Here is a 57,671-nt window from a genome sequence, read left to right on the forward strand (position 1 = left end):
GAATGACCCGCGACGGCACCTGCTAGACTGGTAGATTCCCAACCGACTATCCAGGAGCCGCAATGTCGCGCAAGTCCGCCTACAAGCAAGTTCTTTCCATCGGCACCGCCGTGGTGCTGGGATTTGCGTTGTTTACGGGATCGATTGACGGAGCCCCCAAGCTGCTGTCGCCGCAAAGTGATGAGCAGGCGGCAGCTCTGGCCGAGAAGCAAAATGAAAGCCCTAGCCGCACCGACGACGAGGCCGATCTGGTCGCCCGACTCGAATCGGGAACGGCGAGCTCCGCGGACTCCGATGGCGGCGAGGATACCGGCGATGGCTCTGAGCCCACCACAACCGACACCGGCGACGCTGCCACGGACAGCACCGTCACCCCCATCGACGAGGTCGAAAACCCCGACCTCAACCGTGCCCGAGGCGTATATCTCAGCAGCATTCCCGACTATGCGGGCAACCCCTATGTCGCCCTGCGAGCCGATAGCACACATCCGCTGGGCACGCCGTCGTTCACGCTCGATGAATACGAGCGTGCAACGGAAGAAGACTGCTTTAAGAAGTTCTCCAAGCTCGACAGCCTAGGTCGCACCCGCAAGGCGCTCGCCTGCGTGGGTCCCGAGTCGCTCGGCCAGTGCAAGCGCGGCGACATCTCGCGTATCCACCCTGCCGGCTGGCACCAGCAGCGCTATGACTTCATCCCGGGCCAGAGCCTCTATAACCGATGCCACCTCATCGCATGGTCGCTCTGCGGCGAAAACGCCAACCGCAAGAATCTCCTCACCGGCACACGCTATCTCAACGAGACGGGCATGCTGCCTTTTGAGGAACAGACCCTCGACTATATCCGTGACACGGGCAACCATGTGCTCTACCGCGTCACGCCCATGTACAACGAGGATGAGCTCGTTTGCCGCGGCGTACGCCTGGAGGCGCAATCGGTCGAGGACCATGGCAAGACGCTCTGCTTCCACGTGTACTGCTATAACCTGCAGCCGCATGTGCAGATCGACTACGCCACTGGCCGCAATCAGGCTTCGGGGGATTAGAGTCGACCACGCCGCCCCATCATCCCAAAGCAAAAATGATCCGTTTTCCTCCGTCCCCAAGGGACCAAATAAGGCCGCCCCGGTTACCCAGGGCGGCCTTTTCGTCAGCAGCTACATTGCAGGCAAAACCACACGCTACTTGGCGCGGCCCTCCTCATAGCGCTCGACCAGCTTGGCCTGAACGTCGTAGGGCACCTGCTCGTAGCCAGCGGGCTTCATGGTAAAGTCGCCCGTGCCGCGCGTGATGGAGCGCAGGCGCGTCGAATAATCCGTCAACTCGGCGAGCGGAGCCTGGGCGATGACCACGGTGTCGCCGCGCTCATCGGTCTCCATGCCCGTCACGCGACCGCGCGAGGCCGAGATGTCGCCCATCACGGCGCCGGCGTAGCTCTCGGGAATGGTCACGGTGATCTCCTCGATGGGCTCCAGCACCACCGGGTCGGCATCGGCACACGCCTTGCGCAGGCCGATGCGAGCCGCCGCGCGGAACGCCATCTCGTTGGAGTCGACGCTGTGATACGAGCCGTCGTACACCGCGACGCGAATGCCCGTGAGCGGATAGCCGGCGATAATGCCGTCCTTCATGGTCTCCTGGACGCCCTTGTCCACGGCAGGGATGAGCGAGCGCGGAATGCGGCCACCCACGACCTCGTCAACAAACTCATAACCGTCGCTCGTGCCGTCGGGCCCAATGAGCGGCTCCACGCGCAGCCAGCAGTCGCCGTACTGACCGGCACCGCCGGTCTGCTTCTTGTGGCGACCCTGGGCGCTTGCCGTACGGCGAATGGTCTCGCGATACGGAATGCGGATCGGCACACTCTTGGCCGCAACCTTGGTGCGGTCCTCCAGGCGGTTGAGCAGCACCGAAACCTGTGCCTCGCCAACCGCCGAGATGATGGTCTGACCGGTCTCCTCGTCGCGATCGATGCTCATGGTCGGATCGGCCTTGCAAGCCTTCTCGATAAACGTATAGAGCTTCTCCTCGTCGCCGCGGTTCTCAGCCTCGATGGCGATACGGTACTGCGAGTTGGGGAACTTGAACGCCGCCGCCTCGACCTTACCGGTAATGGAGAGCGTGTCGCCCGTCTCGGCTGCCAGTTTGGGCGCCACGATAATATCGCCGGCATAGGCGTGACCGACCTCGGTCATGTCGCGGCCGCACATCACATACAGGTGAGCCAAACGGTCGCTCTTGCGCGTACGGGCGTTGACGAGCTCAAGGCCCGGCTCAAGCGTGCCTGTCAGCACCTTGATAAAGCTGATGCGACCCTGCTGCGGGTCGGCCAGCGTCTTAAACACAAACGCCACCGGACGGTCGTCATCGCTCGAGATCTTGAGCGAATCGCCGTCGATGAGCGGCATCTCGCCGTAGTCGGTCGGCGCCGGGAAGTACGTGGCGATGTCATCCATCAGCGAGTTGACGCCCTGTTCCTTAATGCAATCGCCCGCAAAGACCGGCACAAAGATGCGCTCGGCGATTGCCTTGGACAACAAGCCCTCGAGCTCCTCCTGCGTCAGCGTCTCCTCGCCTTCCAGATACTTCATCATCAGCTCGTCGTCGGCCTCGGCCACCAGCTCGCACAGATGGTCGTGGGCCTCCTCGGCCTGGGCACGATACTCCTCGGGAATCTCCGACTCGGCGGCCTCGGCGCCGTTGCAGTGACGCGCCTTCATGCGCACCAGGTCGATGATGCCGTCAAAGTCCTCGCCCTCGCCCCAGGGAAGGGTCACGGCGCCCAAACGCGTGCCAAAGCGCTCCTGCAGCAGCTCCATGGTGGTCGCAAAGCTGGCCTCGGGGCGTGACAGGCGGTTCACGAACACCGCGCGCGCCAGGCGCAGGTCCTCGGCCGCATACCAAAGCTTGACGGTCGTCGGCTGCGGTCCGGCCTCGGCGTCGACCACAAACAGCGCCGTCTCGCAGACGCTCATCGCCGCAAAGGCGTCGCCGATAAAATCGGGATAGCACGGGGCATCGAGCACGTTGATGCGGGCGCCCTTCCAGTCGATCGGCGCGATGGTCGTCGAGATGGAAAACGCGCGCTTGACCTCTTCGGGGTCATAGTCGAGCGTAGGCTTGGTACCGTCGTGGCCGCCCAGGCGGGCGGTCTTACCAGAAAGGTGGAGCATGGCCTCGGCGAGTGAAGTCTTGCCCACCCCGCCTTGGCCTACGAGCACCACGTTCCTTACGTTGCCGGTCTTGGGAGCACCCATGATGACCTCCTTGCAGGGCCGCGCGCATTGCGCGACGCCAACGGGGAGAGTTCGCGGTCGGTGCCATCCCGGGAGCAGCATGGTCGGCAGCCGAGCCGACTCACCCTCCAAATGTCCTATGCCACCACCCTACCCTCACGGGCGGCTGTCCATGCATACCTTTCGGCGCACGTATGAATACAGGCGGCGAGAGGAAGAGACAAGCTTGTGAGGCGATTATTGAACCCCGTCGATGCAAACAAAAAGCCGCCACAGACCGTAAGACCTGCGGCGGCTTCGCCTCAATTAATAGTTGAGTAAATACCTGAGCCTATCCCTCGATACGGCTCAAGAACTCACGGGTGCGCTGCTCGCGCGGATGGTCGATGACCTGCTCGGCAGGACCCTCCTCGACAATACGACCGCCATCCATAAAGACCACGCGGTCGGCAACATCGCGCGCAAACTGCATTGCGTGGGTCACAATCACCATCGTCATATTCTGCGCCGCAAGGTCCTTAATGACACGCAGCACCTCGGCCGTCAGCTCGGGATCGAGTGCCGAGGTCGGCTCGTCAAAGAACAGGATCTCCGGGTCGAGCGCCAAGGCGCGGGCAATACTCACGCGCTGCTGCTGACCGCCCGAAAGCTCACACGGCACCTTGTTCTCGTTGCCCGTCAGCCCCATTTGCGCAATCAGCTCGTGAGCGCGGGCTTCCGCCTGCTCGCGCGGACGCTTGAGCACGCGAATCGGAGCATCGGTGATGTTTTTCATCACGGTATAGTGCGGGAACAGGTTGTAATTTTGGAACACCAGGCCGAATCGCGAGCGCGTTTGCTTGGGCACATCGCCCTTCGCATAGACCGCGCCCGAACCCGCATCCGTCGCAACGGCAAGGCCGCCAAACGAGAGTGAGCCTCCGTCGAGTGTCTCGAGCAGCGTGGCGCAGCGCAGCAGCGTGGACTTACCGCCACCCGAAGGCCCGATAATCGCCACGACCTCGCCACGCTTCACCTCGAGCGAGATATCCTTGAGCACCTCATTGCCGCCAAACGCCTTGCGGGCGTTCGTTATATTCATTACCGTTCCGGACACAGGAACCTCCATGTATTTGAAGAGTCAGCGAGCGTGTGACTGACGAGACAATGTGCTCCGAAAGAGGAGCGCCGCGTACTTCTGTACGCAAGCGACGGCTTGAGGCGCAGATTGGCCGTCAGGCACGCGCGCAGCGTCGAGCAGTCCGCCGTTCGTTAGAACGGCGGAACGATCTAGTCATGATAATAGTCCAGCTTCTTTTCGGCAGCGCCCAGCAGCATCTCGACCACGAAGTTAAAGACCCAGTAGATCAGCGCTGCAATCGCAAACGGCACCATGCTCACCTGCGAGGCGACCAGCGCCTTGGCCGTCGAGAACATCTCGCCCACGCCGATGGCGAACGCCAGCGACGTGTCCTTGACCAGCGTGATGATCTCGTTGCCCATCGCCGGCAAAATGCGCTTGGCGACCTGTGGCATCACGATATACAGAAACGTCTGCATGCGCGAGTAGCCCAGCACCTCGGCAGCCTCGTATTGACCGCGTGGAATGGACTGTAAACCCGAGCGATAGATCTCGGCAAAATAGCCGGCGTAGTTGATGATGAACGCCACGACGCACGCCGTCCACTTGGAATCGGGCGTGAGCGAAATGCCGAACACGTAGTACGGGGCAAAGTAGATAGCGAACATCTGCAGCATCAGCGGCGTGCCGCGCATGACCGAAATGTAGATGCGCGCGATCCAACGAAGCGGCGCGATCTTGCTCATGCGCATAAACGCCACGGGGATTCCCAGCGGAATCGACCCCAGCAGTGTCAGCACAAATAGCTGCAGGCTGACCAGAAAACCCTGGCCAAGCATCTGCATCATGACCTGAATTGACATTATTTGAGCACCCAATTATCGAAGGACAAACCGTAATCCGCATATTTATCGCAGAGGTCCTTGACCGTGCCGTCTTCGTAGAGCGCCTTGAGCGACTCGGTCACGGCGTCGGCAGACTTGGTGTCGCCCTTCTTAAAGCCGACGGCGTAGTGCTCGCTGGACAGCGGCTCATCAAGCTGCGTATAGGCATCGGGCTTGGCGGCAAGCTGATACTGAGCGATCGAGAGGTCGCAGGCAACGGCATCGACCGCACCGCTCTCGAGCTGCATAAACGCCGTGTTGTACTCGCCGATGGTGTCGAGCGTGGCAAACGTCGCGGCCAGATTCTTCTGGTCGCCCTCGAGCACGTCCTGCGCGGCGGAATCAGTCTGGGTGATCACGGTCTTGCCCGCAAGGTCATCCCAGCTCTTGATGCCCGCGTCCTTCTTGACCACGAGCACCTGCTCGTTGAGCATGTACGGCTCGGAGAACGTGTAGTCGTCCTCGCGACCCTCCATGGTAAAGCCGTTCCAGATGCAGTTGATGGCGCCGGAGTTGAGCAGCGTGTCCTTGGCATCCCAATCGATGGCCTCGTATTTGACCTCCCAGCCCTGCTTATCGGCAACAGCCTTGGCAAGATCGAGATCAAAGCCGGTGTACTCGCCATCGTCGCCCACAAAGCCGTACGGAGGATAGGACTTATCAAAGCCCACCACGAGCTTCTTGGACTCCGCAGCGCCCTTCACGTCCTTGGCCGCGGCAGAACCAGCAGCGGAGCCCTTGCCGGCACCACCGCCGCAACCGACAAGACCAAGGCCAAGCACCGTGGCGAGCGAGCCGGCTAGACCAACAAACTGACGACGAGACATATCGGTATTCATGGTATTCCCCCTTGATGGCACTTTAGTTAAGTAAAGTGAGTCGTGTAACGTTCAGAATCATACACTTTACCTTGATAGAGTACAAGGGAGGGTTTGCCCGCCGGGTGCCGGGACAGGGGTTAAGTTTGCTGCTCTACAGTCCTGCTCACGACGGAGAGCACATTAAGTGCTCTCCTGTTCGTGCGGAACTCGCGACAAACTTAACCCCTGTCCCGGCACCCGGCGGGCAATCTTCGTTGGACTTATCACTGACATGAAATGGGCGCTTGCATATCGTCTGCTAGCTTGGCACGGTACAATGCTTTCAGATTTCAATTTGTAAATTAGTGGGGTTAATTCATGGCAGAATCTCGTGCGGAGCGTAAGGCTCGTCGTGCTTTGATTGAGGCGGCTGAGGGGTCAGAGGAGAAAAAATCTTCTAAGAAATCCAAGTCGTCTCAGGACGCAAAGGGTAAGTCGGGCAAGAGTAAGGTTAAGGCCAAGCGTTCTGGCGCTCGTCAGGCTGGAAACAAGGATTCCGAGGCTCGCTCCAAGCGTTCGCATAAGGATTCGCCCAAGCCCACTCATAAAGCTGTGGACCCCAAGTCCCCTTGTTCCATCATGAAAGCTTGCGGTGGGTGCACGGCGCTCAATCGTCCTTATAAAAAGCAGTTGGCGGCTAAGCAGGCTGCTATGGAGGAGCTGTTTGCTGGGCTCTGTGAGCGCGAGGGCATTAGCGTCGACCCCATTCGCGGTATGGGCGTCACCCTGGGCGACCCGGGCAAGTATCCTGCGCCGCGTGGTTTTCGTCATAAGGCTGCCACTCCGTTTGCTCCCGGCAAAGAGGGCGCTGTCCGCTGCGGCTTTTTTGAACGTGGGACACACAGAATCGTTGCTGTTCCTGAATGCCCTGTCGAGGCGCCGGGCACTCGTCAGATTCTCAACGGCATCGCTCGCGAGGCCGAACGTCTGCATATTCCTGCCTTTAACGAAGACAAGCATCTGGGGCTGCTTCGCTATGCCGTCGTCCGCTGCGGTTGGCGTACCGACCAGATCATGGTTACCCTTGTGACCGCTCAGCGCGACCTGCCGCATGCGCAGGAGTTCTTTGAGGCTGTCGCCGCACTCGATCCGCATATCGTCACCGTTGCCCAAAATATCAACGGGCGACCCGGTAACGCCATCTTGGGCGAGGAGACCCGTATCGTCTATGGCGCTGAATGCATGCGCGACCAGCTGCTCGGCTGCGAGTTCGATATCTCCCCCGCCGCGTTCTACCAGACCAACCCGCAGCAGACCGAGCTGCTCTATCAGCTCGCGATTGACGGCATGGACCTGCAGCAGGGCGACGTACTCATGGATGCCTATTGCGGTAGCGGAACTATCGGCCTGTGCGCAGCCAAAGCCGCCCAGGACAAGGGCGTCGGCATTATGCTGCTTGGCGTGGAGCGCAACCACGCCGGCATTGCCGACGCACGTCGTAATGCCGAGCTCAACGGCCTCACCCGCAGCGCTTGGTTTATGGCCGACGATGCCACCGACTACATCCTAGATGCCGCCGATAACAACGAGCGGGTCGATGTCCTTTCCATCGACCCGCCGCGCGCCGGCTCCACGCCCGAGTTCCTCGAGGCCGCCTGCGCACTTAAGCCGCGCCGCATCACCTATATCAGCTGCAACCCCGTGACTCAAGAGCGCGACCTGCATCAGCTCCTCGACGGAGGCTATCGCCTGCTCAAGATCACGCCCGTCGACATGTTCCCTCACACCGACCACACCGAAACCGTAGCGGTCCTCGAACGCCGCTAACCAACCTCAGTAGATTTTTGGGACAAGAAAGGGGGCGACCCGCCTGGGCCGCCCCCTTCGCTTGGTTTATAAACTCCGCTACATCCCATTGCGCAGATCGCACACGCCGGCTGCCGCCATCTCGCGCAGCAGCGTCTCGCGGTCGCGCGTCACGATCAAATCCAGCGGGAAGTGAATCTCGTCGAGCATCTTGCGCGCGTGATCGAGCTTGCCAATGGCCATGCCAATGTGGGCATCGGTTGACACGCCAATGCCCACGCCCAGCTCGGCGCAGCGCTCGGCGATCTTGCGGCATACGGCCCAATGCTCAGTGTCGACACCGTGTTCAAGACTATGGTTGTTGATCTCGATAATCTTGTGCTTGGCCTTAGCTGCCAACAGCACCTCGTCGATATCGAACGGCACGCCCGAACGCCCCGTGTGACCCAGCATGAACACCTTGGGGTGCTCCAGGGCATTGATATACATCTCGGTCGTCTGGGCCAGCGTCGCGCCCTCAGCAATCTGTGGATTATGCACGCTTGCAACCAAATAATCCAAATTACGCGTAACCAAATCGAACAGCGAATGCTGACGGCTGTACGAATCGCCGGCAATATCGAGCGTGACAAGAGTGTCCTCGCCAAACAGGCTTCCGTCCAGCGAAACGATATCGGCCTCGGCACCACGCAGCACCAGCACGCCGCTCCAAATGCGCGGCCAGATATCCTGGTTGATAAAGAACTGGTAACTGCGCAGGTCATTGGGGCAAGCCGTAACCATAGAGCTCAAATGGTCGGCAGATCCGAGCACCTGCAGACCACGCTCTGCCGCCCAGTACACATTCTCCTCAATGGTCGAATATGCATGCGCAGAGAACATCGTATGGGTATGAATGTCACAAGAAAGCAGGTAGGGCATCAGGTCTCCTTATCTGGCACGGCCGTCGCTTATATTCATTGTACGCATAGCCTTCGATAGTCGTAAAACCACTCCATCCCAAAGACACAACGTCCATGACAACGGGGTCCGGCTTAACACCAAACCCCGTTTCACGTAAAACATTGTAGGCAGAGCGCTTTGCTTTTAACGATACTCGTCCGCCAACTGTTTCCAAGCGGGTAGCGAATTGACAATCGTTTCGTAACTCACGCAATAGCCCAGGCGGAACCAACCCGGCATACCAAAGCTGTCCGAGGGAACCGCAAGCAACTCATACTTCTTTGCGCGCTCGCAAAACGCATTCGCATCGGGCTCCAACGCTTTCACCCATAGGTAGAACGCGCCATCCGGCTCAACATAGGTGTAGCCATACTCCGCTAGTGCGTCGGTAAGCGCGGTGCGGTTGCGTGCATAGGCCTCAACGTCACTCGGCTCATCGATGCAGTCGATAATTACGCGCTGGAAGAGTGCCGGTGCGCATACAAAACCCAGCGTACGGGCAGCACCCGCAACAGCCGGCATCAGACGGGCGGCCTGCGGATTGGTGTTGGGAACCAAGATCCACCCCACGCGCTCACCCGGCAGCGACAGCGACTTGGAATACGAGTAGCACACGATGGTGTGCTCGTAAATCGAGGGCACCCAAGGCACCTCGGCACCGTACACGATTTCGCGGTACGGCTCATCCGAGATGAGCATAATCGGATTCTCGGGATCGCGCTGAGCGTTGGCCTCGCGCAGAACGTTGGCCAGTCGCGTCAGCGTGTCGCATGTATATACGGCACCGGTCGGATTGTTGGGAGAGTCGATGATGACGGCCGCCGTCTTATCGCTGATCGCCTTGAGCACGTTGTCCACGCTCAGCTGGAACGTATCTTCATCGGCGAGCGCCTCAACACACGTACAGCCGGCCTTCTCAATCCAAACGCGATACTCCGGAAAGTACGGGGCGATAACAATAACCTCGTCGCCCGGGTTCGTAACGGCGTTGAGCGTGCAGGCGAGCGAAGCCGCGGCACCCACCGTCATAAAGACGTCTTTGCCCTCATAGCTCGTGCCAAAGCGGCGGTTGAGCGATTCGGCCACAGCGGCACGACATTGCGGCAGGCCCGGTGCGGGCGTGTAGCCGTGCAGCTGGTCGCTCGGCAGCTCCAGGGCCTTCTTAATCGACTCAGCCACGGCAGCGGGCGCTGGAACGCTCGGATTGCCCAGCGAAAAATCGAATACGTTTTCCGCACCGATCTGCGCCTTGCGCTCAAGGCCATAGCTAAAAATCTCACGGATGATGGAGCTTTCCGCACCGCGAGCATACATAGTTTCGTTGATCATCTGTTCCCCTTTCGCATAGGCGCTATTGTACGCTTTAGCCGAGCAAAGTGCCGCAGCAATGTTGATTGGGGACAGACTTAAATGCGTGAAAACGCTCATTTAAGTCTGTCCCCAATCAACAGACGGCCCCATATCGCTCAAAAGAAAAAGCCTCCGCAGGTTTCCCCGCAGAGGCTTTCGCCACAAAGACTATTTGTCGGCGTCGGTGTCGGCATCGGCATCGACGACGGCATGGTCATCGTCAGCGTCATCGGATGCCACTTCGGCATCCTCCTGCATGGCCGCCTGCGCAAAGGCCGCGGCATCAGCCGCCAGCTCCTCCTCGCTCATACGAGGCGCGCGCTTCTTGGTCGGCATGCCGGCCGCCTTGGCATTGCGATCCTCCTTGGCCGCCAGGATATCGCCCTCGCGCTCAAGGTAGGCATTCCACTCGTTGTCGAGCAGGGCGTTCACGGCGTCGCCTTCGACGGTCTCGCGCTCAAGCAGCACCTTCGCCATCAGATCGAGCTGATCGCGACGGGCATCCAAAATCTCGACCGCACGACGATGGGCTTCGCGCATAATGCGCTGAACCTCGATATCGATGCGGCGTGCCGTCTCCTCGGAGTAATCCTGGTGATCGGCGTAATCGCGACCAAGGAACACCTGATGCTGCGCCTCGCCAAACACTTGCGTGCCCAGCTCCTCGCTCATGCCCAGACGCGTAACCATCTCGCGCGCCATCTTGGTCGCACGCTCCAGGTCGTTGCTCGCGCCCGACGTGATGTCATCGCACATGAGCTCCTCGGCAACGCGACCGCCCAAGAACACGGCAAGCTCGTCGAGCATCTCGTTCTTGGTCTTGAGGAAGTGGTCCTCCTGCGGAAGCTGCAGCGTGTAGCCCAGGGCCTGACCGCGGCTGACGATCGAGATCTTATGAACCGGATCGGAGTGCTCCAGGATGTGGCCCACCAAAGCGTGACCGCTCTCGTGGTAGGCAATCGTGGTGCGCTCGGCCTCGGTCATCACGCGACCCTTGCGCTGCGGACCTGCAATCACACGTTCCATCGATTCCTCGACCTCGTCCATCGAGATCACGGAACGATGACGGCGAGCGGCCAGCAGCGCAGACTCGTTGAGCAGGTTCGCCAAATCGGCACCAGTAAAGCCAACGGTCATCTGGGCGAGCTTCTCAAACTTAACGTCCTCGTCCATCGGCTTGTTCTCGGCGTGCACGCGCAAAATCTGCTCGCGGCCTTTCACGTCCGGACGGTCGACCGTCACCTGGCGGTCAAAACGGCCGGGACGTAGCAGCGCCGGATCCAGGATGTCAGGACGGTTGGTAGCTGCGATCAGGATGACCGACTCGCTCTCCTCAAAACCGTCCATCTCAACCAGCAGCTGGTTGAGCGTCTGCTCGCGCTCGTCGTGACCGCCGCCCAAGCCGGCTCCGCGCTGACGTCCCACAGCATCGATCTCATCGATAAAGATGATCGACGGGGCCTGGGATTTGGCCTCCTTAAAGAGGTCGCGCACGCGGCTGGCACCGACGCCCACGAACATCTCGACAAAGTCGGAACCCGAGATGCTAAAGAACGGTACGCCTGCCTCACCGGCAACAGCCTTGGCCAGCAGCGTCTTACCGGTGCCCGGAGGGCCCACGAGCAATACGCCGCGCGGAATCTTGGCGCCCAGCTTGCGGTAGCGATCCGGATCGCTCAAGAAGTCGCGGATCTCCTCGAGCTCCTCGACTGCCTCGTCCACGCCGGCAACGTCCTCAAACTTGACCTTGGGGCGCGTGGCCTCGTTGGTCTTGGCGTTGGTCTTGCCAAACTGCATGTTCCTGTTGTTGGCACCCATCATCTGGCGCATAAAGTAGAACATGATGGCGATCAAGGCGATCGTCGGAAGCACGCTCATCGCCAAGTCGCCCCAAAAATCGGGGTCATTGGTGTTGACGATGTACTTGGTATCGGGGTGCTCCGCCATAAGCTCGGCAAGCGAATCGGAGCCGACATAGGTCGAGGAGAAGCTCTTGAGCTCGCTCGTATCGCCCTTGTCCTTGCTCGCCTTCCAGTAATGACCGGTCACGCTGCCGTCTACCACCGTATACGTCAGGTCGTCAACACGATCCTGCTTAATGGCGTTGACCATCTCGCTCGTCGCGAGCTTTACGGTATTGCTGGAATTGGCAAAGCCGGAGCCCATGTTAAAGAAGGCGTAGCCCAGAAGCGCGCAAGCCAAAATAAAATACAGCCAGCCCGTACGCGTGGGCTTTTTGCCTCCGGGCATCCCCGGGATCTTAGGGTCCCGGGGAGTCTGGGAATTGTTATCGTTACGGTCGTCGGGCATCTTACGAATAAACCTCCGGTTTCAAAATGCCCAGATACGGAAGGTTACGGTAGCGCTCGGCATAGTCGAGGCCGTAACCCACCACAAAGGCATCGGGGCAATGGGTTCCAACATACTTGGGCGTGACGGCCGAGGTACGGTCCGCAACGTCCTTCCACAGGAAGGCGGCGACCTCCAGAGAAGCGGGCTTGCGGCTCTCGAGGTTCTTCATCAGATACTTGAGCGTCAGGCCCGAGTCCAGAATGTCCTCGACGATCAGCACGTCGCGACCACGGATGTCGATATCCAGGTCCTTAATAATACGCACGATACCGGAGGACTTCACGCCGTCACCGTAGCTCGAAACAGCCATGAAATCGATGTTGGTCGGCAGCTCGATTTTGCGCATCAGGTCGCCCATAAAGACCACGGCGCCGCGCAGGACCGCAATCAGCACCAGATCCTTACCCGCGTAGTCGCGAGTAATCTCCTCGCCCAGGCGAGAGACGATACCGTCGATATCCTCCTGCGTAAACAGAACCTTCTCGATATCCGGATGTTGAGAAGCCATGACAACCCTTTCTTGTGCTTATCGTCCACACACCGCCGTATGGACGCGAACTACACATTCTAGCAGCGCACGGGGTATATTTACCAGCCCGTGCGCCATCAGCGCGGGAATAGCGTCAACGTCGCACAGAATAGCTGGCGCAGGACGCTATTCCGCATCGATTACACGAAGCAGATACGCCACGCGCGTTGCGGCCGTGCATTTAAAACGCTCGTCCGCGCGAACGCCTGCGACCCACACCACGGCGCCCCCCGGAGCCGTTCTTACCACAGGAACGCTCGCGCGCTCGGATACGGGGACGCGCGCCTCATTCAACAGGTCGGACACTTTCTTGCTTCGGCCGCTCATACCTAACGGACACATCACGTCCCCCGGCGCTGGACCGTCTATCCACAGTCGTGCCGAGCGCGCCGCGGCAGGTATCTCCCCGCGCGAGCCGGCTAGCATCCGCTCGCTATCGCGGTCGGCGAACCCCAGGGCCGCCGCATCCACCAAGGCCGCAACCTCTCCGGCAGCAGCAAGCTCGCGGGCACGGTGCACGATATCGCGCCCCGGCTCCACAGCCATCGGCTCTGCTGTCAGCATACGCCCCGCCCCCAGCGGCAGACGACCGGGAACGGAGATCCAGTCGGCCACTAAGCCCTCGCGCGCCGCCGGGGCCTTGAACGCCAGCATGCCAAACTCCACACGGGCATCAATTCCCGCAGGAAGCGTTACCGAGCCCGAGCCCGCAGCGACGCAGGCGAGCACGCGCTCCACGTGCCGCATCTCCGGTCGCGCGTCGGGATCGATGCGCTTTATCGCCAACCGCACGATACGCCGTGCAATCACAACCTCAGCGGCGGCAAGACGGCGCGCATCGAGCACCAGTGCGCCCGCCGCTTCCTTGCGCAGACAGCTTCGAAACGCCTGTGCCGAAAGCTGGGAAAGAAAGGCGTCTTCGTCGCCCAGAATTTCGCAAGCGGCGCCAATCGTCTTACAGACGCTCGCGTTGCGCTGCGCCACCACCGGCATCACTCGATGGCGTACATAGTTGCGCAGGTACGAAACGTCCTCGTTGCTTTCATCTTCCCGCCATGGCTGACCGTGCACCTGCAGATAGCTCACGAGCTCATCGTGCGTGAGGTCGAGCAAGGGGCGAACCACAATGTTCCGACGGCGCGGAATGCTCGATAGACCCGCGGGACCCGACCCTTTAATGGCATTCATCAAAAATGTTTCCGCGCGGTCCGACGAAGTATGCGCGGTACAGATACGAGCCGCCGTCCGCGGTGCGCCCGATTCGGCACAAAGTTCGCGAACATATCTCCGTGCCGCGGCATAGCGCACCTCGCGGGCCGCAGCCTCGATATTGCCCGATTCGTCATCAAAATAGGCATGCTCAACGCACAGCGGCAAGCCGTATTGCACGCACAAATCACGTACAAAGGCCTCGTCGCCATCGGATGCCTCCCCGCGCAGATGATGGTTTACATGCAGCACGTGCAATCGCTCGCGCGCAATGGGAGCGACGCCGCGCCCGTCCTGAATATCCAGCTTTGATGTGCAAGCCATAAGGAGCAGCGCCGTCGAGTCCGCACCGCCTGATACCATGAGCACTACGGGGGCAGCGGCCTGCCGCGTTGCCAGGGCGCTCTTATCCGTCCTCGGCGCGGCATGATGTCCATAGTGCTGAGATACCGTTGGCATTCGCTTCCTCCTCTATTCGTCCGCACCCATTGTATCCTTTGGAATCTTATGTCTCGCCTGCACCTTCATATCCTCGGCAGCGGCTCAAAAGGCAACTGCGCACTCGTCGAGGGGCCTCAGGGGCTCATCATGATCGACAACGGCCTGTCCCGCCGCGAGACACTTAAACGCATGGCGGAGCTTGGCCTCTCGGCAGACGACGTCGCCGCTCTAGTAATCACCCATGAGCATGGTGACCATATCAAGGGGCTCGATGTATGGTGCAAGCACTGGCATGGTCCCCTCTTTGCCAGCAGGGACACCCTTTCATGCAAAGAAAACCTCGCGCACCTGCCCGTAGAGGAATTTGACCCCGGCGACACGCTCCCCATTGCCGGCATCCACGTGCAAACCTACTCAACATCGCACGATGTCATCAATCCTGTCGGCTATCGATTTAATGCTCTCGATGATTCCATTGGGTTTGCCACCGACACCGGAGAGTTATCGAGCAAGGCCATAGGCATCCTCAAAGACTGTCGAGTTCTCGCGCTCGAAAGTAACCACGATGTAACTATGTTACGCGAAGGACCGTACCCACGCTTTCTTCAGGAGCGCATCCTGTCCACAAAGGGGCATCTCTCCAACAACCAGGCCGCCGAAGCCGCGCGCGAACTTGTTACCGATCGCACCGAACAGCTCATCGCCATGCATATCAGCCAGGACAATAATCGTCCAAGCCTTACCGTCAAAAGCTATGCCAACGCGCTTGATGCAAGTCTCGATGATGAACTCGGCAGTTCTGCCACCCGTCTTCAAGGGCCACGGAAGCTCTCGATACGCCCTGCAAGTCAGTATCAACCGACAACTATTCAATAGCCCCTCAAGACAACAAAAGGGGGCTGGGAATCACTTCCCAGCCCCCTTAACTCATACTCTCGATTGAAGCAGAGCCATCGTTAGTCGATGGAGATCTTCGTGACGTTCTTCTTCTCGACGATCTTAGGAACCGTAACGGTCAGGATGCCGTCAGCATACTTTGCAGAGAGGCCCTCGCTCGAAGCGTCCTTCAGATATACGCCACGCGTCGCGCTGTACGAGCTAAACTCCTTCTGGAGGAAGTTCTTACCCTCGTTTTCGGCGCTCTCCTCGACGTTCACGCTGATGGACAGGCGACCCTCATTGAGCTCAACGTCGATGTCATCCTTGGCGACACCGGTCAGATACGCCTTGACCTCGTAGCCATCGCCCTTGTCCTCAACGTCAACGGGGAACGCCTTGGAGGCAATCGAGTTGTTTGCAAGGTCGGTCATATCATCAAACAGATCGAACAGCGAGCTAGCAGAAGGACGAACGCCAAAAACCGAACGATAAGGAACCATGCTTGCCATGTTTACCACTCCTTTTAAGGACTGCCGAGCCATCTTCTAGGTGACTGGGACTTCTTTTGACGCTCTTATATATGCCCACCCAGTGCCCATATATACATCGACTATAAAGTTTTTTGAGTCCAGTACTATAAGCATATCTAAGTGTGTATGACTCAGGTTTTAGTAAGGTTAAGGTTCTTTGAACCAGAGCTTAAATAACAAGTATGTTCGCAGCTACAAATAACAAGGGGCTTACAATGAGCGCGTACACGTTGTTGGTAACGAGCTAAAGGGCATCATGGACGACCAAAACCAGAACAATATGTTTATGCCGACGCAGGGCGAAGATACTTCTACGCAGCCGCCACGGTTCCATCGCCCCCACATCTCGCAAGAGCCCATCAATGACCCAGAGCCCGATTATGTGACGAGAAACCGATATCAAACGCTCGAGGATGCCCAAACGGGACGTAAACATATGGGCGTCGCCTCGGGAGACCCTGTATATCTGAAAGACGCACCATTATCTAAAAACAGCGCAGCTAGTGATGAGCCGATGAAAGCATCCGCCGTCCATCAACAAAGAGGGCCTCGACCCAAGCAAACCTTGACGCATTCGGCTCGCTATCTCGAAACGCCAAAACAGGGAAAGTCAATCTTCGTTTCGTCAAGTAAACGACGCAAGCAGCATCAGCTGACAATTCTGCTTTTGACCATTGCGGCCATAGCAGTTGCCCTTGTTATACGATTTATTTTCTTTAAATAAAGGCTCAATACCGAAAACAACAAGATCGTCTGGTGTAATTGAGTCATTTACGCCCCGTAAACGCAAAAAAGGGGGAGGCCGCGAGGCCTCCCCCTTTTTCAGTTTCGATGACGGCTCGGTGCCGTCCACCGGTCAGCGGCGCCCTGGCCTCCCACGGGCTGGCCCCGCAGTACTCTCGGCGCGATGGGGCTTAGCTTCCGGGTTCGGAACGGGACCGGGCGTGCCCCCCATGCTCTGGCCGCTGACCGGTGGGCGGCGCCCACCGTTACGGTGTCCTGGGTCTCATCTACGTGCCCTGGGGGCCGCATGGCGCATAGGAGGAGTCGACTCGGGGGCATCCTCGTGCCCGGACCGCGCGCATGAGCGCTGGGTCCCGCGGGCCGCGAGGTGCGGTTCCGGAAGAGCTCGGGCGATTAGTGCGGCTCGGCTGAGGCTGTCGCCAGCCTTGCACCTGCCGTCTATCGACCAGGTAGTCTACCTGGGCCCTTACCGGAAGGAGAACTAATCCCTGGAACGGCTTCCCGCTTAGATGCCTTCAGCGGTTATCCGCGCCGCACGCGGCTACCCGGCCGTGCCGTTGGTCGACAACCGGTTCACCGGAGGTGCGTCCACCCCGGTCCTCTCGTACTGGGGGCAGCCTCCATCGATTCTCCTGCGCCCACGGAGGATAGGGACCGAACTGTCTCACGACGTTCTGAACCCAGCTCGCGTACCGCTTTAAACGGCGAACAGCCGTACCCTTGGGACCTGCTCCAGCCCCAGGATGCGATGAGCCGACATCGAGGTGCCAAACCTTGCCGTCGATGTGGACTCTTGGGCAAGATCAGCCTGTTATCCCCGGAGTACCTTTTATCCGTTGAGCGACGGCCCACCCACTCGGGGCCGCCGGATCACTAGAGCCTGCTTTCGCACCTGCTCGGCTTGTGGGCCTCGCAGTCAAGCCCGCTTGTACTCTTGCATTCAAAAGGACGGTTGCCGACCGTCCCGAGCGGACCTTCGCGCGCCTCCGTTACCCTTTAGGAGGCGACCGCCCCAGTCAAACTGCCCGCCTGGCACGGTCCCCGAGCCGGTTGACGGCCTCGGGTTAGGACGCCGGTCGCGCGAGGGCAGTATTCCAAGGGCGGCTCCCCGGGGGCTGGCGCCTCCGGATCTGTGCCTCCTGCCTATCCTCTACACGCGGGACCAGCGGCCAATGCCAAGCTGCAGTGAAGGTTCACGGGGTCTTTCCGTCCTTCCGCGGGTAAGTCGCATCTTCACGACCAGTGCAATTTCACCGGGTCCATGGTCGAGACAGCGCCCAAGTCGTTGCGCCTTTCGTGCAGGTCGGAACTTACCCGACAAGGAATTTCGCTACCTTAGGACCGTTATAGTTACGGCCGCCGTTTACCGGGGCTTGGCTTCGGGGCTTCGCCTTGCGGCTAACTCCTCCGCGTGACCTTCCGGCACCGGGCAGGCGTCAGACCCTATACGTCGCCTTGCGGCTTCTGCAGAGTCCTGTGTTTTTGGTAAACAGTCGCTTGGGCCTCTCCACTGCGGCCCGCCTCCGCTCCCGGAGCAAGTCCGTTCACGTACGCGCGGGCACCCCTTCTCCCGAAGTTACGGGGCCATTGTGCCGAGTTCCTTGACCATGGTTGACCCGATCGCCTCGGTATGTTCTACCCACCCACCTGTGTCGGTTTGCGGTACGGGCGCGCACGCGCCTGCCTAGGGGTTTTTCTAGGGACCTCGGGCTCACTCGCTTCGCTTGATCGCTTCGTCCGGAGCCTCGCCCTCGTGCGGACCGGATTTCCCTGGTCCGCGGGCCGCGCTCCATCACGGGGACGTCCAGAACCCCGCCGAGCCACCCCCATCCGTCGCCCCGTCGGTCGTAGCGCCGCGTGCGCGGTGCAGGAATGTCTGCCTGCTGCGCGTCGGCTACGCCTCCCGGCCTCGCCTTAGCCCCCGACTGACCCTGGGAGGATTAGCCTTGCCCAGGAAACCTCGGGTTCACGGCGGACGAGTTACTCTCTCGTCTCTCGCTACTCATGCCAGCATTCTCACTCCCATGCGCTCCACCGCCGGTCGCCCGGCGGCTTCGCCGCCCATGGGAAGCTCCCCTACCGATTCTGAAAGTCAAAATCCCGCCGCTTCGGTGTCCAGCTTAGCCCCGTGTATTGTCGGCGCATGTCCACTCGACCAGTGAGCTGTTACGCACTCTTTGAATGCATGGCTGCTTCTAAGCCAACATCCTGGTTGTCTGGGCGGACGCACATCCTTTGCCACTCGGCTGGAACTTGGGGACCTTAGCGGGCGGTCCGGGCTGTTTCCCTCTCGAGCACACAGCTTAGCCCACATGCTCTGACTGCCGCGCTCTGGGCCGCCGGCATTCGGAGTTCGGTTGGATTCGGTAGGCGGCGAAGCCCCCTCGTCCATCCGGTGCTCTACCTCCGGCGGTGAACGCGCGACGCTAGCCCTAAAGCTATTTCGGGGAGAACGAGATATCTCCGGGTTTGATTGGCCTTTCACCCCTATCCGCAGGTCATCGCCGCCGTTTTCAACCGACGTGCGTTCGGCCCTCCACGGGGTCTTACCCCCGCTTCAGCCTGCCCACGGATAGCTCACCCGGCTTCGCGTCCGCGGCGCGGGACTCAAGTCGCCCTGTTAAGGCTCGCTTTCGCTCCGGCTCCCTTTCGGTTAACCTCGCCCCGCGCCAGCGACTCGCTGGCTCATTCTACAAAAGGCACGCCGTCACAACTGAAAAGTTGCTCCGACTGCTCGTGGGCGCACGGTTTCAGGTACTGTTTCACTCCCCTCCCGGGGTGCTTTTCACCTTTCCCTCACGGTACTGGTGCGCTATCGGTCACAGGGTAGTACTCAGGCTTGGATGGTGGTCCACCCAGGTTCGGACCGGGTTTCACGTGCCCGGCCCTACTCAGGGACCGCGTCGCGCCGTCCGGTCTGGGTTCGCGTACGGGGCTGTCACCCGCTGCGGCCGGCCCTCCCATGCCGTTCCGCTCCCCAGCCGGACCTGCGCCCGGGGGCGGCAGCCCCCGGATGCGCGGCCCTGCAACCCCGTCGGCGGAACCCCTGCCGGGTATGCCCGCTCGACGGTTTGGCCATCGGTCCCCTTTCGCTCGCCGCTACTCGGGGAGTCTCGAGATTGATTTCCTCTCCTCCGGGTACTTAGATGTTTCAGTTCCCCGGGTTGTCCTCCCGGCCCCTATGTGTTCGGGGTCGGGATATCCGTACTGCTACGGATGGGTTCGCCCATTCGGAGACCCCCGGGTCGAAGGATGTGTGCTCCTCGCCGGGGATTATCGCAGCTTGCCGCGTCCTTCATCGGCTCCCTGTGCCAAGGCATCCGCCGTGCGCCCGTGGTATCTTGCGGGACCGCTCTCGGGCCCGCGGGATATCCACGTGTCGCTAAAATTAATTAATCGATATCATGAATAGCGCTCGTATGTCGCAATTCGGGTATCTCATACCGCGGCACAGTAGTTGACTGTGCTCGCGATCAGATGCTCCTCACTCATTTATAAGTGAATTCTTCTTGTTTGGATCGGATGAATGATTGCTATCATTCTGTCTGATAAATCGCAGAAAAGAATCGAGTCTGGAAGAATGATCTTCCATCTCTCTCCTATCGCTATGCGGCTCTCAAGGTACGCGGGTGCGACCCCGGGGACCGGGTGCTGCGGGGACTTCATCGCGGGCGACATCCACCGGACGGGCTCCTGCCCTCTATTCGAGTTAAAGTTTGTCTCTCTAAGAACGTATCTCCCTAGAAAGGAGGTGATCCAGCCGCACCTTCCGGTACGGCTACCTTGTTACGACTTCACCCCCCTCACCCTCCACACCTTCGGCGCCTCCCCCCTCTCGGTTGGGCCGGCGACTTCGGGTGCAGACGACTCGGGTGGTGTGACGGGCGGTGTGTACAAGGCCCGGGAACGCATTCACCGCGGCATGCTGATCCGCGATTACTAGCAACTCCGACTTCATGGGGGCGGGTTGCAGCCCCCAATCCGAACTGGGGCCGGCTTTCCGGGATCCGCTCCCCCTCGCGGGGTGGCATCCCTCTGTACCGGCCATTGTAGCACGTGTGCAGCCCAGGGCATAAGGGGCATGATGACTTGACGTCGTCCCCGCCCTCCTCCGCCTTGACGGCGGCGGTCCCGCGTGGGTTCCCGGCATCACCCGATGGCAACACGCGGCGGGGGTTGCGCTCGTTGCGGGACTTAACCCAACATCTCACGACACGAGCTGACGACAGCCATGCACCACCTGTATGGGCTCCTCTCGGCCACGGGGTCTCCCCCGCTTCACCCATATGTCAAGCCCTGGTAAGGTTCTTCGCGTTGCTTCGAATTAAGCCACATGCTCCGCTGCTTGTGCGGGCCCCCGTCAATTCCTTTGAGTTTTAGCCTTGCGGCCGTACTCCCCAGGCGGGACGCTTAATGCGTTGGCTGCGGCACGGGGGGATCGTCCCCCCACACCTAGCGTCCATCGTTTACGGCTGGGACTACCAGGGTATCTAATCCTGTTCGCTCCCCCAGCTTTCGCGCCTCAGCGTCGGTCTCGGCCCAGAGGGCCGCCTTCGCCACCGGTGTTCCACCCGATATCTGCGCATTCCACCGCTACACCGGGTGTTCCACCCTCCCCTACCGGACCCAAGCCGCGGAGGTTCCGGGGGCTTCGGGGGGTTGAGCCCCCCGCTTCGACCCCCGGCCTGCCGGGCCGCCTACGCGCGCTTTACGCCCAATGAATCCGGATAACGCTCGCCCCCTACGTATTACCGCGGCTGCTGGCACGTAGTTAGCCGGGGCTTCTTCTGCAGGTACAGTCTTGACTCTTCCCTGCTGAAAGCGGTTTACGACCCGAAGGCCTCCGTCCCGCACGCGGCGTCGCTGCGTCAGGGTTCCCCCCATTGCGCAAGATTCCCCACTGCTGCCTCCCGTAGGAGTCTGGGCCGTGTCTCAGTCCCAATCTGGCCGGTCGGTCTCTCAACCCGGCTACCCGTTGTCGGCACGGTGGGCCGTCACCCCGCCGTCTACCTGATGGGCCGCGGAGCCATCCCCTCCCGTCGGGGCTTTAGCCGGGGTGCCATGCGGCACCCCGGGGTATCCGGTATTACCCGTCCTTTCGGGCGGCTATCCCGGGGGAGGGGGCAGGTTCTCCACGTGTTACTCAGCCGTTCGCCACTCGCTTCCCTCCGGAGAGGGGTGCCGTTCGACTTGCATGTGTTAGGCGCGCCGCCAGCGTTCATCCTGAGCCAGGATCGAACTCTCCGTCCAAAATATATGGGCTTCGAGCCCGTCCGGTCCTCACAACTATTAGCTGATCGGTTCCGTTCGATTCATATGGTTCTATTTGATAGGAAAAGGAATTTCTCGGGGCCGCCTCTCGGCGGCCTTGCGAAAAACAAATCCAAGTTAGACCATTTCAAATGGTTCGATGTCTGCCCGGATGCGACACATCTGGTGTGTCCATCCTCGCAGTATCCGGTTCTCAAGGTGCACGCCCCGCGGTCCATCCGGTTCGACCGGGCCGCGCGGCAAGGAGATATATTGCCAGACCGGAGGGCCCCCGGGGGCGGGAATCTGGGTGCACACATTTCCTACACATATAAGCACTCTCGGCTGGCTGGCTAAAAACAGGAGGGGACCTCGCTTCCGAGATCCCCTCTTTTGCCTATCTATAGCAATAGACTCTTAAATACCTTATGCCAGCAGCTTGCGACCGGACTCCTCGATCGCGTCAAGTGCTGCATCTGCCTCGGCGGCATCCGCGCCCTTAGCGAAGATGTACAGCTTGATCTTGGGCTCGGTGCCGGAAGGACGAACGATACCCTTGTTGCCACCCTCAAGATCGAACTCAATAACATTAGCCTTCGGCAGGCCGTTCACGCAGGTGTTGTAATCAACGACGGCCTCAATCTTGGAACCGGCGAGCTCCGCGGGCGGGTTCTCGCGCAGACCGGCCATGATGCCGGCCATCTTTGCCGCACCCTCAGCACCCGGATAGCTCAGCGAAATCGTCTTATTGTGATAGTAGCCATACTTCTCGTACAGCTCGTGCATCGCGTCGGCAAGGTTCTTACCCTGCAGCTTGTAATACTGCGCCATCTGGCAAATCAGAAGCGAAGTGCTCACCGCGTCCTTATCGCGCACGTGGTCGCCGGCCAGATAGCCGTAGCTCTCCTCGAAACCGAAGATAAAGCGATCGACCTCGCCAGCATCGGAAAGCGAGGTAATGATGTCACCGATGTACTTGAAGCCCGTCAGGCAGCGACGGAGCTCAAAGCCGTACTCGTCGGCCAGTGCGTCAACCATAGCGGAAGAAACGATAGTAGTAACGGCAACCTTCTTGGTGAGATCCTCGCCGCGGGCGGCACGGGTCTTGCAAATATAGTCGAGCAGCAGGACGCCCATTTCGTTACCGGTCAGCAGCAGGTAGTCATCACCATTCTTGACGGCAACGCCAACACGGTCGGCGTCGGGATCGGTTGCGAGCAGCAGATCAGGGTGAACCTGCTCGCAGAGATCGATGCCCTTCTGCATGGCCTGACGGATCTCGGGGTTAGGATACGGGCAGGTCGGGAAATCGCCGTTAGGCTCCTTCTGCTCGGGAACAACCGTGACATCGGTGATGCCAGCGCGCTCGAGCACCGTCGTGACGGGAATGAGGCCGGTGCCGTTGAGCGGAGTGTAGACGAGCTTAAGCGGTGCGCCGGCAATCTCCTCGGCAGAAAGGTTAGTCACGCCGCGGGCGAGAACGGCGTCATAATAACGCTCGAGGCACGAGTCATCGATCCATTTAACCAGACCCTGCTCAAGAGCCTCATCAAAGTCCATGGACTTCACGCCGGTAAACGTATCGGTCTCGGCGATAGCCCTAGAAATTGCATCGGCGGCCTCACTGGTGATCTGGCAGCCGTCGGGGCCATAGGCCTTATAGCCGTTATAAGGCGCTGGATTATGACTAGCGGTCATGCAAATGCCACCGGAGCACTTAAGGTCACGGACGGCCCAGGAAAGCGTCGGCACGGGGGAAATCTTAGGATACACGAGAGCAGTCACGCCGTTTGCCGCAAGAATGGCAGCCGTCGTCTTAACGAACAGTTCGCCCTTATTGCGGCTATCGCGAGCGATGGCAACCGTCGGATGCTCGAAGGTCGCATTGAGATAGTCAGCAAAACCCTGCGTCGCGCGACCGACCGTATAGATATTCATACGGTTAGTGCCTGCACCGATAGTGCCACGTAGACCGGCGGTACCGAAGGCGAGATCTTGGAAGAAAGCGTCGGTGATGGCGTCTTCGTCACCCTGCTCCTTCATTGTGTTGAGCTCAGCGAGGAGCTCCTCGTCCTTGACATTGGCAATCCAAGTATCAAGCAGCTCATGAACATCTGCCATGTGAGTCCTTCCGTCACAATCAATAAAACAACCCGTATAAAACAGGACAAGCGCATCAGCGCGCTAAAGCAAATATTAGTCCATTGAGAACAGAGAACCGGCCACAGAACGGTGAACGTTTATATTCACCGGTGGATGATTGGATTGATTAAATTGCTTAGAGAATGTCATCTGTAACGTAAAAAAAGGGGGGAGGCCGCGCGGCCTCCCCCTTCTTCAGTCCGTTGCGACGGCTCGGTGCCGTCCACCGGTCAGCGGCGCCCTGGCCTCCCACGGGCTGACCCCGCAGTACTCTCGGCGCGATGGGGCTTAGCTTCCGGGTTCGGAACGGGACCGGGCGTGCCCCCCATGCTCTGGCCGCTGACCGGTGGGCGGCGCCCACCGTTACGGTGTCCGGTGTCTACTCACGTGCCCTGGGGGCCGCATGGCGCATAGGAGAGGTGACTCGGGGGCATCCTCGTGCCCGGACCGCGCGCATGAGCGCTCAGTCCCGCGGGCCGCGAGGTGCGGTTCCGGAAGAGCTCGGGCGATTAGTGCGGCTCGGCTGAGGCTGTCGCCAGCCTTGCACCTGCCGTCTATCGACCAGGTAGTCTACCTGGGCCCTTACCGGAAGGAGAACTAATCCCTGGAACGGCTTCCCGCTTAGATGCCTTCAGCGGTTATCCGCGCCGCACGCGGCTACCCGGCCGTGCCGTTGGTCGACAACCGGTTCACCGGAGGTGCGTCCACCCCGGTCCTCTCGTACTGGGGGCAGCCTCCATCGATTCTCCTGCGCCCACGGAGGATAGGGACCGAACTGTCTCACGACGTTCTGAACCCAGCTCGCGTACCGCTTTAAACGGCGAACAGCCGTACCCTTGGGACCTGCTCCAGCCCCAGGATGCGATGAGCCGACATCGAGGTGCCAAACCTTGCCGTCGATGTGGACTCTTGGGCAAGATCAGCCTGTTATCCCCGGAGTACCTTTTATCCGTTGAGCGACGGCCCACCCACTCGGGGCCGCCGGATCACTAGAGCCTGCTTTCGCACCTGCTCGGCTTGTGGGCCTCGCAGTCAAGCCCGCTTGTACTCTTGCATTCAAAAGGACGGTTGCCGACCGTCCCGAGCGGACCTTCGCGCGCCTCCGTTACCCTTTAGGAGGCGACCGCCCCAGTCAAACTGCCCGCCTGGCACGGTCCCCGAGCCGGTTGACGGCCTCGGGTTAGGACGCCGGTCGCGCGAGGGCAGTATTCCAAGGGCGGCTCCCCGGGGGCTGGCGCCTCCGGATCTGTGCCTCCTGCCTATCCTCTACACGCGGGACCAGCGGCCAATGCCAAGCTGCAGTGAAGGTTCACGGGGTCTTTCCGTCCTTCCGCGGGTAAGTCGCATCTTCACGACCAGTGCAATTTCACCGGGTCCATGGTCGAGACAGCGCCCAAGTCGTTGCGCCTTTCGTGCAGGTCGGAACTTACCCGACAAGGAATTTCGCTACCTTAGGACCGTTATAGTTACGGCCGCCGTTTACCGGGGCTTGGCTTCGGGGCTTCGCCTTGCGGCTAACTCCTCCGCGTGACCTTCCGGCACCGGGCAGGCGTCAGACCCTATACGTCGCCTTGCGGCTTCTGCAGAGTCCTGTGTTTTTGGTAAACAGTCGCTTGGGCCTCTCCACTGCGGCCCGCCTCCGCTCCCGGAGCAAGTCCGTTCACGTACGCGCGGGCACCCCTTCTCCCGAAGTTACGGGGCCATTGTGCCGAGTTCCTTGACCATGGTTGACCCGATCGCCTCGGTATGTTCTACCCACCCACCTGTGTCGGTTTGCGGTACGGGCGCGCACGCGCCTGCCTAGGGGTTTTTCTAGGGACCTCGGGCTCACTCGCTTCGCTTGATCGCTTCGTCCGGAGCCTCGCCCTCGTGCGGACCGGATTTCCCTGGTCCGCGGGCCGCGCTCCATCACGGGGACGTCCAGAACCCCGCCGAGCCACCCCCATCCGTCGCCCCGTCGGTCGTAGCGCCGCGTGCGCGGTGCAGGAATGTCTGCCTGCTGCGCGTCGGCTACGCCTCCCGGCCTCGCCTTAGCCCCCGACTGACCCTGGGAGGATTAGCCTTGCCCAGGAAACCTCGGGTTCACGGCGGACGAGTTACTCTCTCGTCTCTCGCTACTCATGCCAGCATTCTCACTCCCATGCGCTCCACCGCCGGTCGCCCGGCGGCTTCGCCGCCCATGGGAAGCTCCCCTACCGATTCTGAAAGTCAAAATCCCGCCGCTTCGGTGTCCAGCTTAGCCCCGTGTATTGTCGGCGCATGTCCACTCGACCAGTGAGCTGTTACGCACTCTTTGAATGCATGGCTGCTTCTAAGCCAACATCCTGGTTGTCTGGGCGGACGCACATCCTTTGCCACTCGGCTGGAACTTGGGGACCTTAGCGGGCGGTCCGGGCTGTTTCCCTCTCGAGCACACAGCTTAGCCCACATGCTCTGACTGCCGCGCTCTGGGCCGCCGGCATTCGGAGTTCGGTTGGATTCGGTAGGCGGCGAAGCCCCCTCGTCCATCCGGTGCTCTACCTCCGGCGGTGAACGCGCGACGCTAGCCCTAAAGCTATTTCGGGGAGAACGAGATATCTCCGGGTTTGATTGGCCTTTCACCCCTATCCGCAGGTCATCGCCGCCGTTTTCAACCGACGTGCGTTCGGCCCTCCACGGGGTCTTACCCCCGCTTCAGCCTGCCCACGGATAGCTCACCCGGCTTCGCGTCCGCGGCGCGGGACTCAAGTCGCCCTGTTAAGGCTCGCTTTCGCTCCGGCTCCCTTTCGGTTAACCTCGCCCCGCGCCAGCGACTCGCTGGCTCATTCTACAAAAGGCACGCCGTCACAACTGAAAAGTTGCTCCGACTGCTCGTGGGCGCACGGTTTCAGGTACTGTTTCACTCCCCTCCCGGGGTGCTTTTCACCTTTCCCTCACGGTACTGGTGCGCTATCGGTCACAGGGTAGTACTCAGGCTTGGATGGTGGTCCACCCAGGTTCGGACCGGGTTTCACGTGCCCGGCCCTACTCAGGGACCGCGTCGCGCCGTCCGGTCTGGGTTCGCGTACGGGGCTGTCACCCGCTGCGGCCGGCCCTCCCATGCCGTTCCGCTCCCCAGCCGGACCTGCGCCCGGGGGCGGCAGCCCCCGGATGCGCGGCCCTGCAACCCCGTCGGCGGAACCCCTGCCGGGTATGCCCGCTCGACGGTTTGGCCATCGGTCCCCTTTCGCTCGCCGCTACTCGGGGAGTCTCGAGATTGATTTCCTCTCCTCCGGGTACTTAGATGTTTCAGTTCCCCGGGTTGTCCTCCCGGCCCCTATGTGTTCGGGGTCGGGATATCCGTACTGCTACGGATGGGTTCGCCCATTCGGAGACCCCCGGGTCGAAGGATGTGTGCTCCTCGCCGGGGATTATCGCAGCTTGCCGCGTCCTTCATCGGCTCCCTGTGCCAAGGCATCCGCCGTGCGCCCGTGGTATCTTGCGGGACCGCTCTCGGGCCCGCGGGATATCCACGTGTCGCTAAAATTAATTAATCGATATCATGAATAGCGCTCGTATGTCGCAATTCGGGTATCTCATACCGCGGCACAGTAGTTGACTGTGCTCGCGATCAGATGCTCCTCACTCATTTATAAGTGAATTCTTCTTGTTTGGATCGGATGAATGATTGCTATCATTCTGTCTGATAAATCGCAGAAAAGAATCGAGTCTGGAAGAATGATCTTCCATCTCTCTCCTATCGCTATGCGGCTCTCAAGGTACGCGGGTGCGACCCCGGGGACCGGGTGCTGCGGGGACTTCATCGCGGGCGACATCCACCGGACGGGCTCCTGCCCTCTATTCGAGTTAAAGTTTGTCTCTCTAAGAACGTATCTCCCTAGAAAGGAGGTGATCCAGCCGCACCTTCCGGTACGGCTACCTTGTTACGACTTCACCCCCCTCACCCTCCACACCTTCGGCGCCTCCCCCCTCTCGGTTGGGCCGGCGACTTCGGGTGCAGACGACTCGGGTGGTGTGACGGGCGGTGTGTACAAGGCCCGGGAACGCATTCACCGCGGCATGCTGATCCGCGATTACTAGCAACTCCGACTTCATGGGGGCGGGTTGCAGCCCCCAATCCGAACTGGGGCCGGCTTTCCGGGATCCGCTCCCCCTCGCGGGGTGGCATCCCTCTGTACCGGCCATTGTAGCACGTGTGCAGCCCAGGGCATAAGGGGCATGATGACTTGACGTCGTCCCCGCCCTCCTCCGCCTTGACGGCGGCGGTCCCGCGTGGGTTCCCGGCATCACCCGATGGCAACACGCGGCGGGGGTTGCGCTCGTTGCGGGACTTAACCCAACATCTCACGACACGAGCTGACGACAGCCATGCACCACCTGTATGGGCTCCTCTCGGCCACGGGGTCTCCCCCGCTTCACCCATATGTCAAGCCCTGGTAAGGTTCTTCGCGTTGCTTCGAATTAAGCCACATGCTCCGCTGCTTGTGCGGGCCCCCGTCAATTCCTTTGAGTTTTAGCCTTGCGGCCGTACTCCCCAGGCGGGACGCTTAATGCGTTGGCTGCGGCACGGGGGGATCGTCCCCCCACACCTAGCGTCCATCGTTTACGGCTGGGACTACCAGGGTATCTAATCCTGTTCGCTCCCCCAGCTTTCGCGCCTCAGCGTCGGTCTCGGCCCAGAGGGCCGCCTTCGCCACCGGTGTTCCACCCGATATCTGCGCATTCCACCGCTACACCGGGTGTTCCACCCTCCCCTACCGGACCCAAGCCGCGGAGGTTCCGGGGGCTTCGGGGGGTTGAGCCCCCCGCTTCGACCCCCGGCCTGCCGGGCCGCCTACGCGCGCTTTACGCCCAATGAATCCGGATAACGCTCGCCCCCTACGTATTACCGCGGCTGCTGGCACGTAGTTAGCCGGGGCTTCTTCTGCAGGTACAGTCTTGACTCTTCCCTGCTGAAAGCGGTTTACGACCCGAAGGCCTCCGTCCCGCACGCGGCGTCGCTGCGTCAGGGTTCCCCCCATTGCGCAAGATTCCCCACTGCTGCCTCCCGTAGGAGTCTGGGCCGTGTCTCAGTCCCAATCTGGCCGGTCGGTCTCTCAACCCGGCTACCCGTTGTCGGCACGGTGGGCCGTCACCCCGCCGTCTACCTGATGGGCCGCGGAGCCATCCCCTCCCGTCGGGGCTTTAGCCGGGGTGCCATGCGGCACCCCGGGGTATCCGGTATTACCCGTCCTTTCGGGCGGCTATCCCGGGGGAGGGGGCAGGTTCTCCACGTGTTACTCAGCCGTTCGCCACTCGCTTCCACCCGGAGGTGGGTGCCGTTCGACTTGCATGTGTTAGGCGCGCCGCCAGCGTTCATCCTGAGCCAGGATCGAACTCTCCGTCCAAAATATATGGGCTTCGAGCCCGTCCGGTCCTCTCAGTCATTCGCTGATCGGTTCCGTTCGATTCATATGGTTCTATTAGATAGGAAAAGGAATTTCTCGGGGCCGCCTCTCGGCGGCCTTGCGAAAAACAAATCCAAGTTAGACCATTTCAAATGGTTCGATGTCTGCCCGGATGCGACACATCTGGTGTGTCCATCCTCGCAGTATCCGGTTCTCAAGGTGCACGCCCCGCGGTCCATCCGGTTCGACCGGGCCGCGCGGCAAGGAGATATATTGCCAGACCGGAGGGCCCCCGGGGGCGGGAATCCAGCACTCCATATTTTGTTCACAAATGAATAGAACCCTCAGTTGCTTCACTGAGGCCGTATTCGAAGCAGCAGCTTCTGATATTGGCGATGACCAGCTGGTTTAAAGGTGTTAAGGCATCGGTCATCTCTGGAGCGCCACTTTACTCCAAAAGCATCAGCTATTTGTTTCCCGTCGGTAAAAGGCAGATTTTGTTCGCCAAGCGTTCTTATATATAGAGAAGTTCGGGTTCGAACCCGTGCCGCGGCAACAAAAAAGCGACCAACCGGAGTCGATCGCTTTCTATTCTATGGTGGAGCATCCAGAAGATGCTTCCGAACTCGTTTTCTCGGTGCCATTCATGCTTTCGAAGCATCGTTCGACCTTCGCAGCCTCATGTTTTGAGGATCTGCCGTGTTTATCACTGTTATTAATGAGTGTGCGGAAGTGATCCTCATACAGATACGTGCGATCCGCCAGAGAACTGAGAAGCATCTTTCTGCAGCCCTCGTTGTCTATCCTCGCATCTCTCAGGTCTTCCGGAAATTCACAAGCAGTCTTAGGGTCAGTTTGTTTCTGCTTTCAGAGACTTGTTTGAGAGTTATTAAAGACAGTTCAAAACAATAAGTGAGACACCATAAAGCAGAGCAAGATGTGCCGGATAGAAAATGTAGAAGAAGTATTTCAGCTTCAGCCCTCGCTTGCCATTATAAAGATTGATAAGCAGCAACGAAACGACCGCGGCAGCAACATCAGGATTAAATACATTAGCTGTAGCAAACTCAAATCCGCCGCCAACTATATGGCATGACGAAAGGAGCACTGCGCATACTGCAGCAAAGAACATCTTGGCCTTGCTGTCGTGGAATAAATAGAATGCAGCCACAAGCAGAATGCCATACACGCCGCCATCTAGTTTAGTGTATTCAGCTGCCAGTGCTGTCAAAACAATCAGAGCAATTTCTGCGATGTGCCTCTTCCATTTTGAAAGACTTTGTATCTTTTCCAGAATAATCAAAAAGACCAAGGAAAGCAGGAGCTCGCACATAACATTTTGTTGCCGAAGGTCAAAGAGTTGCCCGGTTTGAACGAAATCGTATATGGGCTCCGCAATGATTGCGAAGACAAGCATATTTCGCAGGTACTTCTTTATGTCATGAGTATGCAAAAATCCCTCAACTATCAAAAAGCAAAATAAGGGAAATGCAATTCTGCCAAGAACATGAAGCACATCCGAAGCCTCGCTTAGAATCGCCCACTGCTCGTCTGATATCTGATTGTACGATGCGTGAGTCATGATTCCATTGGTCAGGACGATCCTGCTTACATGATCGAGAACCATCGAAATGGCCGCTATTATCTTTAATGTGCTGCCGCTAATTCCGTATCTATCTGTTTTCATTTCGTTTTCCTTTCTTTGGGTGGGCCGTCAGGGGTTCAGCCTGCTCCGCAGGCGGCCGCTGCGGCGCTTCGCGCCTTGCGCGCTGCGCTGGCAAACGCTCACGCGTTTACTCAGCTCCGCGCCCCGACGGGTTCGAACCCGTGGCGCGGCAATAAAAAAGCGGCCGGCATCCGCCAGTCGCTTTTCTATTCTATGGTGGGCCGTCAGGGGTTCGAACCCTGGACCTTGGGATTAAAAGTCCCCTGCTCTGCCAGCTGAGCTAACGGCCCGCGGGTGGCATTGTACCACGGTCTGGGACTATTCCCAACTCCATTGGCCGTTCTGGAAAATCACAACTTCACGTCCATCAGGCGTAATGCCCTTAATATCGATGTCGTCCGTGCCGATCATAAAATCGACGTGCGCGCTCGAGACGTTAACGCCATGCTCCAGGAGCTCTTCCTTGGACATGTCGTACCCACCCTCGATGCATTCGGGGAAACCGACACCTAGCGCGAGATGGCAGCTAGCGTTCTCGTCATAGAGCGTGTCATAGAACAGAACGCCGCTTTCGCGGATCGGAGTGTTCTTGGAAATGAGCGCGACCTCGCCCAGATGAGCGGCACCTTCATCGGTGTCAATAATGCTCGCAAGCGTCGCCTTGCCCACACGGGCATCGTAGTCCACTACGCGGCCGGCCTCGAACTTAATCCAAAAATCGTCAACCTTGTTACCGTGGTGAATGAGCGGCATAGCCGAATACACGATACCGTCGGCACGCATACGATCAGGCGAGGTGAAGACCTCCTCGGTGGGGATGTTGGGGAAGAAGGGGTGTCCATCGGGCGTCTTACCCTTGCCGCCGGCCCACTCGTGACCCTTCGTCATGCCAATCGTCAGATCGGTTCCATTTGCCGCGGTGTAATGTAGGCGGTCAAAACGATTGTCGTTCAGGAAACGCAGGTTCTTTTCGAATGCCGCGTCATGAAGCTCCCAGTCGCTCTCCGGGTCCTGGCCATCGGCACGAGCGGTGTGCAGAATCGCATTCCACAGCTTATAGATTGCAACCTCATCGGCGTCTCCCGGGAACACCTCGCGCGCCCATGCCACGACCGGAGCGCCAGCGATGCACCACGGGTTGATGTTGTAGTCCAGTCCACGGCGGAAGACCTTGCACTGCGTATTCCTTGCCTTAGAAGCTGCAGCAGGCTTGGCGGGATCGATGCCCTTAAGGGCGGCAGGGTCCGCACCCTCGATAAAGATAAAGCAGGCGCCGTCCTGGGCCAGGGAATCCAGCTGCAGGCGCTTCCACTCGGGCGTCTGCTCAAAATAGCTTTTATCGACATGCTCGTACGTGAGCCTCGTCACGGCATCATCGGCCCAAATGACCGTCACGTGACCAGCGCCGGCGGCATAAGCCTCCGCGACCACCACGCGGGCAAAGGGCGCGCACTCGACCGGAGACTGAACGACAACCTCCTGGCCGGGCTTGACGTTTACGCCCTTGCGGACAACCAGGCGCGCATAGTTTTTAATCTTGGGCTCCAGGGCCTTCATGCCCTCCAGAGCTTCTTCGACCGTCAGGGCAGCTCGAATCATGTGCCACTCCATCTATCTATAGAACAGTAAAAAGGCGCGCCGCTAAAACGACGCGCCTTATATCTTAGCGATATGTATGAATACAAACGCTACTTCTTCTTGGAGTCCTTCTTGTCCTCCTCGGCAGCCGCGCGCTCAATAAGAGCGTTGAGCTTGTTCTCGGACATGCCCTCGGCCTGCGTGCGGTACATGTTGCGCAGGGGACGGATACGAACGAAGTCGTAGATAAAGTCACCCAGGATGATGACATAGGACAAAACGATGCCGACCATCTGGACGGGGCTGGACACCGTGCCGCCGGGAGCGAAGTAGAGCGAAGCCCAAATTGCCACGACGAGTACCATGCCGATGGCGAGCACGGCCCACCAGATACGACGGCGCTTGGTGTAGTCCTCATCCTGCTTGAGGAGGATATTCGACACCGTGTAGATGCGATCCTCGCGGGCACGCTGTTTGGCCTTGCGGGCGCGCTTTTCCTCCTTGGAAAGACCTTCCAGGTTTTCGCCCTTCTCGAGCTCCTTGCGGCGTGCCTTGGATGATGCCGGCACGACGCGAACGGAGCTCGCTGCCTGGCGGGCGGGCTTAGCAGATGCGGCGGACTTGCGCGCAACCCCGGTAACTTCGTGGGATTGCGTGCGCTTGTTCGTGGCGCTACGGGTACTCACTTATGCGTTCTCCTTCATGCTTGTGAACTGGGAGCCCGTGATGATCTGGAAGGCCTCGCGATAGCGCTCGGACGTGCCATCGATGACCTCGGCGGGCAGGTGCGGGGTCTCCCCCGTCATATCCCAGTTGGCTTTGAGCCAATTGCGGACGAATTGCTTGTCGTAGCTGGGCTGAATCTTGCCCTCCTCGTAGCTGGCGGCAGGCCAGAAACGGCTGGAGTCAGGCGTGAGGCACTCGTCGATCAGCGTGACCTTGCCATCGATGACACCGAACTCGAACTTGGTGTCGGCAATGATGATGCCACGGGTCGCTGCATACTCGGCGGCAGCCTTGTAGATCTTGAGGGAAAGGTCGCGAATCTGCGTGGCGATGTCCTCGCCCACGATCTCGCAGCAACGCTCGAACGAGATGTTCTCGTCGTGGTCACCGATCTCGGCCTTCGTGGACGGCGTAAACAGCGGCTCGGGAAGCTTGGAAGCCTCGGTCAGGCCCTCAGGCAGCTGGATGCCGCAGACGGTGCCGTTCTCGTCGTAGGTCTTCTTGCCCGAACCGGTCAGATAGCCGCGGACGATGCACTCGATAGGAATCGTCTGGGCCTTCTTAACCAGCATGGCGCGGCCGGCGAGGTAGTCACGATACTCAGCAAACTCCTCAGGGAAATCCGCCGGGTCGATGGAAACGAGGTGGTTGGGAACGATGTCGGCAAACTTATCGAACCAGAATGCCGAGATGCGGTTGAGCACCTCTCCCTTAAACGGAATCTCGTCGGGAAGAATGAAGTCGAACGCAGAAATGCGGTCGGTGGCGACCATCAGCAGGTTTTCACCGGCATCGTAGATATCACGAACCTTGCCACGGGAATCCGGACGACGCTCCATCGTTGTCACGTGAGTCACTCCTTACCAAAATACGACAGTAATGCGGGTTCTTTCCCGCACGTTTTCGCAAACTCGGAGCGGCAGGGACGAAACCCCTCCTTCACCGAATAGCGAAAAGCTAGTGCTCCATTGTAGTAGATGCCGCGTCCGCCGTGTGCTCGCGAGGCAGATGAATCGTAAAAGTCGTACCCTTTCCAAGCTCCGACTCCACGGATATGTAGCCGTGATGGCGCTCGACGATCTGTTTAGTCACGGCGAGGCCCACGCCCAGACCGCCCGCCTCACGGGCACGGCTGGCATCGGCGCGCCAAAAACGGCCGAAGATGCGCGACAAGTCATCCTTGGCAATACCGATGCCGGTATCAGAAACGGCGATGCTGACGTGTTTGCGGTCACTGAGCACCGACACCACGACCCAACCGCCCTCGGGGGTGTAGCGCATGGCGTTGCTCATGAGATTGATGACGCATTGTGTGATCATGTCGGGATCGGCTTCGACGACATCGTCGTGACCTTGGGTCTCGTCAGCAAAGCGCAAGCGCAGATCGCGGTCGACAAAAAGGCGCTCCTGGGCATTGACGATGGAACGCACGAAAGGAACCATGTCCACCGGCTCAAGGTTGAGCGGAGCCGTGCTGTTTTCCATGCGCGACAGGTCGAGCATCTGCTGCACCAGACGAGCCAGGCGACGCGTCTCGGAAGCAACAGTCTCCAAGTGCTCATCGTCGGTAGGATATACGCCATCCTGCATGGCCTCGACCGTTGCGAGCATGGCCATAAGCGGCGTGCGAAGTTCGTGAGCCACGTCCGAGGTCAAACGTTTCTCGTGTTTCATATCCTTCTCGAGCGAAGTGGCCATCTCATCGAATGTCTCGCCCAGTTGATCGATCTCGTCATCGCCGCGCAAGCCCGTACGAGCAGACAGATCGCCATCGCGAATTTGCTTGGCCGTGCTGGTAATACGGTGAATCGGCTTGGTGAGCATGCGCGACACGAGTGATCCGATAACGACCGAAATGCAAACTGCAACAACCGCAGCAAGGGCCATGGCGTTAAAGGTCTTCTCCCTAAACGCAGAATCTGCCTTGGTGAGCAAGGCATCGGAGCCGATGGCCCACAGCTTTACTTGTCCGACATGCTCGCCGGAAGACGTTATGATTTCGACGTTTGCAACGCTATCGGAGCCGGTGGGAGCCGACGAGACCGGACTATGCGATGCTTTTTTCCCGCTCGAGCTGCTCGACGGCGATTCGTTCTCGCGCACATCGGCGGTCGCGCTTGCCGAAGGCCATGAGTCGTCATAAACGACAACGCCTTTCTTGTTGACGACCTGCATACCCAAATCGTCGGACACCAAACTCGATGTCGCGACCGTACGTAGCTCGCCCGCAGTCCAATTGCCGTTTTCCTCATACGACGTCGCAAGCTTTTCGGCAGCGGAATTTGCGATTTCGACGATATTGGAGCGCGTGTAATCCGAAAAGACCGTGCCCCACACAACAGAGACCACGCCCACCAGCACCAATACCGTCATGAGCGATGTCAGAGCAAAAGCAAGTGCCATGCGCGAGGGATAGCTCATCGTTGGCCTTGAATCGGAGCGAGGCGTGTTCCAACTAGCCTTGGAACCCGCCTCGCTCTCCTGCTTGTGCTTTTGTCCGATTTCAAAGCGCGCAGGTGTCATATGTGATTTCCCTATTTCTCGTCCGACTTATCGGTCTTGGCCGGAGCCTCGAAGCGATAGCCGACACCATGAACGGTGTAGAGCCACTTGGGCTTCTTGGGATCATCGCCCAGCTTGGCGCGAAGGTTCTTCACGTGGCTATCGATGGTGCGCTCATAGCCCTCAAAGTCGTACCCAAGCACCTTCTCGACCAGCTCCATACGGTTGTAGACACGGCCGGGATGACGAGCAAGCGTGGTGAGCAGCTTGAACTCGGAAGCCGTCAGATCGACTTCCTTGCCCTCGACCAAGATCTTGTGGCCCGAGATATCGATGACCAGATCGCCGAAGTCGAGTACCTCGACGGCTGGCTCGTCGGCCTGATGGGCACGGCGGAACAAAGCGCGAACGCGCGCGACAAGCTCGCGCGGCGAGAACGGCTTAATCAGATAGTCGTCGGCGCCGAGCTCAAGACCGATAATACGGTCCTCGATCTCGCCCTTGGCAGTCAGCATGATGATGGGGACATCCGAGGTATCGCGAATGGTGCGGCAAACGCGCTCGCCGGGGATCTTGGGGAGCATAAGGTCGAGCACGACCAGGTCGAACTGATGCTTCTCGAACTCCTCGATCGCGGACTGGCCGTCGCCGACACCCACAACCCAGTAGCCTTCGCGCTCGAGATAGGCAGCGACGGCGTCACGGATTGCCTTCTCATCCTCGACCAGCAGAATCTTTTTTGCATCTGAAGCCATAACACGGCCCCCCTGTCTCAATCAGCTAAGAACAAGCCCATTTTAACGCACCTGAGCCCGCCGGATGCCACTATGACGCGGCAGCTCGGCGGGCGGTACTCACAATTACAACGCGTTTATTCCCCTGTTGGCGCCTTTTTAACCCCTCTAAGCTTAAAGAGAGAATAGGCGTGCGGTGACCGTCTCGGGTATACCCTGGCTGTTGCGCACCGTGGCGTACGTAAGAAATGAGTCCGATTTTCCCGCCGTAGCTGGATAATCGCCATATTCCAAAGCGCGGTCGGGCGACAGTAGCGAGCCATAGGTCTTGGCAGAGGTGTCGATGAGAAAATGCGATGCCTGTACCTTAACGAGATATTTATTCTTCTTGCCGGCAGCACATGCGAGTGGCTCGCGGGACAGGAAGAGGTATGGCCCTCCCTCATTACCGATATACGTGCCCATGTTGCCCAGGCTGCCCACGCCACTATAGGTCGCCTCGATAGAAAACACGAAGGTATCGCCCATATATACGGCCTCGAAAGGCGAGACTGACGAGGGAAGGACTAGCTGGGCACGTTTGGTGTTGTTGCCATCGGTCAGATCGATTGCCGTTATGCCGTAGTAGACGCCCTCGTCGTTGCGGACACGCGGCGAGATGGTCAAAATGCCGTCGCTCACGCGCGGGGCCGACGCAAAGCGGCCCGTCGATTTCCAAATTGTCTCGGCCTTGGATTCATCAAGCGAGCGACGATAGCAAAACGAATCACTACTCGTTTTATTGCCGCCTGCCGAAGGCATTTTATACCAGATGGCTGATGACCCGAACGCCGTAAACAGTGGCGGATCGTAGTCCTTGCCACCTCGATCGAGCTCAACCACGTCGCCAGAGAGCGAAGCGCCCGACAGATTTTGAGCGTAGAGTTTCCACGATGAACTGGCAAAGTTCATCTCAACCCACGCAAACACGCCGTCGCCGGCACGGACATCGTAAAAAGCATATCCCGTGCCCTCGATAGGATTCTCAATTAATGTGGTAAGCGAGCCATCGCCCAGGTTGAGCACACCGAGTGTGTTGGCGTGCAGTGCCGATGCGGGCGCCATCATTGCCGCAGCATAGTCACCATCGCAGTAGTACAGCAACGTGCCCAGCGGCAGCGTCCACGATGCCGCCGGCTCAAGATCGATGTCAACTGCCTCGTACTCATCAGTGATCGAGACAATCTTCGAATCGTCCTTGATAACCTGCGGCTCGCCAGCGGCATCATCACTGGTGCCTGTTTTTTTCGAACATCCGGCAAGCACCGTGGCAGCGCTCGCGGCAACTCCGCCGAGCACAAAGCCGCGGCGCGATATTCCGTTCTTGATGTGGTCGGCGATACCCATTAGGCGATCTCGGCGCGAGCGGCCTCGATAGCGCGCGTAAGCTGATCAGCGCAAGAGGTCTTCTTCATGCCGCAGGTATTGCCGGCAAGAACCTCGATCACACGGTCGGCAGGAGCGCCCTCGACCAGTTTGGAGATGGCCTTGAGGTTGCCATCGCAGCCGCCGGTAAACTCAACGCCCAGCACCTTGCTGCCGTCATCGGAAAGGTCAAGGTGAATATTGCGAGCACACACACCCTGCGGCTTGTAATCAAACGAAATCATGCGATCCCCTCTCAGAATGTTATTCGAGACGACTATTATCCCCGTCTTTCCCTAAATGCAACGAGGCGCTTTGCCGGCAACACACATTACCAGCAAAGCGCCCTAAAAAGCTAACGTTATGCCCGAACCTACTCGAAGCTCAGCTGCTCCAGACGATCAAAGACCGTGTCGATACGGGTGAGGAAGTCCCACGGATCAAAGATCTCGTCGAGCTTCTCCTGACTGACGGTGCAGCGCGGGTCGGCCTCGAGACGCTCCTTAAAGGTGGGGCCGGAGACACAATCCTGTACCTCATGCCAGGTTGCCATGGCGTTCTCCTGCACAATGGCGTACGCGTCCTCGCGGGTGATGCCCGTGTCGACGAGGGCCAGCAGCACCTTGGAGGAGAAGATGAGGCCGCGGGTCTTATTGAGGTTGGCCATCATGCGGGCAGGGTACAGCTGCAGGCCGTCGATAACGCGGATGAGGCACTGGAACATGTGGTCGAGGGCGATGAAGCTGTCGGCCTGGGCGACACGCTCGGCAGAGGAGTGCGAAATGTCACGCTCGTGCCACAGGGCGACGTTATCGAAGGCAACCTGGGCGTTGGACTTCACGACGCGCGACAGACCGCAGACCTTCTCCATGGTGATGGGGTTGCGCTTGTGCGGCATGGCGGAGCTGCCCTTTTGGCCCTTACGGAACGGCTCCTCGGCCTCGAGCGTATCAGTCTTCTGCAGATTGCGAACCTCGGTAGCGATGCGCTCGCAGGTGGCCGCGGTGGTGGCGAGAACGCCGGCGAGATAGGCGTGATGGTCGCGGCTGATAACCTGCGTGGACAGCGGGTCGTGAACCAGACCCAGGTGCTCGCAGACATACTCCTCGACAAACGGCTCGATGGAGCTGTACGTGCCAACAGCGCCCGAGATGGCACCGAAGGCAACATTCTTGCGGGCGTCCTCAAGACGATCCAGATCGCGCTTGAGCTCCCAGGCCCAAGAGCCAAACTTCATGCCGAAGGTCATCGGCTCGGCGTGGATGCCATGAGTGCGGCCGGCACAGAGCGTGTTGCGCTCCTCAAAGGCGCGACGCTTGCAAATCTCGCCGAGCTTCTTGACGTCCTCGATGATCAGGTCGCAGGCCTGGGTGAGCTGGTAGCACAGAGCCGTGTCGCCCAGATCGGAGCTGGTCATGCCATAGTGAACCCAGCGGCTGGGCTTGGGGTCGCCCTCGGGAACATCGGCGTCGATGTACTCCTTCATGTTGGTCAGGAAGGCGATGACGTCGTGGCGCGTGACCTCCTCGATCTCGTCGACCTTTGCCTTCTCAAAGTTGGCATGGTCGCGGATCCACTGGGCTTCGTCTTTAGAAATGCCGATCTTGCCGAGCTCCGCCTGGGCCTCGCAGGCCAGGACCTCGATCTCCTGCCAAATGGCGTACTTGTTCTCGAGGGAGAAGATGTGTCCCATCTCCGGGCGGGTATAGCGATCGATCATAGCGGCTCCTTTTTGGTTATTGGCACGTTGGTCGTAACCCAACCATTGTACCGTGCGCAGGTGCAAGTATGGGCAGCAGGCATTAACCTAACATTTTGGAATTGGAGTGGGCATGAGGACGTCTGCGCATTTGCTTCGCAAATCCGCACCGGCTGCGGTCGATCTCCTCGGATTCACGGAGACGATGGGGAAGACTTTGTTGAATTGGCCGCCCCAAAGTCTCCCGCGCTCGATGGAGCGGGCAACGGGACGTCCGCGTATTTGCTTCGCAAATCCGTACCGGCTTCAGGCGCCTGCCGGCGCCTTCGCCTGCTCGCTACAAACGCTTCGCGTTTGTTTTACGCTCGCACCCTGGCGGGTTCGAGTCCCGGCGCTTTATTGAAAAAAGCACGGCACCGGAACGGTGTCGTGCTTTTACTTTTTCTGGAGCGGGCAACGGGACTCGAACCCGCGAGTGTCAGCTTGGGAAGCTGATGCCTTACCACTTGGCGATGCCCGCATATGTGGGGGATAGTATAACGCGGTTGTCTTGTTCGATACAAGGGTGGCGATGCTTGTTTTAGCTGTGGAGATTCGTTTGAAAATCGCGTCAATTGTGGAGACGAGGACCTTTGGCCTCCTGTTCTCCTTATCTTCTACCTGCGCTTTTGCCTGATTGTTGTATTTGAGCTCAATTTGTCAGGAATTGGGCAAGCTTTTGGTCAGGCTCCGGTACTTACCCGCATGAACCTCGGGGGTAGCCTCATCCTACGCGTCGCAACCTCCCCATGCGGCGCACGAGGGATAAGGAGCAGCCATGTCCAACGCACCCACGCACTCTGTCCACAGCGCAATCGCAACAGGTCCGCTGCTCCTGCTCCTCTTCCTGCTTTTCGGCTGTCTGGCACCGGGAGCCGCATTTGCCGTCGATGGCTACGACCAGCTCGGCTTCCGCACTATTAGCGATGATTGTGGGCCCTTCTTCATCGGCAAGTATGAAGCTCAAGACGCCTCGATCGCCTACTGCATGAACCAGGAACGCCCCGGGCCCACCAAGCCGGGCGGTCCATGGCTCAACTTTGATCAAGGCTGGGTGTGGCTCGACGACGAGTTCGCGGCAATCGTTTGTCACGGATATCCTACCGCCACGTCGTTTGGCGGTTACCATCTTTCACCCGATCGCGCCCGCGCCGCCACCCAGCTTGCCGTATGGATGCTCAACGGCACTACCCATGTCGACGGCACCTACTCCTACACGACCGCTCAGGGCAAAACCAAGAGCGGGCACTTTACCGCCGACAATGAAGTCGTGGCGGCTGCGCGGTGGCTCCACGACAGCGCAAAATCAGGAAGCATCAAAGCCGCTCCGCACCGTGCGCGGCGCTATATAGGAACCGTATCGGGCGGCAGCAAACGTCAAGACATGCTCTATGTACTGCCGGCGGTCTCTGTTTCCTTCCAAAAGCAGTCTGCAAACGCTGCCATTACCAGCGGAAACAATACTTATCAGTTTGACGGGGCAACATTCGATGTTTTTGAGAGCGCCAGCGGCGCGCGTGTCGGCACCGTCCAGATGGACAGCAACGGTCGAGCGCAGGCAACACTCCTACCCAACACGGCATACTACCTAGTTGAGACAACAGCGCCAGCTGGTTATATCCCCCTGCACGATCGCATTGCCTTTACCACGACGAATAACGGCGGATACGTCACCATTGATGAACAACCCGGCACCATTACCTTGCGCATTGTAAAGCTCGACGCCGCAACGAATGCAGGCCCCCAAGTTGGAGCTTCGCTCGCAGGAGCAGAATTCGTGTGCGTATCGCAATCAACCCCTGGATGGACACAAACTCTCAGGACCGATGAAAGCGGTCGAGCTACCCTCACCGATGTCCCCCTGGGAACCTTTACCATCTATGAATCGAAGGCGCCCGAGGGCTATTTGCCCTCCGGTGACAGTTGGTCTTACACCGTTGGAGCCGACCAACTCGGCGATTCAGGCGTGGTCGAGATCGAATCTCGCGTTTCCAATATCCCCATTGCGTTTGACCTTGAGATTTCCAAATTCAAGGACTACGGCAATAGCGATCAATCCGGCCTGGAGCAGCCGGCAGGAGATGTTGTCTTTGAGGTTGTCAGTAACAGCTCTCAGCAGGTTGTTGGCACACTGACTACAAACATCTATGGCTTTGCCTCCACCAAAGACCAGCCCGAAGCATGGTTCGGCACAGGCAAGCGACCAGTCGGTGTCCACGGAGCCGTCCCATACGACCGCGCCGGCTACACGGTTCGTGAGGTTCCGGAAACCGTCCCCGAGGGTTTTAAACGTGCGGGGGAATGGACCGTCGAGGCCAATCAGATTTCCGACGGCGCCGAGCTTCAATATATCGTGGACAACCACGCTCTGTCGACGCATCTCCAGATTGTAAAACGCGATGCCCAAACAGGCGCTTCTGTTCCCCTAGCCGGATTCACCTTCCAACTACTCGACAGCAATCACAAACCTGTCTCACAAACTTGCTGGTATCCAGCACATAACGTAATGGACACCTTTACGACTGACGCGACCGGGACCGTCACACTGCCCGAATCGCTCGTGCCGGGCACCTATTATGTACGCGAAACCTCGGCCAAAGAGCCCTATCTTGTCGGCGAAGAGATCGAGGTAAACATACCCGCCGACATGAACCTAACGCCCGTTGCAATCGCCTCGTATTATGACCACGCCGCGATCGGAAACATCAGGATCGTTAAAACCGATGCCGTAGACGGCAGCAGCCTCGCGGGCGCCGTCTTTGAGATCCGTGCCTCAGGTGATATCGTGCGCCCCGACGGTAGCATTGCCGCGCTCGACGGCGAGGCTGTCGCTACCGTCACGACGGATGAAACTGGAGAAGCACGCGCGGACGACCTCCCGCTGGGATCTGGCACCGCACGCTACGAGGTTGTCGAGACTCAAGCGCCGACCGGCTTCTTGCTCGACCGGACGCATCATATCGTCGACCTTACCTATGCCGACCAGAAAACACCCGTTGTGGAAGCACGGCTTAACGTATCCGACGATTACACCAAGGTTGATATCTCCAAGGTCGATGCAAGCGGAGAGCAGGAAGTGAAAGGCGCACAGCTCACCTTATATGGTCCCGATAAAACCGAAATAGACTCCTGGACCTCATCCGACAAGCCGCACCGCATCGAACATCTTGCACCCGGCACCTACTCGTTGCGCGAAACGATGTCTCCGCGTACCTATGACCTTGCCGAGGAGATAACGTTTGAAATAAAGGATACGGGAGAAGTCCAATCCGTCGCGATGAAGGATGCGCCCATCGAGATCAAAGGACAGGTCGACAAGCGTCAGGAACTTGTCCAACCTATCGGGAAGGGTCTGTTGGCTAACGGCGATGGAAAAAACCGCGCCGCGATGCAAACCAATACGGATGGGCTTTTCTCCTATACCATCGATGCTCGAAACGATTCCGCTACTTGGGTTGATGAGTTTACGATTACCGATGATCTTGAGTGCGCCAAAGACGGCACGGCGAGATTCGTCTCAATCGAAACCCCCGTCGCCATCGGCGACCTCAACGGTCTGTGCAACGTGTGGTATCGCACGACGCCGTTGGACTCGACAGACGTCGATGAGCCGGCAAACGCGACTCTTGGCGATGGGCACGAAAATCCTTGGCTTGAGTCCGACGAAGTAAAAGAGAGTCTGGGTGAAGATTGCCGCCTCGTCGATTACGACGGCTGGCACCTCTGGAAGGCGGATGTCTCGACCACGGAATCCGCCACACTCGAGGCGAAAGAACTCGACCTTGCATCCAATACCGTCGTGACGGGCATTCGCATTGAATACGGTGCGTTAGCCGCCGACTTTACGACTCGAAGCGATACGGATTCTTGGACCCGTGATGATCTCAAAGATGAGCACGACGACCTTGACGATGCCAAAGCAATCCTTGGCACAGATGCTCGGGGCGCAGTCGTGCACATGCAGGCAACGTCGGCTTACACACCCCAAACTGCACTCACCAACAGCGCACGCGTCGATCTTTGCCGCAACGGCGGCGGCGATAAACTTGAGTCACATGACGAGGACAGTGTCATTCAACGCTGTACCCTACCGCAGGACCTACCGGCAACAGGATCAGCTCCCATCGCCGCTTGCATCACCGCGCTCCTGACCTCGGGTGCCGCAGCCCTATGGTTCGCTCGCCTTAGGTCAATCCCAAAGAAGCGCTAGAGCGATGAAAAAGCGGGCGAGCCAGTCCCCCGGCTCGCCCGCTTTCAATCATTTAAATCGCCGCATCTACTCTGCAGACGAAGATCCACCATCAACGATTGCTTGCTCGGACTCAGGAATCCCATCGGCACCCGTGCTCTGTTCTTGCTCCACCTCTTCGCTGATTGCGGAGGCGGGGGTCGAGCCCTTCGCGCCCACGATGTAGGCAGCTCCAAACCCTAACGCAATGGCAATCAAGGTCAAAATCACGTAGACAGGCCAATGGCGCTTAATATACGAAAACACGTTGACTCCTTAGAGCTCCGTCTACGAACGGCGGATAACCTCGGTCACGACCTCGGATACCGTGGCAATGTTCGTCGGGTTGACATTGTGGGGCAGGTCGTCCTCGGTACGAGCGCAAGCCAGACGCGTGCCGTCCACGCCGGCGATGGTGAGGGCTCGGCGGCTCGCCTCGAGGGCGGCGTAGGCATCGGTCTTGGCATAGGGCATCTCGAGCGCGCCACAATCGACATGGAACGACTTGCACACCTTGCTGACCAGGTTCATGATGCGGCGATCGCCCTTGAGCAGCTGCTGTTCGCCCTCAACCGTCACCACCGAAAGCCTACCGGCGCCGACGGATTCAAGATTGATGAAGAAGACGCCGCGGAGCTTATCGCGATGCGAAGCCAAGAAGGCCTTCATACCGGCGCCATCACAATCCGAGGCGCCCGTTGCCACAAACCAGATATCGTGACCGAGCAGCTCATCGTCGCCCATAGAGGCGACAGCCGAGAGCATATCTTCGGAAGAAGCGCCGTCGGAAGACGTAGCGCCGCCCTTCCAGCCATCGTTATCGTCCTCGAAATTATCCCACGAACCGATGCCGCGACCGGACTTCTTGGCATCGTAATCGTCTTCGACGCCCAGCCAGTCACTCATGCTGTCCTGTTCGTTTTTCTTTTTACGACCGAACAGGCCGCCCAGGCCGCGCTTGCGAGACTTAGGTGCCGCAGGGGCGGGAGCCGAAATGGTCTCGATCGGCTGTGCGCCCGACGCAACGGGCATAGGAGGCGCAACGGGTGCCGATGTGGGTTCGGGACCCTGAGCGGTAGCAAAGGGGTCGTTGACCTGTGCGGAGGGATCGGGAAGGTCGAACAGCGACGTGCGAGACGCAACGTTTGCCTGCTTCATCGACGGCAGCGACGGATCGGGGACCGAAGCCAGCGGAGACAAGGAGGGTGCAGGCGACGGTGCCGACGCCGGATCGGGAACATTCATCTGCGGACGCGGTGATGCCTGGGAGGAAATCTGGGCCATAAGGGAATCGACCGTTTCGTCCTGGGTGGGAGCAACATCGGCAACCGTGGCACCGGAACCACTCGGGGTCGGCATGGTGAAAATCTGCGTGGAGTAAGGCCTCGACTCATCTGTCTCGGGAGCCTCGGAAACCGCAGGCACTTCCTCCTGCTCGACCTCGGTCGAATCATCTTGCTCGGCTGCCGCGTATTGCTCTTCGTCAGGGTTGGCCTCGACGGCCTCGTCCTCGGCGGCATCTTGGATTTCGGCAGCATCAATAGGCTCGTCATCGTCCACCGCGTCGCCCTGCTCATCGGAAACAGGAAGGGGCTCGGCAATCGCGGTGCCTTGCTTTTCAAACGTTATCGTGGAATCGAACTGCGCGGCATCAAACGACATGGTGCTATCGACGTGCTGCTGAGCCTCGAAAGACGTCGTCGCCTCAACAACATCCGTGGACGCCGGTTGCTGGGACTCAAAGGACGTTGTAGCTTCGGCAGCGTCGACGGGCACGGACTGCATAGCCTCGTTCTGCTCGAACTCCTGCGCCGCGAGCTCGCGTGCCGCCTCGGCTGCCTGCTGCTGAGCGATAGCCTCCTGCTCGGCAGCCTCGCGTGCGGCAGCGCGCTTCTCCTCGAAATCGTCGACAAATTTCTTGCCCTTTGCAAGCGCACCCTTAAAGAAGTTGGAAGCGCTGGCGCCAATCGAAGAGAACGCGGATGCAATATCGGCATGGGGCGTTGCCGCGGGAATCTCGGCCGAGAAATCAGTATCGCTCTCGTAAGACACGCGCCTCGGCTGTTCAACGTAATCGTCGTCAGACTCGTCCGTAACGTCTTGCGCCGGCGCGGCGGGAGCCAAAATGTCCAGTCCTGCCGCGGAATCGATCGCGGACACCGCCTCGGGCTCGGCAACGGCAGCGGTAACCGCGGCAGACTCATCATCCACGGCGACAACGAGCGCAGGTGCAGTCACGACGGGGGCAGGCTCGGGCTCAAACGTCGGCTCCTCGCCTTCCTCGTAATCGAGCGTGCAGGACTCGGGAAGCATTCCGAGCGCACGGATGGCATCCGAACCAAAGCGGATGTTGCCGGCGGCGTTGCGATAGAGCTTGGGCTCGGGCTCGGCCGCGACAGGCTCCTCCGCCGGCTCGGCAGCGGGAACCTCGTCATTGAACTCTTCGGCCTGGACAGCCTGATTCTGATCCTCGGGCACGATGGCGCCAATCAGCGTCTCGTCGGCAGACGCACCCTCAAAGCCCTCGATCTGCTCGTCGAAAGCCTCGCCCTGTTCGGGCTCGGTCTGAGCGTCGGGAGCAATCGGCTGGCCGAACTCGTCCTCGGCGTAGGTAGGCTCTTCATACTCGATGGTGTTGCCGTAGTCGTTTTGCTGTTGGGCCGCGGCATACTCCGCCGCTGCGCGCGCCATTTCCTCGGCACGACGCTTCTGCTCCCCAAAATAGGTATCGAACGGAACATCGTCGGGAAACTCGTTTTCGCCCTGGAAGGGAGCAACGTTGTCCATAACGCCGAGCATAGCGGCGACAGAAGACTTGTTGCACACCGCGCCGGACGTATAGGGAAGAATGTAGCGGTTAGAGATGATGTTTGCCGCGTTGGCGAGCGCAACGAGGGAAGCGAGGATCGCGACAATCCACAGCAGAACCTTGAGCGCGCCGGGGAGCGGCAGGATACGCAAGATGGCAACGGCAGCAGGGGCAACCGTGGCAACGGGCAACAGCTTGGCGATGAGCGCACGATAAGAAGCATAGGGCTCGCGGGCGAGCAGCTCAGCACGGGGAGAGTCGTAGTGTGCGACAACGACCACCGGGCGGTTGCGCGGAGACGCGAGCGGGCCCGAGGCCTTGTGGTAGGCGATGACATTTTGGCTCACGCCCGTCTTACCCAGGCGCGAAACCACGGGGTGGCCCGTGCGTTCGAGCACGTAAAGAACGGCGCCGGCAATGGCCAGCAAGGTGCCGACCAAGCCGATGCCGCCACCGATGCCCATCAGCAGGGCGCCGGCAAACGCAAGAATACCGGTAACGGCAAATGCCAACCTGCTGGGCGCCGGGGCATTGAACTCCTGAACCTCGGGATCAAAGCCGTGGTTGCGGAAGATCTGAGCGATATCCTCGGCAGCCAAGCGCTCTTCTTCGCTGCATGCCGGCGTGATGCCGGTGTTCTGCAGCAGGTGGTTAATATAGTTCTGGGTGTTCGCCATGTGCGCTCCACATCCATAATCCGACAAATAGGCCCAATGCATGCACATTAGAACCGTATATAGTCGAAAGTATACCCCGAGCGAGCGCAAACGACCGAATTCGGGCCATCTTAACGCCCCGAGCGGACAAGGATATAGCCTAATCTCCATATCGGACTAAAATCATGGCAGCAAACCACCTTCTCATGCGAGGACTCTATGACGGCAAGCGACGCGACCGCGACAATAAAAAAGGGGAATTCGGAGCCCAGTTTCGATAAAACGGCTCAGCGCATCCTCAATCTTTTCTTTGTGCTCAACAGCTCCCCCGAACCGCTGACGACCGAGCAGATCGTCTTGGATTCTGACCTGGGATATGGCTCGGGCAATATCGACTCGGATAAGCGCAAGTTTCGGCGCGATCGTGACAAACTGCTCGAACGCGGCATCTTAATCAAGGAGGTTCGCCCCGCCGGCGCGCAGGAGACCGAGGAAAGCTCATGGACAATCGACCGCGAGCACACGTTTGCGGCAGGCGGCCTCATCACCGCAGACGACGCCGATATCCTGCTCAACGCTATCGACCAGACAATAGCGGCCGGCTCATCCACTTTTGCCGCGCCGCTTGCCGATATTCGTTCCAAGATTGCCTACCTCACCGGCAGGACGACGGCGGACGAAGCACCGATCCGCCGCTCTCCCACCGTCGATGCGGTATGGAGCGCCTTTGCCGAGCGATGCGCGCTGCGATTTTTATATCAGAACGGACGCGGTGAGCAGAAAGAGCGTACCGTCTGCGTCTACGGCATGTTCGAGCGCGAGGGCGTTGCGTACTTCTGCGGCCTCGACAATGCCACCGACGACATCAGGACATTCCGCTGCGACCGTATCGTTCGCGCTTGGCGCCCCTCAAAGGCCTACGCTATCCCTGCGGACTTCAACCTCAGCGACTACCTGTTCTTTGAATTCGATTTTGCCGACCGCCCGCCCGTTGCGGCTACGTTCTCGTTCGCCCCGCAGACGCAGATCGATATGATCAACGGCCTCACGCGCGGGCGAGGTGAGCTCGCACACACCGATTCGGGATGGACTTGGACCGTTGACGTGCGCGATCTTGAAGCCGCCGCCTCATTTTGCATGGCCCACGCCATGGACGGCATGAGGCCCATGGCCCCCAAATCGCTCAAGCAGGCGTGGAACCACCTCATTGAAAGGACGGTGCACGAGCATGCCCGTGCGTAAACTCACCAGCGAGCAGAGGCTCTCGCGCGCCATCGACATCATGGAGGCCCTCTACGCCGCCGGCGAGAGCGGCATGACACGAACCGAGATTTGCAGTCGCTTTGACATCACGGGAGTGTCGCTCGACGAGATTCTCGAGATCGTCTCGACGCTCGCGGACCGAGAATCGGGTGCGCGCATCATCTGCGAATGCCACGGCGAGCGTGTGGTCCTCACCGGTGACGCCGGGCGTGTGCTACCGCTGCGTCTGAGTGCCGCCGAGGGCGCTGTGCTCAACCACGAACTTGAATCGTTGGGGATCGAGCCCCAGGCGGCGGCTCGAATTCGACACGCTCTTCTACCCGAAGAGCTCGGCTATAACCAGCGCGTCTCTGACACCGTCAGCCACGGGTCGCACTGGCAGCAGCTGAGCTGCGCCATTCAGGACGGCGTTCGCTGCCGTATCTCGTATCGCTCGATGGACGATGCACGGCCACGCGAGCGTCTGGTCGACCCCTTGCGCATTACGGCAAACGGCGACCAAACATACCTGATTGCCTGGGACATCGCGGTCGATGAGCAGCGCACCTATCGCATGGATAAAATCGAGGGACTCGCCTTGACGGAAGACTCCGTCGTGCCTCACGTACCGGACGTTGCATCCCTCCACGATTCCCTTGCCCGGACGCAGCGTAGCGCAAAGCTCTTGATGCCATTCGATATGGCGGAGCATCTGGACTGGGCCGGCATCACCCTCATCGAGCGCAGCGGGACAGACATGGCAACGGCAACCGTACATTACGGCTCCGAGCGTTGGCTGCTGAGCCAGATAATCGCAGCGGGCGGAGCCATCCGCATCTTGGATGACCCCGCTCTGTCAAAGCGTCTGTGCGATATGGCAAAAACCCTCGTCTGTCCGCTTTAGCGCCGCCGCTCGTGGCGTGCACGCCACAGCTGTAGATAGTGCCCGATCTGCGCCGATTCGATGCGCTGGTAGGAGCTCGTGGGCAGCGACGTTAAGAACTTCTTGCCATAGCCCTTCGTCACCAGGCGAGGATCCGCCAAGATCAGCACACCGCTATCGGTCGACGAGCGAATCAAACGCCCCGCGGCCTGCTTAACCTCGAGCACCGCCTCGGGCAGCGAATAGCGCGCCCATGCGCGGTCTTCGCGCAGGTTGCGCTCGCACGAGAGCGGGTCCGTGGGGCTTGAGAACGGCAACTTGGGAATGATGACGCAGCGCAGCGTCTCGCCGCTGGCATCAAACCCCTCCCAGAAGGCCTTGAGCGCAAAAAGCGACGAGGTCGGTTCGTTGATAAACCGGTCGCGCAGGCGACGAGGAGATGAGTTGCGCTGCTGGCAGTTGAGCTCCAGACCCGCACGGGCCATCTTGGGCTCAACGCGGGCGTATAGGTCCTCCATGTCGCGCCGATTGGTGAACAACGTGAGCACCGATCCGCCCATGGCAAGATGGGCGTCGACCAGTACGCGCTCGAGCGCCGTAAGATAGCTCTCACGATCGCGCGGATCGGGGATATCGCCCGCAACGACTACAGCCATGTTCGAATCGAAGTCGTAGCTCGAATCCAAGTGCAGCGATGACGACGTTGAAGCACCGATGCGATCAAGGCCGACCGCATGGTTAAAGTGCTCAAAGCTTTTGGACACCGTCATGGTCGCCGAGGCAAAGATAGCCGTGTGAACCTCGGGTAGCCACTCGGTTGCCAAAGCCTCGCCAATGTCGATGCGCTCTGCGGTCATCGACTCTCCGCCGGCACGAAGTCTGCGATTGACCTGCAGCGAATACACGTAGTGCTCATCGGTGCCATCAATGATGAGTTTGAGGTTCTCGGCCAGCTCGTGCAGGCGGCGCGAGATATCACCCAGGTCGACAACAACCTCGGGCTTGTCGGCGGCGACGGCTTGCACCAGCGCGTCGACGCTCTTGTCAGCTTGTTCCAATGCGTCGATGCCAGTGTAGGCCGACTGTAAGAAATCATGCCAGTCGTCTGATTCGCGCAGCTCGGGGCCAATCCATAGATTGGCATTGTCATAACCCCCACGCGCACGGCGGCCGAGCTCGCGAACGCCATCGAACACGTCGGCGATTGCCATGCTCGCGCGGGCAACCGTCGACGTCGCCTTGGCAGTAAGGCCCAGATAGAGCGTAGAGCCCTCGGAGGTTGCCAAATCACGGGAAACCTGGCTTAGTGCGCCGGTGCTCGAGCCACCCAGGCGCTCGAACAGGACGCGTGATTCGTCCGCCGACACCACGCGCGCCCACTGACGGCGCGCCTCGCGCTCGATGGAATGGGCCTCGTCGATTACCCAATGACGAATCGGAGGCAAAATCCTGCCCTCGGCCGCGACGTTGCGGAACAGCAGGGAATGGTTGGTGACCACCACATCGGCATGCGCCGCACGACGGCGAGCACCGTGGACCAAACATTTATCAGGGAAAAACGGGCAGAGGCGACGAGCACACTCGCGCGAGGCCGTCGTAAAGTCGGGACGGTTGACGCTGCGCCACCGAATGCCGAGCGAGTCGAGGTCGCCATCGGCTGATTGGCAGACGTACGCCATAATGACCGCGACCGCCGTGAGCGTGTCCGCCGGATCGCGCTTGGTGGTAATCTCGACCTGGCCGCGGCTCATGCGCTCAAGCTTGCGCAGGCACGGATAGTGGTCATACCCCTTGAGCGCGCAAAATGACAGACCACCGTCCAGTTGCTCGGCAAGTTTTGGCAGCTCATGGTACATGAGCTGGTCGGCAAGACTGTTCGATTTGGTCGCAATACCAACCGTGATGTTGTTACGGCGTGCTGCCTCGGCAAAAGGCACCAGATAGGCCATCGATTTGCCGACGCCTGTGCCTGCCTCAATTACTCGATGAGTGCCCGTGACCAGCGCATCGCGGACCTCGAGCGCCATCGCGATCTGCTCATCACGCGGCTCGTAGGTGGGATACATGCGATTGACTAGGCCACCTGGCGCATAGTCTGCCTCAATCTCCTCACGACTCGGCATCTTGAGAACCGGCAGTTCATCGGCGTCCACCCGATCGTCGGCGCGATCGGCCTTGAGAACGTCAGCACGAGCGGCGCTGAGAGAGAAGATAGAACCAGGGTTCTGCCCTGCCAAGAATGAGAAGATAGGACGATAGGACCAAGGCACGTCCGGATGCATGTCGGCTAGGCGCGCCATGAGGCCCTGGGGCAAGTCGGTGAGCGCCACGAGCAACACGCGCCATACGCCACACAGGGCGTCGACGTCGGCATTGGCACGGTGTGATACCGAGTCGCAGCCAAACAGATCGGCCATAAAAGACAGCTTGTGCGAGGCCAGGCGCGGAAGCGCGATGCGTGACAGCGCCAGCGAATCGATCCAAATATCGCTCACGTTGACGCCGCCTTTGACCGACTCGATAAACGAGCGGTCGAACGTGGCGTTGTGTGCGATCACCGGGCAGCCACCGACAAAATCGGCGAGAGCGGCGACGGCCTCAACCGCCGACGGGGCATCTGCAACATCGGCATTTGTAATGCTCGTGAGCTCGGTAATCTCGGCGGGAATCAGCTGCCTGGGATGCACGAAGGTATCGAAGCGGTCGATGACCTCGCGGCCCGAAAGACGGGCCGCCGAGATCTCGATCAGCTCGTTGTCCTGCACCGAAAGACCCGTGGTCTCGGTATCGAGGATAATCACATCTTCCTCGATAAGGCCGAAGGACTGCGTTTTGGCGCGGTCGGCAAGCGTGGCATAGGAGTCGATGACAAACTGCGGCGTTCCTGACGAAACCGCGTCCTCGATTAGCATGCAATGCCCGCTCGACGAAGGCCCATACGGATCAGGCTGTCACAGACCTGCGGGAACGTCATGTCGTCGGTGTGGCGGATCTCATCCGGATACAGCGACGTATCGGTCATGCCGGGAATGGTATTGGTCTCGAGGATAACGGGGCCGTCCTCGCTCACAATAAAGTCGCTGCGCGAGATACCTAGGCAACCGAGGGCCTTGTGAGCGGCACAGGCAAGTTCCTGAGCGCGAGCGTAATTCTCGGGTGAAATCTGCGCCGGAATGCGATGGATATCCGTAGGGTCGACATACTTCACGTCCAGATCGTAGAACTCGCAGTCCTCGGGCTTACGAATCTCGACAATCGGCAGGGCGCGCACGTCATCTTCGCCGTATACGCCGACGGTGATCTCGGTACCCTCGATGCACTTCTCGACCAGCACTTTGTCGCCGTACTCAAACGCCTTGGCGATTGCCGCGGGCAGCTCGGAGGGCTCATGGACCAGGGAAATGCCATAGCTGGAACCGTTGACGGCCGGCTTCACAAAGCAGCGCTCGCCACAAACCTCGACGATATGATCGATATCGACTTCATCGCCCACCTCGAGCGCAAGGCCGGGGGCAATGGGAATGCCCGCCTTGGCGTATAGGAGCTTAGAGACCTCCTTGTCGGCACCGCAGGCGCTGGCAAGTACGCCCGAGGCCGTGTAGGGGATACCCAGGGTCTCCATGGCACCCTGCATGGCGCCATCCTCACCGCCGGCGCCGTGCATGGCGATAAATGCCACATCGAATCCGCCGGTCGCCATGGTTACCATAAAGTCATCAGCGGCCGTGTCAAGCAGCTCCACCGAGGTGTAGCCGGCTTCCTTCAGTGCCACCACAACGTTCTTTCCCGAATCGAGCGAGATCTCGCGCTCGGCGGAATGACCGCCCGCCAAGACCGCTACGTGCATGTTCTCTAGGCTTTTACCCGGCATGGGCAGACTCCTCCTCTATAATTTCTGCAGCTGATACCATATTGTAGCGATACCCTCTACGTTTCCCCAAAATCGAAAGGCTTCCATGAATCCCAGGACTAAATCTCAGGACATTCGCGACTTGAGCCAAAACGATATTCGCGAGCTCGTGGCCGAACTTGGCCAGCCCGCCTTCCGCGCGAAGCAGCTCATCGAATGGGTCTTTGAGAAGAACGTTTGTTCGTTTGACGATATGACCAACCTTCCCAAGGCTTTCCGTGAGCAGCTTAAAGAGGCTTTTGCCTTTGATACGCCGACTGAACTCACCAAACAGGTTTCCAAAGATGGCTCGCGCAAGTATCTGCTCGAGTACCACGATGGCATTTCCGTCGAGACTGTCGGCATGCCCCGTCGTAACAAACTTTCCGTCTGCGTTTCCACCCAGGCAGGCTGCGGCATGGGCTGTGCCTTTTGCGCTACCGGTCTCAACGGCCTCAAGCGCTCTCTGACCGCTCAAGAGATCGTCGACCAGGTGCTTCATGTATCCAACGACTTTGGCGAGCGTGCCACAAGCGTTGTCTTCATGGGCCAGGGCGAGCCGTTTGCCAACTACGACGAGGTTCTCAAGGCATTGCGTATCCTCAACGACCCCGATGGCATCGGTATCGGCGCTCGTCACCTCACCGTCTCTACCAGCGGCGTTATTCCCGGTATTCGCAAATTTGCCGATATCCCCGAGCAGTTCACTCTTGCCGTTTCCCTACATTCCGCCATCCAGTCGACGCGCAATAAACTCATGCCCGGTGTTAAGAAGTACACGCTGCTTCGCCTTCACGAGGCGCTTCAGCTCTACACCGAGAAGACTGGCCGCCGCCCGACCTATGAGTATGCCATGATCGAAGGCGTCAACGATACGAACCCCGAGATGCAGGCACTCTGCGACTTCTGCGAGGGAACGCTGTGCCACGTTAACCTGATTCAACTTAACGACATCGAGGGCAGCCCGCTCAAGCCGTCGCCGATTCATAAGGTTGAGGATCTTCAGCGTCGTCTTGAGTCCCGTGGCATCGAGACCACGATTCGTAACTCCCGTGGTAACGATATTGACGCCGCTTGCGGACAGCTGAAACAGCGCTTTAAAGTTCAGAAGAACGCATAGGGGAGTCGCACCCCAAAACGTTTCATGTGAAACATCCAACGGCCCCTGTTGCAGGATATGCAACAGGGGCCGTTTCATTTATTGACCTCAATTTTGGAGCAGCTGGTACCTTTCCCATTTTTTACGGATAAAAAAAGGGGCCCTTGTCTCATGAATCAGACAAGGGCCCCTCAAAATATGCAGGGTAATTGTTAGGTACCTAATAGCCTACATTTTCCCATTGGTTGTTAACCCAACCTTGATTAATCTTAGGATTTTTCGTTACCTGAGCAGTGCGCATGGCAACATCTTCTGTCATAACATCCATTTTCTTCTTGGATGTATCAACGATATCTTGCGCGCTACGAAGCAAACGACCTCGAAGTTCATCGTCTGTCGCGATCTTATAGCCAGCAAAGGCACCAGCCGCGACAGTCGTCACCAATGCAATCGCAGTTAAAATCTTATTCCTCATCTTGGCCTCCTTGATCAAACTGAATCATTTCACCAAGAATACGAGAGAGCTCTTCCTCGTCTTTAAACTCAATCTCAATCTTATTCTTTCCACGCGAGCTCTTCACGCGCACGTTGGTATTAAATACCTGACGAAGTACACGCGCAGCCTTTTTAAAAGACTGAGGCGTTGCAGGCCTCGGCGTCTTAGGCGTCTCTCCGGCAGAAAACAATGGAGCAAGATTTTCTGTCGCTCTTACGGAAAGGCCCTCCGCAACAACCTTCTCTGCAAGTCGAATTCGCGCGTCCTCATAGGGAACTGCAAGAATCGCACGTGCGTGACCAGCAGTAAGTTTACCCTCAAAAATCATCTGCTGAACTACTTCGGGGAGATCGAGAAGGCGCAGCGAGTTTGTAATTGCAGAGCGTGACTTGCTTACGGCCTTCGACAACGCCTCCTGGGTCATACCGCTAGCATCGATGAGCTGGCGATAGCCCTTAGCCTCTTCGACGGGATTCAGATCAGAACGCTGAAGATTTTCGATAAGAGCAAGAGCCAGCATCTCTTCATCATTAACATCTTTAATGATGACAGGCAGTTCCTCAAGACCAGCAAGCTTTGACGCCTGGTAACGACGCTCACCAGCGATGACCTCATATCCGTTTCCATGCTTGCGAACCAAGAGCGGCTGCAAAACGCCATGTTCTTGGATTGACTCGCTCAACTCGCGAAGTTCAGTTTCATTGAAGTGAATTCGCGGTTGATTAGGGTTGGGAACGATATCCTCAATAGGTAGTTTTGTTTCAGATGCAGCATTTGAAGCAGATGCAGCAGAACCACCGGTCTCATACTCAGCCTCTGAGACCAAAGCATTGAGTCCGCGTCCCAATCCACCGCGTTTCTTTGCACTAGGCACGCTTGATCACCTCTTTTGCAAGGTTCATATACGCTTTTGCACCCTTATTTTGAGGTGCATAGGTAATTACCGGTTCTCCAAAAGACGGAGCTTCAGAGATTTTAACAGTACGGGGAATCAGCGTCTTAAACGCCTTATCACCAAAGTACGATTGAACTTCCTCAACAACCTGATTCGACAAAGAAGTACGTGAGTCATACATGGTCATAAGCACACCATAGGTGTCTAAGCCCTTGTTCAGACGTGATTTGACCATCTTCATTGACTCAAGCAGCTTCGTAACGCCCTCGAGTGCGTAATACTCACACTGGATTGGAATCAAAACGCTATCTGCTGCGGTCAAGGCATTGATAGTAAGCAGGCCGAGCGAAGGAGGACAGTCAATGAAAATAAAATCGAACTCGTCCTGAATCGGCTCAAGCAAGTCTTTGAGGCGGGTTTCACGAGCAATTGCGCTTACGAGCTCAATTTCAGCACCTGCAAGCTGAATCGTAGCTGGAATTACGAATACCTTTTTGCAATTTGTATCAAGAACAAGCGATTCTGCCGGCACATCATTCAACAATGCATCATAGATGCAGTGATCAAGGTCTTCCTTTTCAATTCCAAATCCACTGGTACTGTTTCCCTGCGGATCAAAATCGACAATCAGTGTCTTACGACCCTGCTCACCCAGTGCTGCTGCAAGGTTTACAGCCGTTGTTGACTTACCGACGCCGCCTTTTTGATTGATGATTGCAATGATACGCGTGTCTTTTGCGTTCTTAGAACGCTTAACGTCGCGAAATCCCACGGTCCCTCCTGGTGTGTATTAAAGCTGTCAAACGGAGGATGTTTCACGTGAAACATTCCGATTCGATATCAACCGCCATGTTTCACTTGAAACACTGCAAGTTGATAGTATCCATTATGTTTCACGTGAAACATCTAGGCAAGCGGATTCTTCTTTGCCATGCCATTTGCACGAGGCAATGAAACGGATGCAGGATGACTCTTCTTAAAAACAATAAACTCCCTGTGTCCCAAGCCCCCAGGCAAATCGATTGCGTCATTCAGAAGCAAAGTGAAGCCGCAAATCTTAGCTGCTGACATGCCAGAAGCAAGCTCCTCATCCGAAGGATTACCCTTGGTGATAACAAATAGCCCTCCATCCTTGAGGAACGGAGCCGCATACTCAACAAGAATCGGTAGAGGAGCCAGTGCGCGGGCGGTTACGACAGAGAACTGCTTCTTATGGCTTCGAGCATATTCTTCAAGACGATCATGGACCGCATGAGCATGTTTCAATCCAAGAGCATGAACAAAAGAATTGACAGCATCAACCTTCTTGCCAACAGAGTCAATATAAGTAGCTTTACGATGCGTGGTTATGGTTAAAGGAATACCAGGGAAGCCCGCACCTGTTCCCATATCGAGCAAAGCTCCCTCAGGAGCCTTATTGATATAAGGGAGCAAAACAAGAGAGTCGAGGATATGAAGTACCGCAGCATCTTCTATGTTAAGAATACGGGTGAGATTGGTTGTCTTATTTGTTTCCAGAACCAAATCCAAATGCTGAATACATTTCCTCAGCTCAACATCAGTTACGCTCAAGGAATACTCTTTGCAATAGGAAGTTAGACGACTCAAC

At 58.8% G+C, this 57,671-nt stretch carries 36 protein-coding genes, 2 tRNA genes and 6 rRNA genes; 8 read left to right on the forward strand and 36 right to left on the reverse strand.

Annotated elements, in window-relative coordinates:
- Positions 1-62: 62 nt before the first annotated feature.
- Positions 63-1,043: a DNA/RNA non-specific endonuclease gene (locus tag OIL88_01470; protein ID HJI71054.1), complete on the forward strand. Its 981-nt coding sequence runs from the start codon at positions 63-65 to the stop codon at positions 1,041-1,043.
- A 135-nt stretch (positions 1,044-1,178) separates the two neighbouring features.
- Here the strand turns inward: OIL88_01470 and OIL88_01475 are convergent, their stop codons facing one another.
- The 4 genes from OIL88_01475 to OIL88_01490 all read right to left on the reverse strand — a co-directional run bounded on the left by OIL88_01475 (position 1,179) and on the right by OIL88_01490 (position 6,016).
- Entirely contained in the window at positions 1,179-3,254 is a 2,076-nt protein-coding gene (locus OIL88_01475) for an elongation factor G (GenBank protein HJI71055.1), read from the reverse strand.
- Positions 3,255-3,564: 310 nt separating this feature from the next.
- On the reverse strand, positions 3,565-4,314 hold the full coding sequence (locus OIL88_01480) for an amino acid ABC transporter ATP-binding protein (GenBank protein HJI71056.1): 750 nt from the start codon (positions 4,312-4,314) through the stop codon (positions 3,565-3,567).
- A 188-nt stretch (positions 4,315-4,502) separates the two neighbouring features.
- A complete protein-coding gene (locus OIL88_01485; protein HJI71057.1) occupies positions 4,503-5,156 on the reverse strand; it encodes an amino acid ABC transporter permease in 654 nt (217 codons plus the stop codon).
- On the reverse strand, positions 5,156-6,016 hold the full coding sequence (locus OIL88_01490) for a transporter substrate-binding domain-containing protein (protein ID HJI71058.1): 861 nt from the start codon (positions 6,014-6,016) through the stop codon (positions 5,156-5,158). The genes OIL88_01485 and OIL88_01490 overlap by 1 nt, the downstream gene beginning before the upstream one ends.
- A gap of 339 nt (positions 6,017-6,355) precedes the next feature.
- Here OIL88_01490 and rlmD point away from each other — a divergent pair, with 339 nt between their 5' ends.
- Entirely contained in the window at positions 6,356-7,804 is a 1,449-nt protein-coding gene (rlmD, locus tag OIL88_01495; protein ID HJI71059.1) for a 23S rRNA (uracil(1939)-C(5))-methyltransferase RlmD, read from the forward strand.
- 78 nt (positions 7,805-7,882) lie between these two features.
- Here rlmD and OIL88_01500 read toward each other — a convergent pair whose 3' ends face one another.
- From OIL88_01500 to tilS, 5 genes are all read right to left on the reverse strand, one after another.
- Positions 7,883-8,704, reverse strand: a complete 822-nt coding sequence (locus tag OIL88_01500; GenBank protein ID HJI71060.1) for a phosphatase — start codon at positions 8,702-8,704, stop codon at positions 7,883-7,885.
- Positions 8,705-8,869: 165 nt separating this feature from the next.
- Positions 8,870-10,054, reverse strand: coding sequence for a pyridoxal phosphate-dependent aminotransferase (locus OIL88_01505; GenBank protein ID HJI71061.1), 1,185 nt, complete (start codon positions 10,052-10,054; stop codon positions 8,870-8,872).
- Positions 10,055-10,243: 189 nt separating this feature from the next.
- Complete coding sequence (gene ftsH, locus OIL88_01510; GenBank protein ID HJI71062.1) at positions 10,244-12,325, reverse strand: ATP-dependent zinc metalloprotease FtsH; 2,082 nt, start codon at positions 12,323-12,325, stop codon at positions 10,244-10,246.
- A 61-nt stretch (positions 12,326-12,386) separates the two neighbouring features.
- Positions 12,387-12,935, reverse strand: a complete 549-nt coding sequence (gene hpt, locus OIL88_01515; protein HJI71063.1) for a hypoxanthine phosphoribosyltransferase — start codon at positions 12,933-12,935, stop codon at positions 12,387-12,389.
- A gap of 147 nt (positions 12,936-13,082) precedes the next feature.
- Positions 13,083-14,624, reverse strand: a complete 1,542-nt coding sequence (gene tilS / locus OIL88_01520; protein ID HJI71064.1) for a tRNA lysidine(34) synthetase TilS — start codon at positions 14,622-14,624, stop codon at positions 13,083-13,085.
- Positions 14,625-14,672: 48 nt separating this feature from the next.
- On the opposite strand from tilS, the gene OIL88_01525 reads away from it, so the two are divergent.
- Positions 14,673-15,482 (forward strand): MBL fold metallo-hydrolase, encoded by an 810-nt coding sequence (locus OIL88_01525; GenBank protein HJI71065.1) that lies wholly within the window; start codon positions 14,673-14,675, stop codon positions 15,480-15,482.
- 80 nt (positions 15,483-15,562) lie between these two features.
- On the opposite strand, the gene OIL88_01530 is transcribed toward OIL88_01525, so the two are convergent.
- Positions 15,563-15,994 (reverse strand): Hsp20 family protein, encoded by a 432-nt coding sequence (locus tag OIL88_01530; protein HJI71066.1) that lies wholly within the window; start codon positions 15,992-15,994, stop codon positions 15,563-15,565.
- A 277-nt stretch (positions 15,995-16,271) separates the two neighbouring features.
- On the opposite strand from OIL88_01530, the gene OIL88_01535 reads away from it, so the two are divergent.
- Positions 16,272-16,739 carry a hypothetical protein gene (locus OIL88_01535; protein HJI71067.1) on the forward strand — a complete coding sequence of 156 codons (468 nt, stop codon included), beginning with the start codon at positions 16,272-16,274 and terminating at the stop codon, positions 16,737-16,739.
- A gap of 130 nt (positions 16,740-16,869) precedes the next feature.
- Here the strand turns inward: OIL88_01535 and rrf (OIL88_01540) are convergent.
- From rrf (OIL88_01540) to OIL88_01625, 18 genes are all read right to left on the reverse strand, one after another.
- Positions 16,870-16,985, reverse strand: a 5S ribosomal RNA gene (gene rrf / locus OIL88_01540).
- 147 nt (positions 16,986-17,132) lie between these two features.
- Positions 17,133-20,106 (reverse strand): 23S ribosomal RNA (locus tag OIL88_01545).
- A 397-nt stretch (positions 20,107-20,503) separates the two neighbouring features.
- A 16S ribosomal RNA gene (locus OIL88_01550) occupies positions 20,504-22,009 on the reverse strand.
- Together the 16S, 23S and 5S rRNA genes form the textbook arrangement of a ribosomal RNA operon.
- Before the next feature lie 426 nt (positions 22,010-22,435).
- Complete coding sequence (locus tag OIL88_01555) at positions 22,436-24,130, reverse strand: phospho-sugar mutase (GenBank protein ID HJI71068.1); 1,695 nt, start codon at positions 24,128-24,130, stop codon at positions 22,436-22,438.
- Between the two features lie 249 nt (positions 24,131-24,379).
- Positions 24,380-24,495: ribosomal RNA gene (gene rrf / locus OIL88_01560) — 5S ribosomal RNA — on the reverse strand.
- A 145-nt stretch (positions 24,496-24,640) separates the two neighbouring features.
- A 23S ribosomal RNA gene (locus tag OIL88_01565) occupies positions 24,641-27,614 on the reverse strand.
- A 397-nt stretch (positions 27,615-28,011) separates the two neighbouring features.
- Positions 28,012-29,517 (reverse strand): 16S ribosomal RNA (locus OIL88_01570).
- Positions 29,518-30,406: 889 nt separating this feature from the next.
- Positions 30,407-31,204 carry a conjugal transfer protein TraX gene (locus tag OIL88_01575; protein HJI71069.1) on the reverse strand — a complete coding sequence of 266 codons (798 nt, stop codon included), beginning with the start codon at positions 31,202-31,204 and terminating at the stop codon, positions 30,407-30,409.
- A gap of 193 nt (positions 31,205-31,397) precedes the next feature.
- Positions 31,398-31,473, reverse strand: a tRNA-Lys gene (locus OIL88_01580).
- 28 nt (positions 31,474-31,501) lie between these two features.
- Positions 31,502-32,782, reverse strand: coding sequence for an aminopeptidase (locus OIL88_01585; GenBank protein ID HJI71070.1), 1,281 nt, complete (start codon positions 32,780-32,782; stop codon positions 31,502-31,504).
- 89 nt (positions 32,783-32,871) lie between these two features.
- A complete protein-coding gene (locus OIL88_01590) occupies positions 32,872-33,447 on the reverse strand; it encodes a hypothetical protein (GenBank protein HJI71071.1) in 576 nt (191 codons plus the stop codon).
- Positions 33,448-34,326, reverse strand: a complete 879-nt coding sequence (locus tag OIL88_01595) for a phosphoribosylaminoimidazolesuccinocarboxamide synthase (protein ID HJI71072.1) — start codon at positions 34,324-34,326, stop codon at positions 33,448-33,450.
- Positions 34,327-34,444: 118 nt separating this feature from the next.
- Positions 34,445-36,010, reverse strand: a complete 1,566-nt coding sequence (locus tag OIL88_01600) for a HAMP domain-containing histidine kinase (protein ID HJI71073.1) — start codon at positions 36,008-36,010, stop codon at positions 34,445-34,447.
- Positions 36,011-36,021: 11 nt separating this feature from the next.
- On the reverse strand, positions 36,022-36,744 hold the full coding sequence (locus OIL88_01605; GenBank protein HJI71074.1) for a response regulator transcription factor: 723 nt from the start codon (positions 36,742-36,744) through the stop codon (positions 36,022-36,024).
- Between the two features lie 153 nt (positions 36,745-36,897).
- A complete protein-coding gene (locus tag OIL88_01610; GenBank protein HJI71075.1) occupies positions 36,898-38,109 on the reverse strand; it encodes a twin-arginine translocation signal domain-containing protein in 1,212 nt (403 codons plus the stop codon).
- Entirely contained in the window at positions 38,109-38,372 is a 264-nt protein-coding gene (locus OIL88_01615; protein HJI71076.1) for a TIGR03905 family TSCPD domain-containing protein, read from the reverse strand. The genes OIL88_01610 and OIL88_01615 overlap by 1 nt, the downstream gene beginning before the upstream one ends.
- A gap of 128 nt (positions 38,373-38,500) precedes the next feature.
- On the reverse strand, positions 38,501-39,847 hold the full coding sequence (gene purB, locus OIL88_01620; GenBank protein HJI71077.1) for an adenylosuccinate lyase: 1,347 nt from the start codon (positions 39,845-39,847) through the stop codon (positions 38,501-38,503).
- A gap of 424 nt (positions 39,848-40,271) precedes the next feature.
- Positions 40,272-40,346: transfer RNA gene (locus tag OIL88_01625), tRNA-Gly, on the reverse strand.
- A gap of 297 nt (positions 40,347-40,643) precedes the next feature.
- Between OIL88_01625 and OIL88_01630 the strand changes: the two genes are divergently transcribed.
- The gene (locus OIL88_01630; protein ID HJI71078.1) at positions 40,644-44,075 is read left to right on the forward strand and encodes a SpaA isopeptide-forming pilin-related protein; all 3,432 of its coding nucleotides are present in this window, start codon (positions 40,644-40,646) and stop codon (positions 44,073-44,075) included.
- Positions 44,076-44,141: 66 nt separating this feature from the next.
- Here OIL88_01630 and OIL88_01635 read toward each other — a convergent pair whose 3' ends face one another.
- Complete coding sequence (locus tag OIL88_01635) at positions 44,142-44,360, reverse strand: hypothetical protein (GenBank protein ID HJI71079.1); 219 nt, start codon at positions 44,358-44,360, stop codon at positions 44,142-44,144.
- Positions 44,361-44,381: 21 nt separating this feature from the next.
- Positions 44,382-47,579, reverse strand: a complete 3,198-nt coding sequence (locus OIL88_01640) for a hypothetical protein (GenBank protein HJI71080.1) — start codon at positions 47,577-47,579, stop codon at positions 44,382-44,384.
- A gap of 198 nt (positions 47,580-47,777) precedes the next feature.
- Between OIL88_01640 and OIL88_01645 the strand changes: the two genes are divergently transcribed.
- The gene (locus OIL88_01645) at positions 47,778-48,800 is read left to right on the forward strand and encodes a WYL domain-containing protein (GenBank protein HJI71081.1); all 1,023 of its coding nucleotides are present in this window, start codon (positions 47,778-47,780) and stop codon (positions 48,798-48,800) included.
- On the forward strand, positions 48,787-49,704 hold the full coding sequence (locus OIL88_01650; protein HJI71082.1) for a WYL domain-containing protein: 918 nt from the start codon (positions 48,787-48,789) through the stop codon (positions 49,702-49,704). The genes OIL88_01645 and OIL88_01650 overlap by 14 nt, the downstream gene beginning before the upstream one ends.
- On the opposite strand, the gene OIL88_01655 is transcribed toward OIL88_01650, so the two are convergent.
- On the reverse strand, positions 49,701-52,595 hold the full coding sequence (locus OIL88_01655; protein ID HJI71083.1) for an exonuclease domain-containing protein: 2,895 nt from the start codon (positions 52,593-52,595) through the stop codon (positions 49,701-49,703). The genes OIL88_01650 and OIL88_01655 overlap by 4 nt on opposite strands.
- Entirely contained in the window at positions 52,589-53,554 is a 966-nt protein-coding gene (locus OIL88_01660) for a D-alanine--D-alanine ligase (GenBank protein HJI71084.1), read from the reverse strand. The genes OIL88_01655 and OIL88_01660 overlap by 7 nt, the downstream gene beginning before the upstream one ends.
- 85 nt (positions 53,555-53,639) lie before the next feature.
- Between OIL88_01660 and rlmN the strand changes: the two genes are divergently transcribed.
- Complete coding sequence (gene rlmN, locus OIL88_01665; GenBank protein HJI71085.1) at positions 53,640-54,692, forward strand: 23S rRNA (adenine(2503)-C(2))-methyltransferase RlmN; 1,053 nt, start codon at positions 53,640-53,642, stop codon at positions 54,690-54,692.
- A 199-nt stretch (positions 54,693-54,891) separates the two neighbouring features.
- Here rlmN and OIL88_01670 read toward each other — a convergent pair whose 3' ends face one another.
- The 4 genes from OIL88_01670 to rsmG form a co-directional block, all read right to left on the reverse strand.
- Positions 54,892-55,146: a hypothetical protein gene (locus OIL88_01670; GenBank protein HJI71086.1), complete on the reverse strand. Its 255-nt coding sequence runs from the start codon at positions 55,144-55,146 to the stop codon at positions 54,892-54,894.
- Complete coding sequence (locus OIL88_01675) at positions 55,136-56,041, reverse strand: ParB/RepB/Spo0J family partition protein (GenBank protein ID HJI71087.1); 906 nt, start codon at positions 56,039-56,041, stop codon at positions 55,136-55,138. The genes OIL88_01670 and OIL88_01675 overlap by 11 nt, the downstream gene beginning before the upstream one ends.
- The gene (locus OIL88_01680) at positions 56,034-56,834 is read right to left on the reverse strand and encodes an AAA family ATPase (protein HJI71088.1); all 801 of its coding nucleotides are present in this window, start codon (positions 56,832-56,834) and stop codon (positions 56,034-56,036) included. Before OIL88_01680 ends, OIL88_01675 begins: the two co-directional genes overlap by 8 nt.
- Before the next feature lie 134 nt (positions 56,835-56,968).
- Positions 56,969-57,634: a 16S rRNA (guanine(527)-N(7))-methyltransferase RsmG gene (rsmG, locus tag OIL88_01685; GenBank protein HJI71089.1), complete on the reverse strand. Its 666-nt coding sequence runs from the start codon at positions 57,632-57,634 to the stop codon at positions 56,969-56,971.
- Positions 57,635-57,671: the final 37 nt, after the last annotated feature.

This window comes from Coriobacteriaceae bacterium (assembly GCA_025992855.1).
Classification (GTDB): Bacteria; Actinomycetota; Coriobacteriia; order Coriobacteriales; family Coriobacteriaceae; genus Collinsella.

Bases quoted from the DNA above. Each gene is read 5' to 3' on its own strand.
- OIL88_01615 (HJI71076.1), bottom strand. From the start codon at position 38,372: ATGATTTCGTTTGATTACAAGCCGCAGGGTGTGTGTGCTCGCAATATT.
- OIL88_01530 (HJI71066.1), bottom strand. From the start codon at position 15,994: ATGGCAAGCATGGTTCCTTATCGTTCGGTTTTTGGCGTTCGTCCTTCT.
- OIL88_01585 (HJI71070.1), bottom strand. From the start codon at position 32,782: ATGATTCGAGCTGCCCTGACGGTCGAAGAAGCTCTGGAGGGCATGAAG.
- OIL88_01655 (HJI71083.1), bottom strand. From the start codon at position 52,595: ATGCTAATCGAGGACGCGGTTTCGTCAGGAACGCCGCAGTTTGTCATC.
- OIL88_01640 (HJI71080.1), bottom strand. From the start codon at position 47,579: ATGGCGAACACCCAGAACTATATTAACCACCTGCTGCAGAACACCGGC.
- OIL88_01525 (HJI71065.1), top strand. From the start codon at position 14,673: ATGTCTCGCCTGCACCTTCATATCCTCGGCAGCGGCTCAAAAGGCAAC.
- OIL88_01490 (HJI71058.1), bottom strand. From the start codon at position 6,016: ATGAATACCGATATGTCTCGTCGTCAGTTTGTTGGTCTAGCCGGCTCG.
- OIL88_01575 (HJI71069.1), bottom strand. From the start codon at position 31,204: ATGAAAACAGATAGATACGGAATTAGCGGCAGCACATTAAAGATAATA.
- ftsH (HJI71062.1), bottom strand. From the start codon at position 12,325: ATGCCCGGAGGCAAAAAGCCCACGCGTACGGGCTGGCTGTATTTTATT.
- OIL88_01670 (HJI71086.1), bottom strand. From the start codon at position 55,146: ATGAGGAATAAGATTTTAACTGCGATTGCATTGGTGACGACTGTCGCG.
- tilS (HJI71064.1), bottom strand. From the start codon at position 14,624: ATGCCAACGGTATCTCAGCACTATGGACATCATGCCGCGCCGAGGACG.
- OIL88_01480 (HJI71056.1), bottom strand. From the start codon at position 4,314: ATGAATATAACGAACGCCCGCAAGGCGTTTGGCGGCAATGAGGTGCTC.
- OIL88_01500 (HJI71060.1), bottom strand. From the start codon at position 8,704: ATGCCCTACCTGCTTTCTTGTGACATTCATACCCATACGATGTTCTCT.
- OIL88_01555 (HJI71068.1), bottom strand. From the start codon at position 24,130: ATGGCAGATGTTCATGAGCTGCTTGATACTTGGATTGCCAATGTCAAG.
- rlmN (HJI71085.1), top strand. From the start codon at position 53,640: ATGAATCCCAGGACTAAATCTCAGGACATTCGCGACTTGAGCCAAAAC.
- purB (HJI71077.1), bottom strand. From the start codon at position 39,847: ATGATCGATCGCTATACCCGCCCGGAGATGGGACACATCTTCTCCCTC.
- OIL88_01485 (HJI71057.1), bottom strand. From the start codon at position 5,156: ATGTCAATTCAGGTCATGATGCAGATGCTTGGCCAGGGTTTTCTGGTC.
- OIL88_01630 (HJI71078.1), top strand. From the start codon at position 40,644: ATGTCCAACGCACCCACGCACTCTGTCCACAGCGCAATCGCAACAGGT.
- OIL88_01610 (HJI71075.1), bottom strand. From the start codon at position 38,109: ATGGGTATCGCCGACCACATCAAGAACGGAATATCGCGCCGCGGCTTT.
- OIL88_01470 (HJI71054.1), top strand. From the start codon at position 63: ATGTCGCGCAAGTCCGCCTACAAGCAAGTTCTTTCCATCGGCACCGCC.
- OIL88_01535 (HJI71067.1), top strand. From the start codon at position 16,272: ATGGACGACCAAAACCAGAACAATATGTTTATGCCGACGCAGGGCGAA.
- OIL88_01605 (HJI71074.1), bottom strand. From the start codon at position 36,744: ATGGCTTCAGATGCAAAAAAGATTCTGCTGGTCGAGGATGAGAAGGCA.
- OIL88_01505 (HJI71061.1), bottom strand. From the start codon at position 10,054: ATGATCAACGAAACTATGTATGCTCGCGGTGCGGAAAGCTCCATCATC.
- OIL88_01650 (HJI71082.1), top strand. From the start codon at position 48,787: ATGCCCGTGCGTAAACTCACCAGCGAGCAGAGGCTCTCGCGCGCCATC.
- rlmD (HJI71059.1), top strand. From the start codon at position 6,356: ATGGCAGAATCTCGTGCGGAGCGTAAGGCTCGTCGTGCTTTGATTGAG.
- OIL88_01595 (HJI71072.1), bottom strand. From the start codon at position 34,326: ATGGAGCGTCGTCCGGATTCCCGTGGCAAGGTTCGTGATATCTACGAT.
- OIL88_01645 (HJI71081.1), top strand. From the start codon at position 47,778: ATGACGGCAAGCGACGCGACCGCGACAATAAAAAAGGGGAATTCGGAG.
- hpt (HJI71063.1), bottom strand. From the start codon at position 12,935: ATGGCTTCTCAACATCCGGATATCGAGAAGGTTCTGTTTACGCAGGAG.
- OIL88_01660 (HJI71084.1), bottom strand. From the start codon at position 53,554: ATGCCGGGTAAAAGCCTAGAGAACATGCACGTAGCGGTCTTGGCGGGC.
- OIL88_01600 (HJI71073.1), bottom strand. From the start codon at position 36,010: ATGACACCTGCGCGCTTTGAAATCGGACAAAAGCACAAGCAGGAGAGC.
- OIL88_01475 (HJI71055.1), bottom strand. From the start codon at position 3,254: ATGGGTGCTCCCAAGACCGGCAACGTAAGGAACGTGGTGCTCGTAGGC.